Raw genomic sequence first — 56,915 nt, forward strand, 5'->3', positions numbered from 1 at the left:
GTCGTGGACCAGCGCGTAGTCGCGGACACGCCGCAGGAGCCTGTTGGCGATGCGGGGCGTGCCTCGGCAGCGGCCGGCGATCTCGGCGAGGGCACGTCCGTCGATGCCGACGCCGAGCAGCGAGGCGGCACGCCGGAGCACCTCGGTCAGTTCGGCCTCGTCGTAGAACTCGAGGTGCGCGGTGAAGCCGAAGCGGTCGCGGAGGGGGTTGGGCAGCATGCCGCTGCGGGTGGTGGCGCCGACCAGGGTGAACGGCGAGAGCTCGAGAGGGATGCTGGTCGCGCCCGCGCCCTTCCCGACCATGATGTCGATGCGGTAGTCCTCCATCGCCAGATACAGCATCTCCTCGGCGGAGCGGGCCATGCGGTGGATCTCGTCGATGAAGAGCACCTCGCCGGGCACCAGCGCCGAGAGGATGGCGGCCAGGTCGCCGGCATGCTGGATCGCCGGACCGGAGGACATGCGCAGGGGCCGCGAGCTCTCGTGGGCGACGATCATCGCGAGGGTCGTCTTCCCGAGTCCGGGCGGGCCCGCCAGCAGGATGTGGTCCGGAGAGCGGTTCTGCATCTCGGCCGCCTTCAGCAGCAGCTGCAGCTGTCCCCGGACCTTGGTCTGACCGACGAACTCCGCGAGGGACGCGGGGCGCAGCGCACCCTCGAAGGCCAGCTCGGTCTCGGACTCGATCGTGGCTCGGACGACGTCGTCGCCGGTCACGACCGTGCCGCCGACGGCTTCTGGGGTCCGAGGCGGCCGAGTGACGCCCGGAGGAGCTGCGGGACGGTGAGGGAGGTGTCGGGGCCGGTCTCGGTCAGGACGTCGTCGATCGCGCTCTGCGCCTCGCGCTCGACCCAGCCGAGACCGACCAGCGCCACCAGGACGTCGGAGGCGGTGGTCGTGGCCGCGGTGACGCTCGGCGCCGACGGGGCGACGACGAGCTTGCCGGCGAGCGACAGGACGATGAGCTTGGCGGTCTTCGGGCCGATGCCCGAGACCCGCCGGAACGCGGCGTCGTCCTCGTCGAGCACGGCCTGGGCGATCTGCGTCGGGGTGAGCGTCGCCAGCACGCCCTGCGCCGACTTCGGGCCGACGCCCGTCACTCCGCGGAGGAGGTCGAACACCTCGAGCTCCTCCAGCTCGAGGAATCCGAACAACGAGAGGTCGTCCTCACGGACGATGAGGGTCGTGAAGAGCCTCGCGGTGTCGCCGACGTGCACCGTGAGGGCCACCTGGGGCGTGACGCCGACCTTGAGGCCGACTCCCCCGACCTCGATGACGACCGACCCTCCGGAGGCGGACAGGACGGTGCCACGGACGCTGGAGATCATGCGCCCAGCCTAGGAGCCCGCGAGGACTTCTCGGCGTCCCGCCACGCCCGCTGCGCAGGGGTCAGTCGACCCGCGGCGGCCGGCCCGGCGGGGTCCGCTCCCGGCCCCATCCCGTCGCGGCGCCAGGCATGGCAGATCGCCAGGGCGAGGGCGTCCGCGGCGTCCGCGGGCCGGGGCGCCTCGGCGAGACCGAGCAGGCGCGCGACCATCGCACCCACCTGCGCCTTGTCGGCGGATCCGTAACCGGTCACGGCCGCCTTGACCTCCGACGGCGTGTGCAGGGCGACGGGTATCGACCGCTCCGCCGCCGAACGGAGGGCCAGACCGCTGACCTGAGCCGTCCCCATGACGGTGCGGAGGTTGTTCTGCGCGAAGACGCGCTCGATGGCCATGGCATCAGGACGGTGCTCGTCCACGAGTTCGTCGATGCCGCGCCCGATGGTCAGCAGCCGCCGTTCGAGCGGCGCGTCGGCCGCGGAGCGGATCACATGGACGGCCACCAGAGTGGGGCGTCGCGTCGCGTCGACCTCGATGATCCCCACCCCGCAGCGGGTGAGCCCGGGGTCGATGCCGAGCACCCGGAGCGTCACCGTCGACTGCTATTCGTCGTCGTCGTCGAGCACGGACTGGACGTCGGCCGGGACGTCGTGGTTCGCGTAGACGTTCTGGACGTCGTCGTCGTCGTCGAGGGCGTCGATGAGCCGGAAGACCTTGCGCGCCGTCTCCACGTCGACCTCGATCTTGAGCCCGGGCACGAACTCGATGTCGGCGGAGTCGTAATCGATGCCGGCTTCCTGGAGCGCCGTGCGGGCAGGGACGAGGTCGGAGGCCTCGGTCACGATCTCGAACCCCTCGCCGCGGTCGGTGACCTCCTCGGCTCCGGCGTCGAGGACCGCGGCGAGCACGTCGTCCTCCGAGAGGTCGCCGTTCTTCATGACGGCGATGACCCCCTTGCGGCTGAAGTTGTAGGCGACGCTGCCCGGGTCGGCCATCGTGCCGCCGTTGCGCGACATGACCGTGCGGACGTTCGCCGCGGCACGGTTCTTGTTGTCGGTGAGGCACTCGATCAGCAGGGCGACGCCGTTGGGGCCGTAGCCCTCGTACATGATGGTCTGGTAATCGACGCTCTCACCGCTGAGACCGGCACCGCGCTTGATGGCCCTGTCGATGTTGTCGTTGGGGACGGAGGTCTTCTTGGCCTTCTGGACGGCGTCGACGAGTGTGGGGTTCCCCGACATGTCGGCCCCACCCTGTTTGGCCGCGACCTCGATGTTCTTGATGAGCTTGGCGAACGACTTCGCGCGTCGGCTGTCGATGACGGCCTTCTTGTGCTTCGTCGTTGCCCACTTGGAATGCCCGGACACGGTGCTCCTTCAACTGCTGGCGGAAATCGGGACGAGTCTACCGCGACGCCCAGGCGCGGGCCTTGTCGAGGAAGTACGCGTGGAACCGGTAGTCGTTGGTCACCTCGGGATGGAACGACGTCCCGAGCAGGTTGCCCTGCTCGACGGCGACCACACGACCGTCGTCGAGGACGCCGATCGCCGTCGCCGCCGGCCCGACCTCGTCGACGACGGGGGCCCTGATGAAGACGGCGTGCACGGGTGGTCCGCCGATGACCGGGACGTCGAGGTCGGTCTCGAAGGAGTCGTTCTGGTTGCCGAAGGCATTGCGGCGGACGGCCACGTCGAGGCCGCCGAGACTGCGCTGCCCGGCGATGCCGTCGACGATGCGGTCCGAGAGCATGATCAGCCCCGCGCACGTCCCGTACACGGGCAGACCCGCGTCGATCGCGTCTCGCAGCGGCTCGGCCAGGTCGAACATGCGCGTCAGCTTGTCCATGACGCTGGACTCGCCCCCGGGGATGACGAGTCCATCGACGTCAGCCAGCTCGGATGCCCGGCGGACGGGTACTGCCTGGGCGCCCAACGATGTCAGGACACCCAGGTGCTCCCGGAAATCGCCCTGGAGTGCGAGGACTCCGACCCGCGGTGACGTCGAACCGGTCGTGGTCTTACCAGCCACGCTCGGCGAGACGGTGCGGCGCAGGCAGATCGGGCACGTTGATGCCGACCATGGCCTCGCCGAGGCCGCGGGACGCGTCGGCGACGACCTGCGGGTCGTCGAAGAACGTGGTCGCTTTGACGATCGCCCGGGCGCGCTCGGCCGGGTTGCCCGACTTGAAGATGCCGGACCCGACGAAGACGCCGTCGGCGCCCAGCTGCATCATGAGCGCGGCGTCGGCGGGGGTGGCGACCCCACCCGCGGTGAAGAGGACGACGGGGAGCTTGCCGGTCTCGGCGATCTCCTTGACGAGCTCGTACGGAGCCTGGAGCTCCTTGGCGGCGACGTACAGCTCGTCGGTCTTCAGCCCCTGGAGCTGGGCGATCTCCTTCGAGATGGTGCGGATGTGCTTCGTCGCCTCGGAGACGTCGCCCGTGCCGGCCTCGCCCTTGGAGCGGATCATGGCCGCGCCCTCGGTGATGCGACGCAGGGCCTCTCCGAGGTTCGTCGCGCCGCAGACGAAGGGGACGGTGAAGTTCCACTTGTCGATGTGGTTCACGTAGTCGGCCGGGCTGAGCACCTCGGACTCGTCGATGTAGTCGACGCCGAGCGTCTGGAGGATCTGCGCCTCGACGAAGTGCCCGATCCGGGCCTTGGCCATGACGGGGATCGAGACGGCCGCGACGATCTCGTCGATCATGTCGGGGTCGCTCATGCGGGCGACGCCCCCCTGGGAGCGGATGTCGGCCGGGACGCGCTCCAGAGCCATGACCGCGACGGCCCCGGCGTCTTCGGCGATCTTCGCCTGCTCGACGTTCACGACGTCCATGATGACGCCGCCCTTCAGCATCTCGGCGAGACCGCGCTTGACGCGGTCGGAGCCTGTGGTGGCGGACGAGGTGGGGGCGGGGGTCGTGTCGCTCATGATGGCGTCCATTCTAGGCCTGTTCGGATGAGGTGGTCGCCGACGTCGCCGGGCCCGTCGCCGGGCCCGTGGGCGGGGCCGGCCAGGCCTCGGCCACGGCCACCCGCACGTCGCCGAGCAGCTGAGTGATCGCCTTGGTCTCGGCGATGATCGGGAAGAAGTTCGAGTCGCCCCCGTAGCGCGGCACGACGTGCTGGTGCAGATGCTCGGCGATGCCGGCGCCGCCGACCCTGCCCTGGTTCATGCCGATGTTGAAGCCCTGAGCCCGGGACACCTCGGTCAGCACGCGCATGGCGGTCTGGGTCAGCCAGGCGATCTCGGCCACCTCGTCGGGGGTCGCCAGATCGTAGGTCGCGACGTGCCGGTACGGGCAGACGAGCAGATGGCCGGGGTTGTAGGGGAACAGGTTGAGCACGACGTAGGCGTGCCGCCCCCTCGCCACGATGAGCGCTTCGGCGTCGGACTTCGACGGCGCCTCGCAGAACGGGCAGTCGGTGTCGTGGGCGCCCTGCCCCGCGCCGACGTAGACGGCGCGGTGCGGTGTCCAGAGTCTCTGGAAGGCGTCCGGCACCCCGGCGAAGTCGCCCGAGGCCTCCGGGGCCACGGGGTCGTCCATCGTCAGACCTGCGCCTTGCTCGAGATCGCCTCGAGGATCTTCGCGATCGCGTCGTCGACCGGGACGCCGTTCTCCTGCGTCCCGTCGCGGTAGCGGAAGCTGACGGCTCCGGCGGCACGGTCCTCCTCGCCGGCGATCAGCTGATACGGGACCTTGGACTTCGTGTGCGTGCGGATCTTCTTCGGGAACCGGTCGTCTCCGTGGTCGACCTGCGCGCGGACGCCGGCGTCTCTCAAGCGCCCCACGACGCCGTCGAGGTAGTCGCCGTACTCGTCGGCGACGGGGATCGCCACGACCTGGACCGGCGACAGCCACACCGGGAACGCCCCGGCGTAGTGCTCGGTCAGCACCCCGAAGAAGCGCTCGATGGTTCCGAAGAGGGCGCGGTGGATCATGACCGGCCGCTGCCGTGTGCCGTCGGCGGCCGCGTACTCGAGATCGAAGCGCTCGGGCAGGTTGAAGTCCAGCTGGACGGTCGACATCTGCCAGGTGCGCCCGATGGCGTCGCGGGCCTGGACGGAGATCTTCGGCCCGTAGAAGGCCGCCCCGCCGGGATCGGGCACGAGGTCGAGCCCGGACTCCTCCGCCACCTCGCGGAGCGTCGCCGTCGCGGTCTCCCAGATGTCGTCGTCGCCCACGTACTTCTCGGGGTCCTTCGTCGAGAGCTCGAGGTAGAAGTCGGTGAGGCCGTAGTCGCGGAGCAGGGACAGCACGAAGTCCAGCGTGCCGGCGAGCTCGTCTTTCATCTTGTCGCGCGTCGTGAAGATGTGCGCGTCGTCCTGGGTCATGCCCCTGACCCGGGTGAGGCCGTGGATGACGCCGGACTTCTCGTTGCGGTAGACCGTGCCGAACTCGAAGAGGCGCAGCGGCAGATCGCGGTAGGAACGGGGCTGCGACCGGTACGCCAGGATGTGCATCGGGCAGTTCATCGGCTTCAGGTAGTAGTCGGCCCCCTGACGCGTGATCTCGCCCTCGTCGTTCCGCGCCTCGTCGAGCTTCATGGCGGGGAACATGCCGTCCTTGTACCAGCCCAGGTGGCCCGAGGTCTCGAACAGGCTCGCCTTCGTGATGTGCGGCGTGTAGACGAAGTCGTAGCCGGCCGCCTCATGGCGCTTGCGCGAGTAGTCCTCCATCTCGCGACGGATGATGCCGCCCTTGGGGTGGAAGATCGCGAGGCCCGAACCGATCTCGTCGGGGAACGAGAAGAGGTCGAGTTCGACGCCCAGCTTGCGGTGGTCGCGCTTGGCGGCCTCCTCGAGCCGGGACTGGTACGCGCGCAGCTCGTCCTTCGTGGGCCAGGCCGTGCCGTAGATGCGCTGCAGCTGCGGGTTCTTCTCGGAGCCCCGCCAGTAGGCGGCGGCCACGCGCATCAGCTTGGTGGCGTTGCCGAGGAGGCGCGTGCTCGGCACGTGGGGACCGCGGCAGAGGTCGTACCAGACGACGTCGCCGGTCTTGGGGTCGACGTTGTCGTACACGGTGAGCTCGGCGCCGCCGACCTCCACGGACTCGCCGTCGTCGCCGATCTCGTCGCTCGAACCGCCCTTCAGCCCGATCAGCTCGAGCTTGTAGGGCTCGCCGGCGAGCAGCTCGCGCGCCTCGGCGTCGGAGACGACGCGGCGCCGGAAGCGCTGGCCCTGCTTGATGATGCGCTCCATGCCCTTCTCGATCGCCTTCAGGTCGTCGGGGGTGAAGGGCTCGGCGACGTCGAAGTCGTAGTAGAAGCCGTCGGTCACGGGCGGGCCGATGCCCAGCCTGGCGGCCGGGTTGATGGCCTGGACGGCCTGGGCCATGACGTGCGCGGCGGAGTGCCGGAGGATCGAGAGGCCATCGGGCGAGCCGATCAGCACGGGTTCGGCGACGTCGCCGGCGTGCAGCTCCGACGCCATGTCGAGCAGCACGCCGTCGACCCGGACGGCCACCACGGACCGGTCGGTGAAGACCTCGAATCCCGTCGTCGTCTCGGTCACCTCGACGGGCTGGACGGCGATCGCTGCGGGTTCGGCGGGGACGGTCTGATCTGACACGGTGGTGATGTCCTTACGTGGGAGGGGCCACGCCAGTTTAGACGGGCGCGGAGCCGGGATCGATCGGACCCCGCGCCTCCTCGGCTCCCCCGTCGTCGGCGACGGCGAGCTCGGCCGCGCAGGCCTCCGCCGCCACCCAGGCGAGCATGCCGCACTTGACGCGCATGACGAACTTCGAGACGCCGTGGAAGGCGACGGCGTCGCCGAGGACCTCGTCGTCGGGTTCGCCGGCCCCGCGCGATCGCATCATCGAGCGGTACTCGTCGACGAGGAGGCGGAGCTCGGGCAGCGTGCGCCCCGGCGCCAGCTCGCTGAGGACCGACGCGGACGCCATCGAGATCGAGCAGCCGGCGCCCTGCCAGGCGAATCCGTCGATGCGGCCCGACGCCTCGTCGACCGAGAGGCGCACCGTGATCTCGTCGCCGCACGTGGGGTTCCGCTCGAAGTGCTCGGCCTGGGCGCCGGGCAGCTCGCCGTCGCCGTGCCGGCGCTTCGCGTGGTCGAGGATGACCTGCTGGTAGAGCGAGTCGAGGGAGGCGCTCATCGGCTCGCCCCGTCGGCGCCGAAGTAGGCGCGGACCCGCGCCACCCCGTCGAGGAGCCGGTCGACCTCGGCGTCGGTGGTGAAGAGGTAGGTGCTGGCCCGGGTCGTCGCGGTGACACCGAGACGACGATGGAGGGGCTGCGCGCAGTGATGCCCGACCCGGACGGCGATGCCCTCGGCGTCGAGGTACTGCCCCACGTCGTGAGCGTGGACGCCATCGACGACGAAGCTGGCCAGACCCGAACGGGCGACGCCGGAGGGCGGACCGACGACGCGCACCCCGGGGATCCCCTCGAGACCCGCGACCAGGCGCTCGGCGAGCTCCTCCTCGTGGATCCGGATGCGATCGAGGCCCACCGCCTCGAGGTAGCGGACGGCCTCGGCCAGCGCGACCGCCTGCGACACCGGCTGCGTACCAGCCTCGAAGCGCTGCGGCGACGGCAGGTACTCGGCTCCCTCGAGCGTGACGGTGGTGATCATGGATCCCCCGGTCTTGAAGGGGGGCAGGGCGTCGAGCAGCTCGGCGCGGCCGTAGAGCACGCCGATGCCGGTCGGACCGAGCATCTTGTGACCGGAGAAGGCGGCGAAGTCGACCCCGAGGCCGCGGAGGTCGAGGGGGCGATGGGGCGCCGACTGGCACGCGTCGAGGACGACGAGGGCGCCGACGGCGTGCGCGGCCCCGACGAGGCGTCCGACCTCGGCGATCTGACCGGTCACGTTCGACACGTGCGCGAAGGCGACGATGCGGGTCCGCTCGCCGATCACGGCGAGGGCGTCGTCGGTCGCCCAGACGCCGTCGTCGTCCACCGGGACGAACCGCAGGACGGCGCCGGTCGTGGCCGCGAGCTCCTGCCAGGGGACCAGGTTCGCGTGATGCTCCGCCTCGGTCAGCACGATCTCGTCGCCGGGTCGCAGGGCGAACCGGCGGGCGGGCACTCCTCCGCGGCCACGGGTCGCGTTGGCGAAGCCGTAGGCGACGAGGTTGAGCGCGTCGGTCGCGTTCGCCGTCCAGACGATCTCGTCGACGTCGGCTCCGACGAAGTCCGCGACGGTCGCGCGGGCGTCCTCGAACGCCTCGGTGGCCAGACCGGCGAGCGTGTGCGCGCCGCGGTGGACCGCCGAGTTGATCGTCTCGAGGTAGGCCCGCTCGGCGTCGAGCACGCTGGCCGGTCGCTGTGCCGTCGCGCCGGAGTCGAGATAGGCCAGCGGGGCGTCGTTCACCGCCTGCCCGAGGATCGCGAAGTCACCCCGGATGCGATCGATCTCGTCGGCCGAGAGCGGCTCACGGCTCTCCGGGCCTCCGGTATGCGAGGGGTCGACGGACGAGGGCCGGCGGGGGTCTGTCGGAGTCTGGGTCACGGTGTCCTTTCCCGTCGATCGTAACGAGCATCGCCGACGGCACCTCGACGCAACGACCGAGGAGCCCGTGGTGTTCCCGGCCGGCCCCGCATGACGCCGTGTGACGGGCTGCCCCGGTCCGGTGGCGCAGCCGCACGCCCGAGGGCCAGCATGAGGGCATGAGCCACGACCGCATCGAGACGACCCACGCCGGCAGCCTGCCCCGCACGCCCGAGCTGATCGCCGCCAACGACGCCCGCGCCTTCGGGCCGGACGGCTTCACCCTCGAACGCAGCCCGGAGTTCGACGACCTGCTGACGGCGGCCGTCGTCGACCTCGTGCGACGCCAGCGCGAGCTCGGCATCACGATCGTCGGCGACGGCGAGTACGGCAAGGCCATGACGAGCGCCGTCGACTACGGCGCCTGGTGGTCGTACTCGTTCCAGCGCGTCGGCGGACTCTCGCTGACCGGCTCCGACATCTTCAGTCAGCAGCCCGTCCGATCCGGGCCCGGAGACGTCCGGCTGACGTCCTTCCCCGACCGGCGCGACTGGCAGCGCTTCCACGACGCCTACACCGACCCGACGTCGGGGATCGGCACCGGCTCGGGGGCGACCCCGTTCCCGAGCACCACCGGCCCCCTCGAGTACGTCGGTCACGCCGCCATCGCCTCCGACATCGCGAATCTGCGGGCCGGTCTCGCGGAGGCGGACGCCTCGTCGGCCTTCATCACCGCGCTCTCGCCGGGCAGCGGGGCGCGCATCGCGAACGACCACTACGCGACCGACGAGGAGCACATCTGGGCCTGGGCCGACGCCCTCCGCGAGGAGTACCTCGCGATCACCGACGCCGGACTGATCGTCCAGATCGACGATCCGTCCATCGCCGAGAACTGGGACCAGATCAACCCCGAGCCCGGCATCGACGACTACCGGGCCTTCACGCGCATCCGGGTCGAGGCCCTGAACCACGCGCTCAGGGGCATCCCGCCCGAGCAGGTGCGCTTCCACCTCTGCTGGGGCTCGTGGCACGGACCGCACACGACCGACATCGAGTTCCGCCACATCGTCGACCTGATGCTCGAGATCGACGCGGGCTCGTACTCGTTCGAGGCGGCCAACGTCCGTCACGAGCACGAGTGGCGGATCTGGCGCGACGTCGAGCTGCCCGCCGGCAAGACCATCGCCCCGGGCGTGGTGAGTCACGCGACGAACGTCGTCGAGCACCCGGAACTCGTGGCCGACCGCATCGAGGCCTTCGCCTCGGTGGTCGGACCGGACCGGGTCATCGCCTCCACGGACTGCGGACTCGGCGGACGGATCCACCCGCAGATCGCCGTCGCGAAGCTCGCCTCGCTGGGCGAGGGCGCCCGGATCGCCTCGCACCGTCTCTTCGGCTGAGCGGCACGACCCGCGCCTCCTGCGGTCACGGGGCCGAGGAGGCGCGGGTCGTCGTGGCCGGGTGCGTCCCGTCAGTCGTCGAGGGGCTTCAGAACGCGCCGGAGGAACTGCTGCGTGCGAGCCTCGCGCGGCCGGCTCAGCACGTCGGCGGGTCGTCCCCGCTCGACGACGACGCCGGCGTCCATGAAGACGAGCTCGTCGGCGACGCGACGGGCGAACTCGAGCTCGTGCGTGACGACGATCATCGTCCACCCCTCGTCGGCGAGCTCCTTCACGACCGTGAGCACGTCGCCGACCAGCTCGGGGTCGAGGGCCGAGGTGGGTTCGTCGAAGAGCAGCAGCTCCGGTCGGAGGGCCAGGGCCCGGACGATCCCGACGCGCTGCTGCTGGCCACCGGAGAGCTCGGACGGGTAGGCGTCCGTCTTGTCGGCGAGACCCACCCGCGCGAGGAGCGACTCGGCCTCGACCCGTGCCTCCTCGGGGTCCCGTCCCTGGACGCGGACGGGGCCCTCGACGACGTTCTGCAGCACGGTCAGATGCGGGAACAGGTTGAAGTGCTGGAAGACCATCGACGAGCGGTCACGGAGAGCCGTGAGGTCGCGTCTGCCGACCTTCGCGCCGAAGTCGACGGCCCGGCCGTCGGACAGGGTGACCGTGCCCGCGTCGGGGACCTCGAGGCTGTTGAGCGACCGCAGCACCGTCGTCTTGCCCGAGCCCGACGGGCCGATGATCGCGACGACCCGCCCACGGCGGACCTCGAGGTCGATCCCCCGCAGCACCTCGTTCGCGCCGAAGGCCTTGCGCAGCCCGCGGACGATCAGCACCGGGGCATCGGCGCCGGAAGGATCTGCGGGAGGTCTGACGTCAGCGGGCAACGTGGCGGTCCAATCTCTTCTCGAGGGCGTCCTGCCCGAACGACAGGATGAGGCAGATGACCCAGTAGACCAGGGCCGCCTCGAGGTAGATCAGGAGGAACTCGTTCGAGACCGTGGCGATCTGCTGGGCCTGACGGAACAGCTCGGTGACCAGGATGACGCTCGCGAGCGAGGTGTCCTTCACCAGGCTGATGAAGGTGTTCGACAGCGGGGGCACCGACACGCGGGCCGCCTGCGGCAGGATGATCCGCCGCAGAGCGAGCCCTCGGGACATGCCGATCGTGTGAGCGGCCTCCCACTGCCCCTTGGGCACCGACAGGATGGCCGCCCGGATGACCTCGGCCGCGTACCCGCCCACGTTCAGCGAGAACGCGATGATGGCGCTCGGCCACGGGTCGAGCCGGATCCCCAGCGACGGCAGACCGTAGAACACCACGAACAGCTGGACCAGCAGCGGCGTGCCCCGGATCACCGAGGTGTAGAACCGCGCGATGCCCGCCAGCCAGCTCTGACCGGAGAGGCGCATCAACGCGATCGTGATCGCGATGACGAGCCCGAGGGCCATCGAGATGAACGCCAGCGGGATCGACGCGACGAGCGCCCCCGACACGATCGGCCAGAGCGACCGCCCGAAGAGGTCGAGGGAGGACTGCACGGCTACTCGCTGACGTCCTGGCCGAAGTACCGGTCGGAGATCTCGGCCAGCGTGCCGTCGGCCTTCAGCTCGGCCAGGGCCTCGTCGATCGCCTCGACGAGGTCGTCGCTGCCCTTCGTGGTGACCAGGGCGGAACGGGAGACGTCGTCGGTGGTCGCGGCGATCTTGATGCCGGCGGCGCGGTCGGGGTTCGTCTTCACGTAGTCGAGGAACGTCAGCTCGTCGTTGACCGTGGCGTCGATGCGGCCCTGCTCGAGGAGCGCGACGGACTGGGCCCAGCCCTCGACGACCTGCACGTCGGCCCCCGCGTCCTTCGCCGTCGTGTAGAAGTTGCTCGACTGCGACTGCGCGGTCGTCTTGCCCGCGAGGTCGGCGAGCGAGGTGATGTCGGTGTCGTCGGCGGCCGTGATCACGGCGCCGCGGCTGACCGTGTACGGCGTCGAGAAGTCGTAGCTGACCTCGCGCTCGTCGGTGATCGAGATCTGGTTGGCGACGATGTCGAAGCGCCCGGCGTCGAGACCGGCGAGGAGCGCGTCGAACTGGGTCTCCTCGAAGGTCGGGGTGAGGTCGAGCTTCTCGGCGACGGCCGTCGCGACGTCGACGTCGTAGCCGGTGAGCGCGCCCGAGCCGCCCTCGTGGTACGTGAAGGGCTGATAGGTGCCCTCGGTGCCGATGACGAGCTCGCCCGAGTCCCGGATGTCGCTGAGGCTCTTCGCCGCGCTGGTGTCGGCGGTCGAGTCGCCGGTCTGCGTGACCACCCCGTCGGTGGAGGCCGGCGCGCAGGCGGTGAGCGCCAGGGCGGCTGCGGCGACGACGCCGAGGGCGGAGAGACGGCGGACGGTGCGGGGGGCGGTGATCTTCACGGGAATCCTTCACTGCGACTCGGGGGTCGGACGAGCCATCCGACACTAACGCCGCAGGCGTCGGCGTGATTCCCGATGACCCGGGATGACGTGCGAGGCGGCCGCCGGCGGCTCAGCGGCGGGACAGCGCGGCCTCGACCGACGGGGCGCCGTCGAGTCGGATGTGCCGATGGGCGACGCGATCGGCCGACACCGCAACGGCGCTGAGCGACAGCGACGAGAAGAGGCGTCCGTCGACGAGATCCGACCGGATGAGCGCATCGTCGTCGTCGGGGGCGAGGCGGCTGCTCTCGCGGAGCAGATCGAGCCAGGGCCCCCAGGCGCCCTCGCCCTCGCCCGCTGAGCCGAGGGGCCCGGCAGGAGGCGCGACATCGCGGAATCGCGGCAGCCAGCGGTCGACGCGCGGCACCGAGCGGTCGTCGGGCGCTGCATGCGTCAGCACGTGCACCCCGGGGGCGAGACGGGTGGTCGTCGTGATCGAGCCGTCCCATGTGGAGTGCGTCGCGCCTCCTCGATCGGCGGTCAGCAGGTTGAAGGTGCGCGTGCGCTGCGGACCGACGGGGAGCACGCCGTCGGCCGCGGCCCGCAACGGCAGCGAGCCCCGGGTCGCCCAGCCGCCCTCCGGCACGGGCGGCTCCTCGTGCCGGTTGAGCACGACGCTCGCGCGACTCGGATCGTCCGCGACGGCCAGCCAGGCCCCACCGGCCTCGCGGTCGTGCACCCCGGTCACCCGGTCGCCGAGCTCGGGCCACCAGGCCCCGGGCTCGTCCCACGGGCGGTCCGGTGACTCGTCGCGCAGCCCGAAGAGGACCACCGGCCACTCGGCGTCGGGCGCGATCGAGACGACGACGGTGCACATGGGTCCTCCGGGCGACGGCACCCGGCGGCTGGTGGACGGGCGGACGATCAGGCGAGCGGTCACGAGATGCGGCATCGTGGCAGTGCAACGCTACCGATCCCGCCCCGGATCGGCCGACCGTCCGCATCGATCGACAGGCACCCCGTGACGCACGACTCCTCCCCGCACTCCCCCGCCGACACGACCGACCCCGCGCGGCGACTCACGATCGTCGTCGGGATCTCGGGCGGGATCGCCGCGTACAAGGCCGTCGGGGTCGTGCGGGGGTTCGTCGTGCAGGGGCACGACGTCCACGTCGTCCCGACCGAGGCGGCCCTCCGCTTCGTCGGCGCGCCGACCCTCGAGGCGATCAGCCGCAACCCGGTGCACACCTCGGTCTTCGACGACGTGGCGCAGGTGCGGCACGTCGCTCTCGGGCAGCAGGCCGATCTGATCGTCGTCGCCCCCGCGACCGCGCACACGCTCGCCAAGATCGCGCACGGCCTGTCGGACGACCTGCTGGGCACCACCATCCTCGCGAGCACCGCGCCGCTGGTCGTCGCACCCGCCATGCACACCGAGATGTGGCGGAACCCCGCGACGGTCGCGAACACCGAGCTCCTCCGCAGCCGCGGCGTCACGGTGGTCGGACCCGCGGACGGCCCGCTCACGGGCGGCGACTCGGGGCCGGGTCGTCTCAGCGAGCCCGACGAGATCGTGGCGGCCGCGCTCGCGGTCGCGAGCCGCACCTCCTCGACCGCCCACGACCCCGCCGAGGAGGCGCGGGTCGACGACCTCGCGGGGCTCCGGCTGGTCGTGTCCGCCGGAGGCACCCGCGAGCCCCTCGACCCCGTCCGCTTCATCGGCAACCGGTCCACGGGAAAGCAGGGCGCTGCGATCGCCCTGGCCGCCGCCCGCCGGGGAGCGACGGTGACCGTCGTCGCCGCCGAGCTCGACGGCGCGGTGCTGCGCACGATCGCGGCCGTGCCGGGCATCCGCGTGCTGCCCGTCTCGACCGCTCTCGAGCTCGAGACGGCGATGCGCGGCGAGGCCGCCGCCAACGACGTGGTCGTCATGACGGCCGCCGTGGCCGACTACCGGCCCGCGGAGGTGTCGGCGGGAAAGATCAAGAAGGACGACACGGGCGATGAGATGGTCGTCCGTCTGGTCCGCAACCCCGACGTGCTGGCCGGGCTCGTCGCGGACCGCGGCGTGGACCAGACCGTCGTCGGCTTCGCCGCCGAGACGACGGACGACCGCGACGAGCTCGTCGCACTCGGGCGCACGAAGCAGCGGCGGAAGGGCGCGGACCTGCTCGTGCTGAACTCGGTCGGGTGGTCGGCGGGATTCGGCAGCGACGACACGGCGGTGGTCGTCATCGATCGGGACGGGACCGAGGTCGCCGAAGCACGCGGGTCGAAGCACGAGGTGGCCGACGCTCTGCTCACCGCGGTGGCCGCTCTCCGGGCGGTCTGAGGGGCCGCCCGGCCGACGGACCCCTCGACCGGGATGTCCTCGTCGGCCCCTCCGACGAGTCGGCCGGGGAATGACGAAAGCCCCGGCGCGTGCCGGGGCTTTCTCGGTGTGAGCGATACTGGGATCGAACCAGCGACCTCTTCCGTGTCAGGGAAGCGCGCTACCGCTGCGCCAATCGCTCAAACTTTTTCACTTGGAACTGCATCGATTGTAGACCTGGGTCTGCAACGATTGGAGGTGGAGACGGGATTTGAACCCGCGTGAACGGCTTTGCAGGCCGGTGCCTCGCCTCTCGGCCACTCCACCATACGAGTAGCCCCCAAAGGGAGGCCACCAGTCGGTGGACCACCCTCTGGTGAGCTTGACACTCGAGCGGATGACGAGATTCGAACTCGCGACCCTCACCTTGGCAAGGTGATGCGCTACCACTGCGCCACATCCGCATTTCGCTTTGCATTTCTGCGTGCAAAAGAACAATACCCACACCCCGGACCAGAAACCAAATCGAGTCAACCTCGTGTCTTGCGAGACCCGATCGGCCGGCACCGCGCCTCCTCGACCGCCCTGTCGAATGGCGTTCGAGCCTGCTCATGCACTAGCATCGACGAGTCCCGCAGGGGCGATTGGCGCAGTTGGTAGCGCGCTTCCTTCACACGGAAGAGGTCATCGGTTCGAGTCCGGTATCGCCCACACGACAGTCGAGAGAGCCCCGGTCAACCGGGGCTCTTCCGTTTCTCCGGGCCTGCGTCTCCGTCTCCAGGGGCCTCCGCGGCATCGATCCCGACGTCTCCCTCGTGGGTCGCGGCTTCGCGCAGCCCTCTCTCGTCAGCGTCGAGACGCCGTCCGGTGGAATCGCTCGACGAGCACCTCGAGGTAGTCGACGGACGGGGCCCCCAGGGTGTCGAGATCGGCCGCGCACGCGACGAACGAGACCTCGTCGAATTCCGGGTCGGACTCACGCCGCACGACGGCCGCATGCCCCTCGCGGATCACCTCCGCCGGCAGAGCGGGGGCGAGGAAGAAGAACCCGAGGTTCAGGTCGGCGCGCCGGACGACCGCCCACAGGTCGAGGTCGCCGGGTTCGGCCGTGACTCCGGCCTCCTCGGCGAGTTCGGTCGCGGCATGGGCCCGCAGGCTGTCCAGGGTCACGCCTCCGCCGCCTTCCGTCGGCTCCAGACCGCCCCCGGGGAACTGGACGAGACCCGGGCTCGACGTCGTCGCCGACATGCGCCCGACGAGCAGACGGCCGTCCGTCGTCGGCTGCACGACGCAGACGAAGATCGACGACAGGGCGGGGGCGCCCGGGATCGTCCGCACGGCGCGATAGCGGTACGTCGCCCGGGACCAGCTCACCTCGAGCGTTGCGGCGCCCGGGCGGACGTCTCGGCAGAGGACGACGGGGCCGTCGAACAGGAACGGATCCCGCCGCACCGCGGCGTCCCACGCATCGTCGATCGCGACCAGCATCTCGCGAGGCACGACCGGCCCCGGCATCTCGTCGAAGCGGACGTCGACGCCGTCGAGCACCACGACGCCAGGACCGAGCTCACGGGGATGCATGCCTCGACTCTCGCATGCGCGGACCTCAACCGCATCGAGCCGGAGCGGCGACGCAGGCGACTCGTCTGCCGGACGGGGAACGGCCCCGGTCCGAGGACCGGGGCCGTTCCGTCGATCGGCGTCGACTACTGGCGCGAGTTCTCCAGCACGTAGCCCTCCTCGCCGTGGATGGCGAGGTCGATGCCGGCGACCTCGTCCTCGTTCTTGACGCGGAACCCGATGGTCTTCTCGATGACGAAGCCGATCAGGTAGGCCAGGACGAACGAGTAGACCATGACGGCCAGCGCCGAGACGGCCTGGATGCCGAGCTGGTCGAGGGAGCCCGAGAAGATGAGTCCGCTGCCGTTGGCGAAGAAGCCGAGGTAGAGGGTTCCGATCAGACCGCCGACGAGGTGGATGCCGACGACGTCGAGCGAGTCGTCGAACCCGAGCTTGAACTTCAGGTCGATCGCCAGGGCGCAGACAGCACCCGCGACGACGCCCAGCACCATGGCCCAGAACGGCGTCAGGGCGGCGCAGGCGGGCGTGATGGCGACCAGGCCGGCGACGGCACCCGAGGCGGCGCCGATCGACGTCGCCTTGCCGTCCTTGAGCTTCTCGACCACGAGCCACCCGAGGATGGCGGCGGCCGGGGCGGCGATCGTGTTCAGGAAGGCGAGGGCGGCGACGCCGTCGGCGGCGAGCTCCGAGCCGGCGTTGAAGCCGAACCAGCCGAACCACAGCAGACCCGCGCCGAGGAGCACGAAGGGCGGGTTGTGGGGCTTGTCGGCGCCCTTGGCGAAGCCGACGCGCTTGCCGAGCACGAGGGCGAGGGCGAGGGCCGCTGCACCGGCGTTGATGTGGACCGCCGTGCCTCCGGCGAAGTCGATCACGCCCATGCTGGCGATCCAGCCGCCGTCGACCACCGAGCCGTCCTCGCCGAGGGTGAAGTTGAAGACCCAGCTCGCGACGGGGAAGTAGACGATGGTCGCCCAGACGCCGGCGAAGATCATCCACGCGCCGAACTTGGCGCGGTCGGCGATGGCGCCCGAGATGAGGGCGACGGTGATGATGGCGAACGTCGCCTGGAACGCCGCGAAGGCGATGGTCGGGTAGGCGCCGGCCGGGTCCTGGCTGTCGACGAACAGCGAGTTGAGGCTGAACATCGAGGGGTCGAAGCCGAAGACGCCGTCCCAGCCGATGTAGGTGTCGGTGCCGGCGGGCCCCTCGGGGCCGTTCGAGAAGGCGATCGAGTAGCCGAACAGGACCCAGAGCACGGCGATGAGGCCCATGGCCCCGAAGCTCAGCATCATCATGCTGATGACGCTCTTGGCCTTGACCAGGCCGCCGTAGAAGAACGCCAGGCCGGGGGTCATGAGCAGCACTAGTGCTGCTGTGATCAGCATGAAGGCGGTATTGCCTTGATCCATCTGTGAGTCACCTCTCGATTCGGGAGCCAGGGGCAACGGTCGGCCGCCCGACCGTGAGGACTCACGGGCTGTGGGGGCGGGACCGGGGTGCGGCTCTCAGTGTCGTGGGGTGAGGTTTCGTTACGTGTGCATCGATGTTTCGGGAATGTAACGCGATTCGGGCCCGTGTAAACAACGTGTTTCGGATCGAAGCGGATCCGGTCGGAGGCCGGCGCCTCTCGCACGGAGCACGGTCGGCGGCGCCTCAGAGCGACGTCAGGGCGACGAGTCGCGAGACGGCCCTGAGGTACTTCTTGCGGTACCCGCCGGCGAGCATCTCGTCGCCGAAGACGGAGTCCAGCGGCGTCCCGGAGGCCACGACCCGCACCTGGCCGTCGTAGAGACGATCCACGAAGGCGACGAATCGGAGGGCGTCCGTCTGGCTGGTGAGCGGTGCGACGTCGCGGAGCCCGACGGCGTCGACGCCGGCCACGAGCTTGACGTACCGGCTCGGGTGGACGGTCGACAGATGTGCCACGACGGCGCCGAAGTCGTCGATGGACACGTGCCCCCGGGTGGCGGACAGGGCGGCGTCCACGTCGTCGACCACGGAGGCCGTCGCCTCCACCTCGCGCCGGCGGTAGTCGTTCCCGTCGATGCGCAGGGTGCGGAACCGATCCGAGAGCCCCTGGATCTCGCGGAGGAAGTCCGCGGCCGCGAAGCGCCCCTCCCCCAGGGCGTTCGGAGGGGTGTTCGACGTGGCGGCGATGCGGGTGCCGTCGTCGGCGAGATCACCGAGGAGACGCGTCATCATCATCGTGTCCCCCGGGTCGTCGAGCTCGAACTCGTCGATGCACACGAGCGAGGCCCCCTTCAGCTGGGCCGCGGCGCCCGCGTAGCCCACGGCCCCGACGAGGGCGGTGTACTCGATGAAGGTGCCGAAGTAGCGTCGACCCGCGCTGCGGTTGTAGAGCGCCGCGAGCAGATGCGTCTTGCCGACGCCGAAGCCGCCGTCGAGATAGAGGCCCGGCAGCACGACGGAGGCCTCGGCGCGCCTCCTGAAGAGCCCCCGTCGAGCCCCGGGGGCCGGAGCCTCGTCGAAGGTGCGGACGGCCTCGACCGCCTCGGCCTGCGACGGGAAGTCGTCGTCGGGTCGGTAGTTCTCGAGCGACGCGTCGGCGAACTGCCGCGGAGGCACGAGCTCGGTCACGATCTCGGCTCCCGTGATCGAGGGGGTGCGGTCGACGAGCGAGACGGCGCTCGCGGCGGGATCGGGTGACATCGGGACGGCCTCGGGGTCGATCGGGGGCGGAGCACGGAGACGCCCGGCGTCCGCCCGGCGATGTGTGGAAGAGTCTCTGGGGTTCCCGAGCGAGGCCGCGACACGGTGCGTAGCCTCGACGGGGTGGTGCTGACGCGAGTTTAGTGCGCACCCGCAACCCGAACACCCGCCGCTCCCGCGGCCCTCCGCCTCGGCGGAGCGACTCACCCGGAGGTAAGCCCATGGTCGTCGAGCACGACACGTCCGCCCGTTTCAGCGAGTACGCCCACCCTGAACGACTGGTGAGCACCGACTGGCTGGCGGAGCACCTCGACTCCCCCGGTCTCGTCGTCGTCGAGTCCGACGAGGACGTCCTCCTCTACGAGACGGGGCACATCCCCGGCTCCGTCAAGATCGACTGGCACCTCGACCTCAACGACCCCGTCCACCGCGACTACATCGACGGCGAGGGCTTCGCCCGTCTCATGTCGTCGAAGGGCATCTCGCGCGACACGACCATCGTCGTGTACGGCGACAAGAACAACTGGTGGGCGGCGTACGCCCTCTGGGTGTTCTCGCTGTTCGGACACGACGACGTCCGACTGCTCGACGGCGGCCGGGCCGCCTGGGAGGCCGAGGGCCGCGAGTACACGACCGAGGCACCCGAGCCCGAGCCGACCGACTACCCCGTCGTCGAGCGCGACGACACCGTCATCCGCGCCTACAAGGACGACGTGCTCGCCCACCTGGGCAAGCCCCTCATCGACGTGCGCTCCCCCGAGGAGTACTCGGGCGAGCGCACCACCGCTCCGGCCTACCCCGACGAGGGCGCCCTGCGAGCCGGGCACATCCCGTCCGCGGCGAACGTCCCCTGGGGCCGGGCCGCGGCGGACGACGGGCGATTCCGGTCCGCCGCCGAGCTCGACGCGATCTACCGCGACGGCGCCGGCCTCGCGACCGGCGACGAGGTCGTCGCCTACTGCCGCATCGGCGAGCGGTCGAGCCACACCTGGTTCGTCCTGCATCACCTAATGGGCTTCGAGAACGTCCGGAACTACGACGGCTCGTGGACCGAATGGGGCAGCGCCGTCCGCGTCCCGATCGTTCGGGGCAGCGAGCCCGGAGAGGTCCCCTCCCGGTGACGGCCGCCGCGCTGCCCGCCTCCCTCGTCGAGATCCGCGAGGAGTTCCGGGCCCTCGAGGTGCGGGACCGACTGCAGCTGCTCCTCGAGTTCTCGAACGAGCTGCCCGACCTGCCCGCCCGGTACGCCGACCACCCCGACCTCCTCGAGCGCGTCGTCGAGTGCCAGTCCCCGGTGTACCTGTTCGTCGAGGTCGTCGACGGCCGGGTGCACCTGCACGCCACCGCGCCGCGCGAGGCTCCGACGACCCGCGGATTCGCGTCGATCCTCGCGCAGGGCCTCGACGGACTCACCGTCGAGGAGGTCCTCGACGCCGTGCCCGACGACTACCCGCAGACGATCGGGCTGACCGAGGCCGTCAGCCCGTTGCGCATCCGGGGCATGACGGCCCTGCTGGCCCGCGCCAAACGGCAGATCCGCGACAGGGTCGCCTCCGCGTGACCCTCCGCGTGCTGCACACGACCGAGCGGGCCTCCGCGACCGGTCTCGAGCTCGACATCGAGCACGAGGGCACGCCGGCTCGCCTGCGCGAGCTGTACGCGCCTCCCGCGGACGTGTGGACCCGGCTCAACCTGATCACGGCCGTCAGCGGCGACGCGGCGGGGTCGGACGGCACGTCCGAGACGCTCAGCAACCCGACCGATCGCATGATCCTCGCCGCCGTCCGCGCCGTGGCCGACGGCGTCGTGGTCGGCGCGGCCAGCGTGCGGGCCGAGGGGTACCGCGTGCCGAAGACGTCGCGACTCGTGGTGGTCACCGCGTCGGGCGACCTGTCGGGTCACCGCATGGACCCGGCCGCCGCCGAGCGGGTCGTCGTGGTCTGCCCCGAGGCCGCCGTCCCCGAGGTCCGTCGGACCCTCGGCGACGAGGTCGCCGGGGCTGCGACCGTCCTGACCTGCGCCGACGACGATCGGCGGCTCGAGCCCGCGGCCGTGCTCGACCGCCTCCACGAGCACGGGCTGCTGTCGCTCGTCTGCGAGGGAGGTCCGTCGCTCGCGGGTCAGCTCCTGCACGACGGCCTGGTCGACGAGCTGTGCCTCTCGACCTCCCCCGTGGTCATCGGCAGCGGGCTCCCGGTCTTCGGCCGTGAGCGCTTCGACCCCTCGGTCCTGACGCTCAGTCAGCTGCTGATGGACGAGCAGAGCGCCCTCTACGCCCGCTGGCTCGTGGAAGACGGGCCAGCCACTCGTCGATGACCCGGTCGAAGCGCTCGGGATCGAGGTTGTAGAGCTTGGTGTGCCGAGCGGTGTCGAACACCTCGAGTCGGACGATGTCGGGCCGGGCCGCGGCGAGGGCGTGCGACGCGGTCGACGGCACGAAGCCGTCGTCGTCGCTGTGCAGCAGCAGCACCGGGACGTCGAGCGCAGGGGCCCTCGCGACGAGGTCGAGCCGGTCGAGATCGATCGGTCGCCGACGTCCGCTCAGCCTCGAGAGCACCGGGGACTGCAGGAGGCGCAGCACCAGTCGCTGGACGGCCCCCGGAACGTGCATGGCCGCTCCCTGGAATCGGAGGGTGGTCCGCCAGTCGACGACCGGCGACTCGAGCACGACCCCGTCGACGTGGTGCGCCAGCGCCGATCGGGTCAGCGCCTGGAGGACGACGGCCCCGCCCATCGACCAGCCCATCAGCACGAGCGACGTCGCGCCGTGGTCGAGCGCGTACGCCATGGCCGACTCCACGTCGGCCCACTCGTCGTCCCCGAGGGCGTAGCGCCCGTCCGCCGAGCGGGGCGCCTCGCCGTCGTTCCGGTACGACACGAGGAGGGCGCTGTGGCCGTTCCGACGGAACACCGGCACCGAGCGGATCGTCTCGGCGCGGGTGACCCCGCGACCGTGCACGCCGATCATCCACGGGCCCGCCGTCCCTCCCTCGGCCGGAACCAGCCAGGCGGGGGCCGGGCCGATCTCGGTGACGACCCGCACCTCCTCGGCGTCCAGCCCGGCCTCGCCGGGGTCGGACCAGAGCCATCCGCCGAGCCGACCCGATCGCGCCCGGCCGAGATCCCCGGCGGTCACCTGCTCGACCCGTCTCGTGACGACGCGACCGTCGTCGCTCAGGAGGTCCGAGAGCCGCGCGTGACCGGTCCCGCCGTCGAACCAGAGGCTGTACCGACCGGGGAGGCGCGAGTCGGCCGTCGACGTCAGGGCGACCGTGCCCGCTTCCGGGTCGTGACCGAGGATGCGCAGGTCGTCACGTCGACGGCGCTCGGGCGTGACGATCCTCCGCATGGCGGAGACGACGCCACCGGCGACGGCGAGGACGGAGAGGCCGACGGTCGAAGCCGCGACCACGGCGACGACGGTCAGCGCGGAGGAGGACCCGGCGGCGGACGACCGCCGGATCGCGGGACGGGAGGACGCTCGGCTGGTCACGACGGACTCCGGACACTCGAGGCGGGCACGGGCCGACCGGCTCGGACGGACGACGCCCGTCGTGCGGCCCGACGCGGCGTGCCGCCATCCTGACGGTCAGCTCGGAGCCTAGTCTGCACACGTGTCCGACAATCCCCCGACTCCGTCGCCGGCGCCCGCGTTCCTCGCAGCGGTCGACGCCGTGCGCCGAGCCGCGTCTCGGGACGACCTCGCCGTCGTCGAGATCCCCGCCCCGGGCGGTCTGGCCCCCGGCTCGCTGGCCCTGGCCGGCGACGTGGTCGGCGCCAGCGGCCGTGCCGACCCCGCCCTGGGCACCGGACGCTTCACCCTCCTCCACGACGCCTCCGAACCCGAGGCCTGGGGAGGTCCGTTCCGGGTGGTCTGCTTCGCGCAGGCGCCGCTCGAGACCGACCTCGCCCTCGACCCGTTCGTCGCCGACGTCGCCTGGTCGTGGCTCGTCGACTCGCTCGACGTGCGCGGCGCCTCGTACGACTCGGCGTCGGGCACGGCCACGAAGGTCCTCTCGACCGGGTACGGCGAGCTCGCGCGCCACGGCGACGGCGCCCTGCTCGAGCTGCGCGCCTCGTGGAGCCCCACCAGCACCGACCTCGGCCCCCACATCGAGGCCTGGGGCGAACTGATCTGCACGCTCGCGGGACTGCCGCCGACGGTCGAGGGCGTCACGCTCCTCGCCTCGCGTCGTGTGGGTCGGGACTGAACCAGAAGGACGATCATGAACACCGCCGCATCAGAACCCCGTCGCGACGACGCCTCCGCGGCGTCCGAGCCCGTGGTGTCCGTCTCGCCCACCGTGCTGACCACGGCGGACGACCTGCACGGACGCGTCGACGTCATCGCGGACCGCGACGGCTACCTCGCCGCCGTCGAGGCGATCCGCGCCGGGAGCGGACCGGTCTCGATCGACGCCGAGCGCGCCTCCGGATTCCGCTACTCGCAGCGGGCGTACCTCATCCAGGTCTTCCGCCGCGGAGCGGGCGTGTTCCTCTTCGATCCCCCCGCCATCGGCTCCTTCGCCGAACTGCAGGAGGTGATCGGCCACGAGGAGTGGGTGCTGCACGCCGCCAGCCAGGATCTCGCGTGCCTCCGCGAGGTCGGACTCGATCCCCAGACGGTCTTCGACACCGAGCTCGGCGCCCGCATAGCCGGACTGCCCAAGGTCGGTCTCGGGGCCGTCGTCGAGCAGCTCCTCGGCGTGCACCTCGCGAAGGAGCATTCCGCCGCCGACTGGTCGACCAGGCCCCTCCCCCAGAGCTGGCTCGTCTACGCCGCCCTCGACGTCGAACTGCTCGTCGACCTCCGCGACGCCATGGAGGCGCGGCTCGTCGACGCCGGCAAGCTCGAGATCGCCCGACAGGAGTTCGCCGCCACGGTGGCCCGCGAGGCCAAGCCGCCGAAGGCCGAGCCCTGGCGTCGGCTGACCGGTCTGCACACGGTGCGGGGCGCTCGAGGACTCGCCGTCGCGCGCGAGCTGTGGTCGGCCCGCGACGAGTACGCCCGCGAGATCGACACGGCCCCGGGACGCCTCGTCCCGGACTCGTCGCTCGTGGCCGCGACCAAGGCCATGCCTGCCGACAAGCGCGCCCTCGCCTCGCTCCGCGAGTTCGTGGGGCGGGCGAGCCGCAGCGAGCTGGACCGCTGGTGGGCCGCCATCGAACGCGGCCTCGCCACCGGCGATCTGCCCTCGACGCGCGGTCCGGCCGGCGAGACCCTGCCCCCGCCCCGCAGCTGGGCCGACAAGAACCCGATGGCCGACGCGCGCTACCGGTTCGCCCGACCCCGCGTCGCCGAGATCGCGGACTCGCTCGACATGCCGGTCGAGAACCTCCTCACGCCCGAGCACCTCAGACGACTCGCCTGGGAGCCCCCGATCCCGTTCGAGACCGAGGCCGTCGCCACCGCTCTGGCGGGCCTCGGAGCGCGACCCTGGCAGATCGACGCCGTCGCCGGCGTGCTCGCCGACGCGTTTGTCGACGCCCACCAAGAGCCCGAGGACGGCGACGCCCCGGCTTCGTAGACTTCCGCGAAGGATTCTCCGCCGCACAGGTGCCATCCCTAGGCTCACGGCAGATCCGAGCACTGGAGGCACTGTGGCCGAGAGAACAGAAGTCGTCTTCGTCGACGGGGTACGCACCCCGTTCGGGCGGGCCGGCGACAAAGGCATGTACTGGAAGACCCGGGCCGACGACCTCGTCGTCAAGGCGATGAAGGGGCTGCTCGAGCGGAACCCGTCGCTGCCCCTCGACCGCGTCGACGACGTCGCCATCGCGGCGACGACGCAGCAGGGCGACCAGGGGCTCACCCTCGGTAGGACCACGGCCCTCCTGGCGGGTCTGCCGAAGTCCGTTCCCGGGTTCGCCATCGACCGCATGTGCGCGGGCGCGATGACCAGCGTGACGACGTTGGCCGGCGGCATCGCCTTCGGCGCCTACGACGTCGCCATCGCCGGCGGCGTCGAGCACATGGGCCGCCACCCGATGGGCTTCGACGCCGACCCGAACCCGAGGTTCCTGGCCGAGAAGCTCGTCAGCGGCGAAGCGCTCAACATGGGCAACACGGCCGAGCGCATCCACGACCGGTTCCCGCAGCTGACGAAGGAGCGGTCCGACCGCTACGCCATGCGCTCGCAGCAGAAGGTGGCCGCGGCCTACGAGGCCGGGCATCTGCAGCCCGACCTCGTGCCCGTCGCCATCGCGACCGACGAGGGCTGGGGGCTCGCCACACGCGACGAGGCGCCCCGCCCGGAGACGACCCTCGAGGGCCTCGCCTCTCTGCGGACCCCCTTCCGACCGCACGGCCGCGTGACGGCCGGCAACTCGTCGGGTCTGAACGACGGAGCGACCGTCAGTCTGCTCGCGTCGCAGCAGGCCGCCGACGAACTGGGCCTGGCCGCGAAGATGCGTCTCGTCAGCTTCGCCTACGCCGGAGTCGACCCCGAGATCATGGGCATCGGGCCCGTCCCCTCGACCGAGAAGGCCCTCCGCAAGGCAGGGCTCGACATCGACGACATCGGACTCTTCGAGCTCAACGAGGCCTTCGCCGTGCAGGTGCTGTCTCTGCTCGACCACTTCGGCATCGACGACGACGACCCCCGCGTCAACCCCTGGGGAGGCGCCATCGCCGTCGGTCACCCCCTCGCCTCGAGCGGGGTCCGCCTGATGATCCAGCTCGCCCGACAGTTCGAGCAGCGACCCGACGTGCGCTACGGCCTCACCGCCATGTGCGTCGGCCTCGGCCAGGGCGGCAGCGTCATCTGGGAGAACCCGCACTACTCGCGAAAGGGGGCCCGAGCATGACGACGGCGCTCGAGACCCTGAAGGCCCTCTCCGCGGACGAGGTCGTGACGCATTCGCACGTCCGCGACGTGCCGCTGCCCTCCGGCGGCGTGCTCGCCCTCGTCACTCTCGACAACGGACGCGACCACACCCGGCCGAGCACTCTGGGGCCCGCGACCCTCGCCGAGTACGGCGAGACCCTCGACTCCCTGCGAGCCCGCGCCTCCCGAGGCGAGATCGACGCCATCGCCGTCACCGGCAAGCCGTACTTCCTGGCCGCCGGCGCGGACCTCAGCAAGGTCGGCCAGATCCCGAGCCGCGACGTCGGCCTCGAGCTCGCCCGCCAGGGGCACGCGGTCCTGGGCAAGCTGCACGAGGCCGGCGTGCCGACCTTCGTCTTCGTCAACGGCCTCGCCCTGGGCGGCGGGGTCGAGATCGCCCTCCACGCCGACTACCGCACGGTCGACTCGTCGGCCGCGGCCATCGCGCTGCCCGAGGTGTTCCTCGGACTCATCCCGGGTTGGGGCGGGGCCTGGCTGCTGCCCAACCTCATCGGCATCGAGAACGCCCTCCGGGTCATCGTCGAGAACCCCCTGAAGAACAACCGGACGCTGAAACCCGCGCAGGCGCTCGAGCTGGGCATCGTCGACGCGATGTTCGGCCCCGCGTCGTTCCTCGAGGAGAGCATCCGCTGGGCCGACGGCGTCGTCACGGGCCGGATCGCCGTCAAGCGGCCGAACACGCCCGGGCGCATCGAGCGCGCCGTCAAATGGGACGCCGCCGTCGGCATCGCCCGCAAGTCGCTCCAGTCGAAGATCGGCACCGTGGCGGCCTCGCCCTACGCCGCACTCGATCTGCTCAAGGCCGCGAAGAACACCGATCGTGCGACGGGCTTCGCCGCCGAGGACGAGGCGCTGGCCGATCTGGTCTCCGGCGACCAGTTCCCCGCCAGCATGTACGCCTTCGATCTGGTGCAGAAGCGCGCGAAGCGCCCCGCGGGTGCCCCCTCTCCCGACCTCGCACGGGCGATCGGCAAGGTCGGGGTCGTGGGAGCGGGGCTGATGGCGAGTCAGTTCGCGCTGCTGTTCGTGCGGCGGCTCCGAGTGCCCGTCGTCATCACCGACCTCGACCAGGGACGCGTCGATGCCGGTGTGGCCCGCATCAGAGCCGAGATCGTCCAACTCGCCGAGAAGAGCCGCATCTCGGCCGACGAGTCCAACCGGCTGGAGGCGCTGGTCACCGGGACGACCGACCTCGCCGACTTCGCCGACTGCGACTGGGTCATCGAGGCCGTCTTCGAGGAGCTCGAGATCAAGCAGAAGGTGTTCGCCGACGTGGAGGCCGTGGTCTCCGAGACGGCCATTCTGGCGACCAACACATCGTCGCTCGGCGTCGCGGCGATCGGTTCGGGGCTCGCCCACCCCGAGCGGCTCGTCGGGTTCCACTTCTTCAATCCCGTGGCGGTCATGCCCCTGATCGAGGTCGTGAAGACCGCTCGAACCGACGAAGCGACCCTGAGCACCGCCATGGTGACGGCGAAGAACCTCCGCAAGAACGCTGTCATCACCGCCGACACGCCCGGCTTCGTCGTCAACCGCATCCTCGCCAAGGTCCTGGGCGAGGCCATGCACGCGGTCGAGACCGGCACCCCGTTCGAGGTCGTCGATCGCTCCATCGATCCGTTCGGCCTCCCCATGACGCCCTTCGAGCTGCTCGAACTCGTCGGTCTGACCGTGGGCGCGCACGTCCTAGACACCCACCATGCGGCCTTCCCCGAGCGATTCCACGCGAGCGAGGCGCTCCATCGGCTCGCCGATCACGGACGGATCTTCGATCGCGACTCGAAGGGACGCCGCCAGGGGTTCGACAAGAAGGCCGTCGCCCTCGTCGCGGGACAGGGCACGCCTCTCACCGCCGACGAGCTCCGTGTCCGGATCGAAGACGGCCTCGCGGATGAGGTCGGTCGCATGCTCGACGACGGAGTCGTCTCCGCGGCTGAGGACATCGATCTGTGCCTCATCCTCGGCGCGGGCTACCCGTTCCAGATGGGCGGGCTCACTCCGTATCTGGATCGCGTCGGGGCCTCCGAACGCGTCCGCGGCACGACCTTCCACACCCCGGCGATCCGAGGCGTGAACGCCTGATCCGCGTCGACCGACGGGGACGGCCCCGCAGCCCGAGAGGCTGCGGGGCCGTTCGCGTCAGCGTCAGCGTTCGCGTCGCTCAGTCGCGGTGCCGGGCCGAACCCGGTGCGTCGGCGGACTCCTCGTCGGAGAGCGGTCGGGCGACCGGGATCTTGCTGCCCAGCACCTGCGCGACGACGTCGCGGGCGATGGTCTGCGGTGTCAGCCCGACCTCCTCGAGGATCTCGGCCCTCGAACCATGCGCCAGGAACTCGTCGGGGAGACCGAGTTCGGTGACGGCGGTGTCCACTCCGGCCTCCCGGAGGTCCTGCCGGATCCGGGTCCCGATGCCGCCCACCCGGACGCCGTCCTCGATGGTCACCACGAGACGATGAGACGCCGCCAGGTCGATGACTGAACGGGCCACCGGCACGACCCAGCGCGGGTCGACGACCGTGGCGCCGATGCCCTGGTCGGCGAGACGGGCGGCGACGTCGAGCCCCACCGTGGCCATGGGGCCGACGCAGACCAGGAGGACGTCGTGGCGGTCGCCCCGGTGCAGCACGTCGACGCCGTCGGCCAGTCGCTCGACGGCGTCGTGCTCCGTGCCGACGCTGCCCTTCGAGAACCGGACGACCGTCGGGGCGTCGGTGACGGCGACAGCCTCCCGGAGCTCCTCGCGGAGGCGCGTGGCGTCACGCGGCGCCGCCAGACGGATGTGCGGAACGATCTGCAGGAGCGCGAGGTCCCACATTCCATGGTGACTCGGGCCGTCGGGGCCGGTGACGCCGGCTCGATCGAGGACGAACGTCACACCCGCCTGATGCAGGCCGACGTCCATGAGGATCTGGTCGAACGCACGGTTGACGAACGTCGCGTAGAGCGCCACGACCGGATGCAGCCCTCCGAAGGCGAGGCCGGCGGCGCTCGTGACGGCGTGCTGTTCGGCGATCCCCACGTCGAGCACCCGCCCCGGGAACCGCTCGGCGAGCTTGTGGAGACCGACGGGGCGCAGCATGGCGGCGGTGATGCCCACGACCGTGGCGTCGCGCTCGGCGATCGACACGATCTCATCGGCGAAGACCGAGGTCCACGACGGGGCGCCCGTGGCCGCGATCGGCTCCCCCGTCTCGGGGTCGATCTGACCCACGGCGTGGAACTGATCGGCGACATCGGCTCGGGCGGGGTCGTAGCCCCGGCCCTTCTCCGTGATCGCGTGGACGATGACCGGCGTGCCGTAGTTCTTGGCCTGCTGGAGCGCCTCCTCCATCGCCGTCTGGTCGTGTCCGTCGACCGGGCCGACGTACTTGATGTCGAGGTTCGAGTACAGCGCCTCGTTGTTCGTGAAGCGACTGAGGAAACCGTGGAGCCCGCCTCTCACGCCACGATAGAAGGCCCGCCCCGGGTGACCCAGGTGATCGAAGAACGCCCGACTGCCCCGGTGCATGTCCCGGTACGTGCTGCGGGTGCGGACGGTGTTCAGGAACCGCGCCATGCCGCCGATCGTCGGCGCGTACGACCGGCCGTTGTCGTTCACGACGATGATGAGGCGGCGATCGTTGTCGTCGGAGATGTTGTTGAGGGCCTCCCAGGTCATGCCGCCGGTGAGAGCACCGTCGCCGACCACGGCCACGACGTGCCGGTCGGACTGACCCGTGAGCTGGAACGCACGCGAGATGCCGTCCGCCCACGAGAGCGAACTCGATGCATGCGAGCTCTCGACGATGTCGTGCTCGGACTCCGATCGCTGGGGGTATCCGGCGAGTCCGCCCCGCAGGCGGAGACGCGTGAAGTCCTGACGGCCGGTGAGGAGCTTGTGCACGTACGACTGGTGTCCCGTGTCGAAGACGATGGCGTCGTGCGGAGACTGGAAGACCCGATGAAGCGCGAGGGTGAGCTCGACGACGCCGAGGTTCGGACCGAGGTGGCCACCCGTCTTGGAGACCTCGGCGACGAGGAATCGTCTGATCTCGCCCGCGAGCTCGACCATCTGGTCGTCCGTCAGTCGGTCGAGATCACGTGGTCCGCTGATCGTTTCGAGCAGGCTCATACCGGCTTCCCTTCCACGCCCCCGAGGGCATCGGTTCAGTCTAGGCACCGAGGGTGCGGAGAACGGGAGAGACCCCCGACCACCGGCATGTCGCGGGGGCGGGGGCCTCTCGGATCGGCCAGGCTCAGACCAGGCTGCGGAGCACGTACTGCAGGATGCCGCCGTTGCGGTAGTAGTCGGCCTCACCCGGAGTGTCGATGCGGACGACCGCGTCGAACTCGACGACGGCCTTGCCCTCGGGCGAGTGGGCGGTCGGGCTGGCGACCACATGCACCGTCTTCGGCGTGGTGCCGGAGTTGAGCGCCTCGAGACCGGTGATGCTGATGGACTCGCTGCCGTCGAGGCCCAGCGACTCCCAGCTCGCACCGGCCGGGAACTGCAGGGGGACGACGCCCATGCCGATCAGATTCGAACGGTGGATCCGCTCGAAGCTCTCGGTGATGACGGCCTTGACCCCGAGGAGGCTCGTGCCCTTCGCGGCCCAGTCGCGGGATGATCCCGACCCGTACTCCTTGCCGCCCAGGATCACGAGCGGGGTGCCAGCCTCCTGGTAGTGCGCGCTGGCGTCGTAGATGAACGCCTGAGGGGCGTCCGGGAGGGTGAAGTCCCGCGTGTAACCGCCTTCGACGCCGTCCAGCAGCTGGTTCTTCAGACGGATGTTCGCGAACGTGCCGCGGATCATGACCTCGTGGTTGCCTCGACGGGATCCGTAGGAGTTGAAGTCCTTGCGATCGACGCCGTGCTCGGCGAGGTAGTGCCCGGCGGGACTGTCGACCTTGATCGACCCGGCGGGGCTGATGTGATCGGTGGTGACCGAGTCGCCGAGCTTGGCCAGGACGCGAGCGTCGAGGATGTCGGTGACGGGCGTCGTCTCGATGGTCATGCCGTCGAAGTACGGAGGCTTCCGCACGTACGTCGACTGCTCGTCCCACTCGAAGGTGGCTCCCGTGGGGGTCGGCAGCGACCGCCACCGCTCGTCGCCGTCGAACACGCCGGCGTACTCGTGCGTGAACATGTCCGTGTCGATCGACTCGTCGATGGTCTTCTGCACCTCGGCGGCGTCGGGCCAGATGTCGGAGAGGTAGACGTCGCCCCCCTCGGAGTCCGTGCCCAGCGCGTCGTTCTCGAAGTCGAAGTTCATCGAACCGGCGAGTGCGTACGCGATGACGAGCGGCGGGCTCGCCAGGTAGTTCATCTTGACGTCGGGGTTGATCCGCCCCTCGAAGTTGCGGTTGCCCGACAGGACGGCGGTCACGGCGAGGTCGTTGTCCTGGACGGCCGTCGAGATCTCGTCGATCAGCGGACCGGAGTTGCCGATGCAGGTCGTGCAGCCGTAGCCGACGGTGTAGAACCCCAGGTCTTCGAGGTAGGCCGTGAGACCGGCCTTCTCGTAGTAGTCCGTCACGACCTTCGAACCGGGTGCGAGGGTCGTCTTGACCCACGGCTTCGCCTTGAGGCCCTTCTGACTGGCGTTGCGCGCGAGGAGACCCGCGGCCAGCATGACCGACGGGTTAGAGGTGTTCGTGCAGGAGGTGATGGCCGCGATGGCGACCGCACCATGGTCGATCGTGAACTCGCGGCCGTCGTCCAGGGTGACGGGAGTCGGCTTCGACGTCTTGGCCGGGGCGTGCGACGTGTGAACGTGCGTCGGAGCCTCGGTCGCGTCGTCCTCTGCGGTCAGACCGATCGGGTCGGAAGCGGGGAAGGTGCCCTCGACCGCCGCGTCGACGCTCGTGTGATCGGTGGTCGCATAGGCGCCGAGGTCGACCTCGAACTGCGACTTGGCGGAGGTGAGCTCGATGCGGTCCTGCGGGCGCTTGGGCCCGGCGATGGAGGGGACCACGGTCGCGAGGTCGAGCTCGAGGTACTCGCTGAAGACGGGTTCGACCGAGGGGTCGTGCCACAGTCCCTGCAGCTTCGAGTACTTCTCGACCAGCTCGATCTGCTCGTCGCTGCGACCGGTCAGGCGGAGGTAGTCGAGCGTGACGTCGTCGATCGGGAAGATCGCCGCCGTCGACCCGAACTCGGGGCTCATGTTGCCGATCGTGGCGCGGTTGGCGAGCGGGACCTCGGCGACGCCTTCGCCGTAGAACTCGACGAACTTGCCGACCACCCCGTGCTGGCGCAGCTGCTGCGTGATGGTGAGGACGACGTCGGTCGCCGTGACGCCCGTCGGGATCGCGCCGCTCAGCTTGAAGCCGACGACACGTGGGATCAGCATCGACACCGGCTGACCGAGCATGGCCGCCTCGGCCTCGATCCCGCCGACTCCCCAGCCGAGCACGCCCAGGCCGTTGACCATGGTGGTGTGCGAGTCCGTGCCGACGAGCGTGTCCGGGTAGGCCTGGAGGACCGTGCCGCCGTCGGCCGTCGCCACGTCGCGGCTGTAGGTGACACGGGCCAGGTACTCGATGTTGACCTGGTGCACGATGCCGGTTCCCGGCGGCACGACCTTGAAGTCGTCGAACGCCGTCTGTCCCCAGCGGAGGAACTGGTACCGCTCGCCGTTGCGCTCGTACTCGATCTCGACGTTGCGCTCGAGGGCGTTCTCGCTGCCGAAGAGGTCGGCGATGACCGAGTGATCGATGACGAGCTCGGCCGGCGCGAGCGGGTTGATCTTCGTGGGATCGCCCCCGAGCGCCGAGACGGCCTCGCGCATGGTGGCGAGGTCGACGATGCAGGGCACGCCGGTGAAGTCCTGCATGACGACGCGAGCAGGCGAGAACTGGATCTCGGTGTCGGGCTCTGCGCTCGGCTGCCAGGAGCCGAGGGCGCGGATCTGCTCACCCGTCACGTTCGCACCGTCTTCGGTGCGGAGGAGGTTCTCGAGCAGGACCTTCAGGCTGAACGGCAGCCTCTCCGCTCCGTCGACCGCGTCGATGCGGTAGACCTCGTAGTCGGTGCCCCCGACCCTCAGCGAATCCTTCGAACCGAAACTGTTGATTGCAGACACGTGCCGTCTCCCTTGCTGACTCCGTCGTCATCATGGTCGCTGGTCGGATGCCGCACCAGCGAGGCAAGCCTAAGTCCGAAGACGGTCCATGAGCCGACGTCGTCGATTTATCTCGATGTCGAGATAAATGTACCACCGAGCGAGGCGGGAGGCGTTCAGCGTCCAGGCGCGTCGCGGTCGACGTCGGCCTCGAGACGGCCGCGGTAGACCGTCCGCACGAGCAGCCAGGTGACCCAGAGGACGGCGGCGTAGAGCGGCACCCCCATCACGAGCTTCACGGTCGCCAGGGCCGCGATCTCGCCGGAGAAGAAGAGCGGGAGCTGCACCGCGAGGCGCCCGGCGAACAGACCGCACCAGAGCCACGTCGTGGCGACCAGCACCCGTCGCTTCGCCCGATCGCGGCGCCAGGCGGAGCCTTCGTTGGTGAGGAGACCGACGACGATCCCGATGACCGGCCACCGCACGGCGATGCTCACGAGGAGGCCGAGCAGGGAGACGGCGTTAACGACGAGACCCGGGATGAAGTTGCCCTCGGCCCGACCGCTCAGCAGGGCGATGGCAGCCGAGAGCGCAATCCCCAGGACGCCGGCGAGGGCCTGCGCCACCGGGCCCTTCTGAAGGACCCGCGCCACGACGAACAGGACCGCGACTCCGACGGGGATGAGCACCGACGGCACGAGGCTGGCCGTCAGCGTGTAGACGACGACGAAGCCGAGCCCCGGGAGGATGGATTCGGCGAGCCCGCGCACCCCGCCGATGGCGGCGAGCAGTGCGCCTGCCGTCGGCACCTCACCCGGCGCGACCTGTCCGATGCCCGCCTTGCCGGCCGCCGCTCGGAGTTGAGCCGCCAGCGAGACGCGGGGGTCGTCGTCGGGCGAGCCGCTGTCCGCCGCGGGGCGGCCGTCGTCGATCACGGGTTTCAGACCTGCGACGGAGTGGTGCCCGGCGCGTCGGTGGGACCGGCCTTGGGCATGGAGAGGGGGATGAGGTCACGAGGCGCCATCGGACTGGTGCCCCTGACCACGACGATGCTCCGGAAGAGCTCCTCGATCTTCGCGGCGGCCTCGTCATCGACGGTGGCGTCGCCGGCGATGACCCCGCGGAGGAACCAGCGGGGACCATCCACACCGATGAACCGTGCGAGCCGTGTGTGACCGGGGTCGCCTCCCATCACGGGGATCTCGGCCCGCACCTCGGGACCGAACGGACCATCGACCTCCCTGGTCGCGCCTCCCTGGCGTTGGATCTGCTCGGAGATCTGCCCCCGGATCTCGTTCCACAGGCCGGCGCTGCGCGGGGCTGCGAAGGGCTGCACCTGCAGCGTGGACTTCGCGAAGTCGAGACCCACGGCGACGACCCGCTTGCTGCCCTCCTCGACCTCGAGCCGCAGGTGCAGACCCTCTCGAGGGACGATCTTCACGCCGCCGAGGTCCACGTACGGTCGGACGGGATTCGCCTCGGTCTCATCGAGGGGGCCCTCGTCCGCCCGGTCGGCCGGTGCGGACTTCGAGTCGTCGAACACCTCGACGTCGTCCAGACCGCTGACGTCGATCTCGACGTCGTCGCCGTCGACCTGCTCGACGTCGATCTCGACCTCGGCCGCCTGCTGTGCGCGCTTTGACTTCCTCATGCTGTTGCCGCTCCTGTCTGCTGTGCGTAGCCCGTCGATCCGAACCCGCCATCGCCGCGGACGCTCTCGGGGAGCGTCTCGACCGGCACGAACGTCGCCCTCACGATCGGGACGATGACGAGCTGCGCGATCTTGTCGCCGACGGCGATCTCGTGATCGTGCTCGACGTCGGTGTTGAGCAACGCGACCTTGATCTCGCCGCGGTACCCCGCATCGACCGTGCCCGGGCTGTTGACCACCGTGATGCCGTGCTTGGCCGCGAGACCGCTGCGCGGGACGACGAACGCGGCGTGCCCCTCGGGCAGCGCGATGCGCACGCCGGTGCCCACGAGGGCGCGGCGCCCGGCCCTGAGGGTGAGCGCCTCCGTCGACACGAGGTCGGCACCGGCGTCCCCGGGGTGCGAGTAGTTCGGCACGAACGCGGAGCCGGAGGCCCCGTCGACCGCGATCTGGACGTCCAGGGTCTGAATCACGTGTCGAGGGTAGTGCAGAAGTCTGGTCGAATGGACTCATGCACAACTACCGCGAGCGGCTGTCCCCGCCGGTCACCGTCTTCGTCGCCTCCGCCCTGCTGCTGCCGGCGACCCTGCTGGTGTTCCTCCCGATCAACGTCACCGTGGGCATCGTCATGGCCGTCGTCTTCTACGTCGGGGCGGTCGTCGCCCTCGTCTTCGGCTCTCCCGTCCTGGCGATCGACGACGAGGGCCTCTCTGCCGGGCGCGCCCGACTGCACGCGCACGAGATCGGAGAGGTCACGGCGTTCCGTGGCGCCGCCGCGACAGCGGAAAGAGGGCCCCTGCTCGACGCGCGAGCATGGACCCTCTTCAGAGGATGGGTGAAGCCGGTCGTCAAGATCGAGCTGACCGACCCGACGGACCCGGCACCCTACTGGTTGGTGTCGACCCGTCGACCCGACGAGGTCGTCGACCTCCTGACGTCGATCAGGCGGCGCACTCCCGGCAGATAGCCCCGAGCTTGGTCTCGTGGTCGAGCTGCGACCGGTGCTTCACCAGGAAGCACTCGACGCAGGTGAACTCGTCGACCTGCGGCGGCAGCACCACGACGTCGAGGTCGAGGTCGGAGAGATCCTGACCGGCGAGTTCGAACGAACCCGGGTTGTCGGCGTCGTCGTCCACGACGCCGGTCATCTTGTCGGGGACCCGCTCCTTGAGCCCCTCGATCGACTCCGAGTCGTCGTCGTTCTTGCGAGGTGCGTCGTAGTCGGTTGCCATGCCCATCCAGTTCTATTACGTTCGTGTACCCAATTCGGCGCGCACAGTTTGCATGACTCGTTCCCGAATAGCAAACCGGTCGGCAGGGCCTCCCGGGCGCCTCGGAGGAACTGGCGGCACGCCCGTTCTATTCCCCGGTTGAACGCCCTCGGCGTGCGAGTCTTACGGGCGAATCACGACGGCGAAAGGCGTGGGACATGCAGGATCTGAGGGTCATCGGAGTCGAGAGCGGTGCGCTGCTCGTCGCGACCGACGGCGGGAGCGAATACCGCCTCCCCGTCACGCACTCGCTCCACACGCATCTGCGCGCCGCCGCACCCGACGGCTCCCCCGCGGAGCGGAAGGCGCCGCCCCGCGAGATCCAGGCGCACATCCGTGCGGGCCTGACGTCCGAGCAGGTGTCCGCCGCCACCGGAGCCGACCTCGCCTACATCCGTCGGTTCGAGGGCCCCGTCCTGGCCGAGCGCGCCTTCGTGCTGGAGACGGCTCTCGCCGTCACCGTCACGGTCGCGGACGCCACGGAGTCCGACAGCGGATCCTCGACCTTCGGGAGCGTCATCGAGGCTCGTCTCGACTCGGCCGAGGCGACCGACCGCGAGTGGACGAGCTACAAGGACGTCGATCAGGGGTGGGTCGTCCACGTCTCGTACGTCACCCGCGAGGTCGCGCGGGACGCCACCTGGCGTTTCGACCCCAAGAAGCTCCTCCTCGCGCCGTCCGGCGGCGACGCGAACACCCTGTCGCAGCACCGAGAGGACATCGGGCCTCTGGCTCCCCGTCTGCGAGCCGTGGATCGCGAACCGGCCACGACGTCCGGTCGTTTCGACAGCGGAGCATTCGTCGTCGACGTCGCTCCCGAACCCGAGGTCGAGCCGGAGTCGGCACCGACGTCGGAACCCGACCGTCGCCGGGGGGACACGCGATCCCCGGCAGCCGTCGCGGCGACGAACCGGGCCCCCGACCCGACGTCCTCGCACAACCAGACCGCCGACCTGCTCGAGGCGCTCCGCCGTCGCCGGGGCGAGCGGGAGTCGGCCCGGTTCTCGGATGACGACGCCGCGGCCCACCCGTCGGCCGGGTCGATCCGCATCATCGACGTCCCTCTCGACGACTTCGGACTCCCGGAGGGCTCGACCGAGTCGGCCCCCGAGGCGGATCACGACGCGACCCCCGACGCGGGCTCCTCGCCGCTGTACCCGATCGCAGGGGCTCCCCGCACGGGTCGACCGCGTCGCCCCGGCGCCATCCCTCCCGTCACCCCCCTGCCGGCCGGTGGCAAGAAGGGCCGTGGACGCGCCTCGATGCCGAGCTGGGACGAGATCGTCTTCGGCGCCCGGTCGGACGACGACCAGTGACCGGCAGTTCCTGACCCTCGGTCAGCGCGCGTAGGCCGCGAGACGCCGCAGCGGCACCTGCGTCTCGTCCGACGACCAGCTCCCATGCTGGCCGATCATCGAGCCGGCGACTCCCCCGGTGGTGCGACCGTCGTAGTAGACGACGCCCCGGCGCGCCGCGACCAGCACGTCGCCGATCCGCGGCAGCACGTCGGGGTGCACGGGTCCGAACCAGTCGGCCTCGACGGCCTGCTCCCGGGTGACGACCCAGGCACGCTCCGATTCGGCGTCCCGCCAGGCGGCGAGCGTCGCGGCCCGGCGCTCCTCCGACGCATCGGGCTCGAAGTGCAGCTGAAGACACCGCGGCTCGCCGGCGACGTGCCGGACCCCGTCGACGAGCTCCGGCCGGTCTCCGAAGACGATGCGGCGGCGTTCGCCGACGTCGAGGATCCCGTGATCGGCCGTCACGAGGAGGCCCGTGCCTGCGCCGAGTCCGTCGCCGAGACGACGGATCTCGGCGTCCAGCTCCTCGAGCGCCGTCGTCCACTCGGGCGACTCCCACCCCGCCCGGTGGGCGATCATGTCGAGCTCCGGGACGTAGAGGTACACCAGGGAGGCGCGGGTCGACTCCGCCAGATCGCGCGCCCGGTCGAAGCGGTCACCCATCGACTCGGCCGAGACGTACGTCGCGCCGGAGAGGATCGCCTCGGTGAGCCCCGAGGCGGCGTAGCGCCTCGGACCGACCGCGAAGCTCGTCACCCCGGCATCGGCCGCCCGCTCGAAGACCGTGCTGCTGCGCTGCCACACGTCGGGCCGCATGCCGGAGTCCCAGCCGGAGAGCTGCTTGACCACCCGGTCTCGATCCGCATCGAGGACGGAGTACCCCACGAGACCGTGCTCGCCGGGCAGGACACCGGTCATCAGGGTCGTGAGTGCGGCGGCGGTCGTCGTCGGGAAGCCCGACCAGATGCTGCCCCCCGGCGCGGCCGCGAGGGTCCGGGCATGGCCCTTCCGGGCACCGAGCGCCGAGCTTCCCAGGCCGTCCACGAGGAGGACGATGGCCGAGACGGCCGGCGGGAGACGGAGGGGATTGTCGGCCCCGGCGAGAGAGGACACCACCGCCGGCAGCACGTCGGCGAGGGTCACGGCGTGCGGGGGGCGCCCCGGTACGATGGACGTCATCGGCACCAGTCTGCCACAGCCGAACCATCCATCCGAGGTGCTTCGCGCCTCCTGCCCCTGAGAAGCGCATGACGACGACCGACACCCTCTCCAGCCCCGACGACGGCGAACGCATCGAGGACATCGACGTCTCGCTCGAGATGCAGGGATCGTTCCTCGAATACGCCTACTCGGTCATCTACTCGCGTGCCCTGCCCGACGCCCGTGACGGCCTCAAGCCCGTGCAGCGGCGCATCCTCTACCAGATGTCCGAGATGGGCCTGCGTCCCGATCGCGGTCACGTGAAGAGCGCTCGAGTCGTCGGCGAGGTCATGGGCAAGCTGCACCCGCACGGCGACACGGCGATCTACGACGCGATGGTCCGCCAGGCGCAGCCCTTCACCATGCGCGTGCCGCTCATCGACGGACACGGCAACTTCGGCTCGCTCGACGACGGCCCGGCCGCGCCCCGGTACACGGAGGCCCGTCTGGCCGAGGCGTCGCTGGCCATGACGCAGAGCCTCGGCGAGGACGTCGTCGACTTCGTGCCGAACTACGACAACCAGCTCATGCAGCCCGAGGTCCTGCCCGCGGCGTTCCCCAATCTCCTGGTCAACGGCGCCAGCGGCATCGCGGTCGGAATGGCGACGAACATGGCTCCGCACAACCTCATCGAGGTCGTGAGCGCCGCGCGGCACCTGATCGACCATCCCGGTGCGAGCCTCGACGACCTGATGGCCTTCGTGCCGGGGCCCGACCTGCCCACGGGCGGGACGATCTCGGGGCTCGCCGGAGTCCGGGATGCGTACGCGACCGGTCGAGGCAGCTTCAAGACGCGGGCGAAGGTCGCGGTCGAGAGCATCACGGCGAGGAAGAACGGCCTCGTGGTCACCGAGCTCCCCTACCTGGTCGGACCCGAGAAGGTCATCGAGAAGATCAAGGACGGCGTCCAGGCCAAGAAGCTCACGGGCATCACCGACGTCACCGATCTCACCGACCACAAGCACGGGCTGCGTCTCGTCATCGGCATCAAGACGGGTTTCAGCCCGCAGGCGGTCCTCGAGCAGCTCTACCGCTACACGCCGCTCGAAGACGGCTTCAGCATCAACAACGTCGCCCTCGTCGAGGGACAGCCGCGCACACTCGGTCTCAAGGAGATGCTCGAGGTCTACGTGGCGCACCGGGTCGAGGTGGTGACCCGTCGGACGCGCTATCGACTCGCGAAGAAGGAGGACCGCCTCCACCTGGTCGAGGGTCTGCTCATCGCGATCGTCGACATCGACGAGGTCATCCAGGTCATCAGGACGAGCGACGACACCGCCGCGGCCCGGGCTCGCCTCCGTGAGGTGTTCGACCTCAGCGAGATCCAGGCCGAGTACATCCTCGATCTGCAGCTCCGCAGACTCACGAAGTTCAGCCGCATCGAGCTGGAGGCGGAGCGGGACGACCTGCTGGCCGCGATCGCCGATCTGCGGGCGCTGCTGGCCGACAAGCGTCGACTGCGGGCCCTCGTCTCCACCGAGCTCGGCGAGATCGCCGAGCAGTTCGGGACCCCGCGCCGGACGCTGCTCACCGAGGCGGCGCCGAGCGTCGCGACCGTCGGTCGAGGCGGGAAGAAGGCACCCGTGCTCGAGATCGCCGACACCCCGACCCGGGTCTTCCTCTCGACGACCGGACGCATCCTGCGGGTCGATCACCAGGACCCGGAATCGGGGGCTCCCACTCCCCCGGCACGGCGCACGAAGCACGACGCCATCCTGTCGTCGATCGACACGACGAGCCGGACGGAGATCGGCGCGGTCACCTCGCTCGGGCGCCTCATCCGGTTCACCCCGGTCGATCTGCCCTCCGTGCCCCCCACCTCGGTGCAGCTCGGCGCCGGCGTGCCCGTGCGCGACTACATCGGTCTGACCGACCGGGGCGAGCGCGTCCTCGCCCTGGTCTCGCTGACGGCGGACCGAGCCATAGCCCTCGGCACGGCTCGTGGCGTCGTCAAACGCGTCTCCCCCGGGCAGTACCCGTCACGGCCCGACTTCCCCGTGATCACGCTGAAGAAGGGCGACTCGGTCGTCGGCGTCGCCCAGGGCGCCGACGACGACGAGCTCGTCTTCGTCTCGTCGTCGACCCAGCTGCTGAGGTTCCCGGCGGCGACGGTCCGACCGCAGGGGCCCGCCGGTGGCGGGGTCGCCGGGATCAACCTCCCCGACTCGTCGACGGTCATCTTCTTCGGTGCTGTCCCCGCCGGCCACGACGCCGTCGTCGTCACCGTGTCGAGCAGCGCTTCGACCATCGCGGGCACCGATCCGGGCCGAGGGAAGATCAGCGCCTTCGACGAGTACCCCGGCAAGGGGCGCGCGACGGGCGGGGTCCGTGCGCACGCCCTGCTGAAGGGCGAGGACGGGCTGACACTGGCCTGGGTCGGGCCGGCCCCGGCCAGAGCGGTCGGGACCGACGGCGGGGTGCGAGAGCTCCCCGCCGACACGTCGCGCCGCGACGCCTCAGGTGTTCCCCTGTCGGCTGAGATCGGGTCCGTCGGGGCCTCCGTGGCCCACATCACCGACTCCGCGACCGGTGCCGAGGCGGGTGCCGACGCCCCCGACGCGACGACGGCGCCCGTGACGGGCGACGAGGCGTAGATCGATCCGCTCGTGCGGCGGACGGCTCGCATGCCACCCGTCGCACGAGACCGACGACCGCGTCGGCGGGAGCTGCGGCTCGGTCGGCGTCTGCGCGGGTGTCAGACGTCGATGCGGTCGCGACTGAGACCCGCGCCGTCGATGATGAACTCCTTGCGCGGGGCGACCTCGTTGCCCATCAGGAGCTCGAACACGCGCGCCGCATTCTCGGCGTCATCGACCTTGACGCGTCGCAGCATGCGGTTCTGACGCTCCATCGTCGTCGTCCGGAGCTGCTCGGCGTCCATCTCACCGAGACCCTTGTACCGCTGGATCGGATCCTGGAACTTCTTGCTGGTGCGCTTCAGCCCGGCGAGCACCCCGTGGAGCTCCTTCTCGGAGTACGTGTAGATCGTCTCGTTGGGCTTGCTCCCGGGGTGCATGACGACCACTCGATGGAGGGGCGGCACGGCCGCGAAGACCCGACCAGCCTCGATCATCGGACGCATGTACCGGAAGAAGAGCGTCAGGAGCAACGTGCGGATGTGCGCACCGTCGACGTCGGCGTCGCTCATGATGATGACCTTGCCGTACCGAGCCGCGCTGAGGTCGAAGGACCGGCCGGACCCCGCACCGAGGACCTGGATGATGGAGGCGCACTCGACGTTCGAGAGCATGTCGCTGACCGAGGCCTTCTGGACGTTCAGGATCTTCCCTCGGATGGGCAGAAGAGCCTGGAACTCGCTGTTGCGAGCGACCTTCGCCGTCCCCAGCGCCGAATCCCCCTCCACGATGAAGAGCTCGCTGCTGGCGACGTCGTTCGAGCGGCAGTCGACGAGCTTCGCGGGCAGCGAGGAGTTCTCGAGGGCGTTCTTGCGTCGTTGCGTCTCCTTGTGGGCGCGCGCGGCGATGCGCGACTTCATCTCGGCGACGACCTTGTCGAGCACGAGGGCCGTCTGCGCCTTGTCCTCGCGCCGCGTCGAGGCGAAGCGCTCGGCGAACTGCGTGGCCACGACGTTGGCGACGATCGCACGGACCGCGGGAGTGCCGAGGATCTCCTTCGTCTGCCCTTCGAACTGGGGTTCGGGCAGTCGGACGGTCAGGACGGCGGTCAGACCGGCGAGCACATCGTCCTTGTCGATCTTGTCGGTGCCGACCTTGAGTCGACGGGCGTTCTGCTCGACCTGCTGCCGGAGGAACCTCAGGAGGCCGGCTTCGAACCCCGCCTGGTGCGAACCGCCCTTCGGCGTCGAGATGATGTTGACGAAGCTGCGGAAGACGGTCTCGTAACCGCCGCCCCAGCGGAGCGCGATGTCGACCTCGCACTCGCGGGTCAGCTCGGTGGCCACCATCGCACCGCCGTCCGTCAGCACCGGGACCGTCTCGGTGTACGACCCCGTGCCCGTCATGCGCCAGGTGTCGGTCACGGGCGCGTCGGGAGCCAGGAACTCGACGTACTCGCTGATCCCCCCGTCGAACCGGAACGTGCTCTCGAGAGGGAAGCCGCCGTCCGTCAGCGATCCGGGCCGCTCGTCGCGGATCCGGAGCGTGAGACCCGGGATGAGGAAGGCCGTCTGGCGCGCGCGGCCGGTGAGGTCGTCGGGCTGGAAGGCCGCGCCGCGGGTGAAGATCTGACGGTCGGCCCAATAGCGGATGCGCGTTCCGGTGACCCCGCGCTTCACCTTGCCCGTCTCGCGGAGGACGCTGCCGGACACGAACGGGGTGAACGGGGCGTCCGGCGTCGGCTCGCCGTCGTCCTCGAAGGTACCCGGCTCGCCGCGACGGAACGACATGGCGTAGGTCTTGCCGTTGCGGTCGACCTCGACGTCGAGCCGCTCCGAGAGGGCGTTCACGACGGAGGCTCCGACGCCGTGCAGACCTCCGGAGGAGCCGTACGAACCGCCGCCGAACTTGCCTCCGGCGTGCAGCTTCGTGAAGACGACCTCGACGCCGGTCAGTCCCGTCTTGGGCTCGATGTCGACCGGGATGCCCCGGGCGGTGTCTCGGACCTCGACGCTGTCGTCGGCATGCAGGACGACGTCGATCGAGTCTCCGTGCCCCCCGAGGGCCTCGTCGACGGAGTTGTCGATGATCTCCCAGAGGCAGTGCATGAGACCGCGGGAGTCCGTGCTGCCGATGTACATGCCGGGTCGCTTGCGGACCGCCTCGAGGCCCTCGAGGACGGACAGATGACGGGCCGAGTAGTCGGACGTGGCCAATGGGTGCTCCTGACGCGTGCGGGCGACCGCGGACGGGGAATTCCGGAGGCGGTGGCCGGGTTCAATGGTAACGAGGGGCACCGACACGGTCGCCCCGACACTCTCTCGTCATCGAGCAGCTACGCGATGAGCGAAATACGTCCGAATGTCTCACCTTAGTCTCGTGGGCGTGTTTTGATGAGTGTCACGTATCCACAGCACCACCGTCAGGAGGAGCACCCCATGACTCAGATGGCCACCGACCAGACCGCCGTCGATGAGCTCGGCTCCCGCTACCAGCTCAGTGCGGCAGACCGCTGCGACAGCTGCGGAGCCCAGGCGTACATCCGTGCGACCCTGGCAACCGGACAGCTCTTCTTCTGCGCACACCACGGCGCCAAGTTGAAGGACAAGCTGCAGCCGACCGCGATCGAGTGGCTCGACGAGAGCTCGAAGCTCTCGGAGCACTGATCCAGGGCTCTGCCCGGCGATCACGACGGAGAAGCCCGCATCCTCACCGAGGATGCGGGCTTCTCCGTCGTCACATCGCCTTGAAGGACCGCTCGAGGTTGTCGGCGATCACCCGTTGCGATGCCGCGGCGTAGCGATCGAGCTTCTCATGCGCCTCGGTGATCGCATAGGAGATGCCCCGACGCGAGAGCGCTGATCTGAGGACCCTGTCGGTCAGTGCCGGGTTCAGAGGCAGCAACGGACCCTTGAGCTGTGTGCCGAAGGACGTCCCCCGCACGACGCCCTCGTGTCCGTCGGCACCGTTGCCGCCACCGTGGACGACGCGCGCGAAGGGCTGCGAGCCCGTGCCCAGCTCGAGATGAGCGGCGTGATCCTCGAAGCCGAAGAGCGTGAGCTCATCGCCGCCGTAGGTCGTCGTCACCTGGAAGTAGTTCGTCCGACGAGGGGCTCCTCGTCGGACCAGCGCGTCGAAGAAGCCCACCCCGTCGACCGTCTCGCCCTCGACCGTGACGACTCCGCGCGTCAGGAGTTCGAGCCCTCCGCCGACCGCGACCACGGGTACCCCCGACTGAGCGAATCCCTCGAGGGACTCACGGAGACGTGTCGCGTCGGCGCTGACGGCTCGGACCCCGGAGAGCGGACCGTGACCGAGCAGGACGACGTCGGCCACCGTCGGCACACCGTCACCGACCCGGTACTCGGTCACCTCGGACGCGATGCCCGCTCGGCGGGCTCGCTCCACGAGCGTCGTGACGTTCCCGCGGTCTCCGCTGACGCCGAGCTCCTCAGGGTAGAGGTGGACGATTCTCAGGACATCGTCGCTCACGCGCTCTTCTCCAGGTCGGGGTGGCCCAGGATGCGGCGTGCCAGCATCATCTGCTCGTAGTTCGTCACGAAGTGCTTCGTCTTGTCGCTGGGTGAAGGCAGCGCCCGCATCAATCTGATCGCCTTCGAGATGTCCTCTTCGATCACGTGGACGGGGATGCCCTCGTGCTCGAGCCGCAGCGCCAGCTGCCATGCCTTGGCACCCGCCAGGACGTCGACGTGGTCGAGGTGCGAGAAGTCGATGTCGTAGATCCACGAGATGTCGGGGGTGCCCTCATCGATGGCCAGCATCACCTGCTCGACGCCCTGCGGGAGAGCATCGAGGTTCATCTGCAGACTGGCTGCGTTCTTGAACATGATGAACTCGGCGTCGTCCGTGCCGAGGGACATGCGCTCTCCGCGGCCGTAAGCCGGCTTCATGCCGTCGAACGCCCGAGCCGCCGCGACGGCGTCGATCGATCCACCGAGCACGACTGCCGCGGTCTGAAGGGCCGCTGCGGCGTCGACGGCGTAGTGCAGACCTCGGGCGGGGAGCTGGACCTCGACGGTCACATCACCGACGCGGATCGTCGCTGCGGCGCCGTCGAGGGCGACGACCTCGGCCTCTGCGGCGAGAGTCTGGTCGGCGCTCCGCGTGAAGTCGTTCGCGTTCTGCAGACCGTTGGGCGACGCGGCGACGATCTCGGGCGACGCACCGAAGCGGGTGACGGTCTGGCCGGGGCGCGCCACGTACGGCCCGAGGTGCTGGTCGTCGCGATTGGTGACGACGGCCTGCGAGGCCAGAGCGGCCGTGTCGGTCATCATCGTGCCGACGCGCTCGGTCTCGAAGAAGCGGTACAGCTGATCGACCTGGACGTTGAGCATCAGCACGGTCGAGGGGTTCAACGACTTGGTCAGCTCGACGGCGAAGGCCTCGTCGACCTCGATGACCCCGATGTCGTGCTTGACGTCGCCGAACGGCGTGACCTCGCGGAGGAACGCCGAGGCGATGCCCTGGGGGAGGTTGGCCCCGGTCGGATTGGTGAACACCGAGAGACCGTGGGCTCGCAGCGTCTCGGTCAGCATCATGGTCGTGGTCGACTTGCCGTTGGAGCCGAGCACGAAGACCACGCCACGCTCGAACTGCGACGAGACGTGCGTGAGGAAGTCGGGTGCCAGTGCCAGAACAGTTCGGCCCGGGTAGGCGGAGCCACCGCCTCGGAGACGCGCGACAGCGCGGACGAGCCTGCCCGCGAGAACGGGGACGACGTACTTCACGGTCTACTCGAGGTAGTCGCGGAGCGACTGCGATCGCGACGGGTGGCGCAGCTTGGCCATCGTCTTCGACTCGATCTGACGGATCCGCTCGCGGGTCACGCCGAAGGTGTCGCCGATCTGGTCGAGGGTCTTCGGCATGCCGTCGCCGAGTCCGAAGCGCATGCGGATCACGCCCGCCTCGCGCTCCGACAGGCTGTCGAGCAGCGACTCGAGCTGCTTCTGCAGCATCGTGAATCCCACGGCGTCGGCCGGGACGACCGCTTCGGTGTCCTCGATGAGGTCGCCGAACTCGCTGTCGCCGTCCTCACCGAGAGGCGTGTGCAGCGAGATGGGCTCTCGCCCGTACTTCTGCACCTCGACGACCTTCTCAGGCGTCATGTCGAGCTCGCGTGAGAGCTCTTCGGGAGTGGGCTCGCGTCCGAGGTCCTGCAGCATCTGACGCTGCACCCGAGCGAGCTTGTTGATGACCTCGACCATGTGGACGGGGATGCGGATCGTGCGGGCCTGATCGGCCATGGCGCGGGTGATGGCCTGACGGATCCACCAGGTGGCGTAGGTCGAGAACTTGAAGCCCTTGGTGTAGTCGAATTTCTCCACGGCCCGGATGAGGCCGAGGTTGCCTTCCTGGATGAGGTCCAGGAACTGCATGCCGCGCCCCGTGTAGCGCTTGGCCAGGCTGACCACGAGTCGGAGGTTGGCGCCGAGCAGGTGGCTCTTCGCGCGCTGACCGTCGCGGGCGACCCAGCGGAGCTCGCGCTCGAGCTCCTTGCTGAGCCCGGTGCTCGCGGCGAGCTTGTCCTCGGCGAAGAGTCCCGCCTCGATGCGCATCGCGAGCTCGACCTCCTCCGCGGCGTTCAGCAGGGCGACCTTGCCGATCTGCTTGAGGTAGTCCTTGACGGGGTCGGCCGTGGCTCCCGTGATGGTGGTCGAGTAGACCGGCATCTCGTCGTCGTCGTCCTGCGAGATGACGAGAGCTCCTGTGGGAAGGACCTCGGGTGCCTTGTCAGGGGTCTCGGCGTCGGCCTCGACGGCGACCTCGGGCGACTCGGCGTCGTCGTCGGCCGGTGCCTCGTCGGCCGCCTTGGCGGCTTTGGGCGCCGCCTTCTTGGCGGGGGCGCGCTTCGCAGGCGCCTTCTTGACGGGGGTCTCGACCGCGACCTCGGTCGTGTCGGTCGCAGTCTCGTCGGAGGCTGCGGTCGCTTTGCTGCGGGTAGCCATGCGATCACCTTTCACATCTCGTCGCTCGGTCCGGGCTCGACGCTCGTGGTCGAACGACCGGAACCGTCGAACCTCGACCGGCAGAGGATCGCGTCGGTCGATTTCGGGCAGTACTAGGACCCATGTCAAGTCTCGGAGCGAAGGCGGGCCTCAGCGAGGCGGTGACATCGGGGTACGAGAAACGAACGGGTCCGTGCTCCATTATTGCACGCCCTGAGGGGGCGCGCCGACCGGGGGCCTGACTCCGCGTCAGGGTCGGCGACCCCGCCTCGTCCGCCACCGGCGCATGACGGCGACCCAGATGGGGGCGACCTCGATCCCCTCCTCGCGGTGGAGTCCCGACCGGGTCCGGCGTCGCTCGACGACGAGGCCGATGACCCCGGCGCCGACGACCACGTACTGGACGAGGAAGGCCACGCGGAACGACTCGAAGGCGAACACGTCGCTGGCGGCCCCCGACGCGACGCGCGCCGCGTCCAACCGGTCGAGCACGACGCCGATGAGGAACATCATCACGAAGCTCGCCAGGAAGCCGCCCACGTTCACGATCCCGTTGGCCACCCCGAGGCTCCGCAGGGGGTTGAAGCTCCGTGCGAAGTCGAAGCCGATGATGGACCCCGGGCCGCCGACCCCCAGCACGATCACGAGCACGACGGCGATCCAGGGCGGCGGAGTCCCCGGCCAGGCCAGGACGACGGCCCAGACGACGCCCATGGCGGCGACTATGCCGAGGACGAGGTTCGACCGGCGCAGGGGGAACCTCGCGACGAGCAGACCCAGGATCGGCCCCGCCACGACCCCGGAGGCCACGAGGACGGCCAGCAGACCCGACGCCTCCCCCGATGACAGCCCGAGGCCCCCCACGAGGAACGGCACGCCCCACAGGAGGCTGAACACCGTGCCTGACGACTGCGTCACGAAATGCGACCAGAACCCGAGTCGGGTCCCCGGGCGGCGGGCGCTGTCGACGAGCTGGCGGCCCGCCGCCGCCCATGTGGTCGCCGTCGTCGGCGCCGCCGCCCCGTCGGGCGATTCCGAGACGAGCACGACGACGACGACCACCGCCACGACCGAGAGCGCGGCCGCGCTGACGAAGGCCGGCGACCAGCCCGCGCCGTGGAGGACGATCGACAGGGGCACGGCCGAGAGGATCTGCCCGAACTGCCCGATGTTGCCCGTCCACTGCGACACCTGGGGCAGGATCGGCCCGCGGAACCAGGACGGCAGGAGACGGATGACCGAGATGAACGTCATCGCGTCGCCGGCACCGACCAGCATGCGGCCCACGATGGCCATGCCGATCGCCGGCGGGGCGAAGGCGACCACGAGCTGGCCGGCGGCGAGCAGCACTCCGCCGGTGACGATGAGGGCCTTCGGCCCGACCTTGTCGAGCATCACGCCGACCGGGATCTGGAGCCCGGCGTACACGATCAGCTGGACGACGGCGAGGGTCGAGAGCGTCGACGCGGACACGTCGAAGAGCCCCCGCGCCTCGACGCCGGCGACTCCGAGCGACGACCGCTGCAGCACGGCGGAGATGTAGGCGAAGACGGCGGCGCCCCAGACGAGCCAGGCGCGGGACGAGTTCACCCGACGAATCTACCGTGGCGGACGGACGACGGTCAGCCCACCCCGGCACGGATCGAGGAGGTGCGGCTCAGTCCGTCGAGTCTCCGTCGCTGCGTCGGGCGAGGAACTTCTCGAGCTCCGCCGCGAGAGCGTCGGCGCTCGGCACACGGCCGTCCTGATCGGTCAGCGGCGACGGGAGGGGGTTCCCCTCCATGTACGTGTCGTGTCGCTCCTCGAGGGTGGAGACGAGTCTCGAGAGCTCCGTGTTGCCGTGCACCTGCTCCTCGACCTTGGCGAGGAACTCCCGCCCCTCCTCGCGCAGGCGGTCGGTCGGGAAGATGAGCCCGGTCGCGGCGCTGATGCTCGAGAGCGCCGCCACCGCGGCGTCCGGGAACTCCGTGTCGGCGAGGTAGTGGGGCACGAGCAGGACGAAGCCCGTCGTCGGGTGGCCGTCTCGACCGAGCCGGTGCTCGATGAGGTGCAGAGCGTTGGCGGGGGCCTGCGTGACGGGTTTCCAGACGGAGAGCGTCTCGATGAGGTCGACGCGGTTTCCGCTGACGGTGACCCCGATCGGCCGGGTGTGCGGAACGGGCATCGGGATGGCATGCACCCAGGTGGTGGTCGCCACCCGGTACCGCTCGACCAGCTGCACGACCGCGGCGGTGAAGCGGTTCCACTGGAAGTCGGGCTCGAAGCCCGACAGCAGGAGGAAGGGCTGACCGATGTCGTCGCTCATCAGGTGCAGCGACAGCCGAGCGACGGACACCTCGCTGATGTGATCCTGATCGAAGGTGAAGACGGGGCGGCGGGCGCGGTAGTCGAGCAGCTCGTCGGCGTCGAAGCTCGCGAGCAGGGTGTTGTCGAGGGAGTCCAGCATGTACTCGGCCAGCTGGCTCACGGCGGAGCCGGCGTCGGCGAAGCCCGTCAGGGCCGCGACGAGCGGCAGCCCGTCGGGGACGTTCGGGGCGTCGGCGGAGAGGTCGTAGAGTCCGGCAGGGTCGTGCATGACGTCCAGCCTAGGTACCGGCGACCCGAACCACGGCCCGTCGTCACGTGCCCTGAGCGAACAGAGCCGTGGATACCATCGGGGCATGACCGTTTCGATCCTGAATACCAGCACGACCGCAGCCACGGACATCGAGGGCGACGTCCTCGTCGTCGGCGTCCGCAAGACCACCACAGGACCCGAGCTCGTGCTCGACGTCGACGGCCTGTCGGACGTCCTGTCCTCGCTGGGCGTCACGGGCGCTCGCGATGAACTGGTGCGCCTGCCCGGATCGGCCGTGCGCGCCTCCTCGATCGCCCTCATCGGGATGGGGGACGCCGTCGACGCCGAGGCCGTCCGATACGCGGCCGGCTCGGCCGTCCGGCAGCTCACGGGCGTCGACCGCGTCGTGCTCGGTCTGCCCGTCGCCGGAGCGCACGAGGCGCTGGCCGCACTCGAGGGCGCGGCCATCGCCTCCTACGAGTTCGACGCGTTCCGCTCGACGTCCGCCTCCGAGTCGCGACGCCACGCGCGGGACATCGTGCTCGCCACGTCCGAGCCGGTCGACGCGTCGATCGTGAAGCGCGCCACGGCGATCGCGACCGCGGTGCACACGGTCCGCGACCTCTCGAACACGCCGCCCCAGCAGATGTTCCCCCAGGCCCTCGCGGACAAGGCGCTCTCACTCGCCGAGGGGACCGCGCTCGAGGTGACCGTGCTCGCCGAGGAGGAGCTCCTCGCCGGGGGCTTCGGAGGCATCCTCGGCGTCGGACAGGGATCGAGCCGTGGACCGCGTCTGGTGAAGGTCGAGTACAAGCCCGCCGGAGCCGCCAAGCACCTGGCCCTCGTGGGCAAGGGCATCACCTACGACACCGGCGGTCTCTCTCTGAAGCCGGCCGGCTCCATGCTCGGCATGAAGGACGACATGACCGGCGCGGCCACCGTCCTCGCCGTGATCGCAGCCGCCGCCGAGCTCGAGCTGGCCGTCCGCCTGACGGCGTGGCTGTGCATCGCGGAGAACATGCCGAGCGGCACGGCCATCCGGCCCGACGACGTCCTCACCATCCGAGGCGGCACGACCGTCGAGGTCACGAACACCGACGCCGAGGGCCGGCTCGTCATGGCCGACGGGCTCGTCGCCGCCAGCGAGGAGCAGCCCGATGCGATCATCGACGTGGCCACCCTCACGGGGGCGCAGGTGGTGGCCCTGGGGATGCGGACCGTGGGCGTCATGGGCAACGACGAGCTCGCATCGCGCGTCGTGGGGATCGCCGACTCCGTCGGCGAGACGTTCTGGCGCATGCCCCTGCCGGGCGAGCTGAAGGCCCGCCTCGCGTCGGACGTCGCCGACCTCGTGAACGCGACCCCCGGCAACACCGCGGCGGGGATGCTCCTCGCCGGCGTGTTCCTGAACGAGTTCGTGGGCGTCAAGGAGGGCACCGAGACGGCGCTCCCCTGGGTCCACCTCGACATCGCGGGCCCGTCCAACAACAAGGGCGGCGGCTACGGCTACACGGGCAAGGGTTCGACCGGTGTTTCCGTGAGAACCCTGCTAGAGCTGGCCTCCGAGTTTTCGGCCTCGTAGTAGGGTCGTGGAGGCGGGAGAATCCCGCAGAACACGGTCCCTGAACGCCGGCCGGACTCCACGACACGATGGAGGCCGTCGGGTGGTGCGTCGTCAAGACCATGACGACGCGCACCCGCCCGGCGCGGGGCACCTCCGAACGCACGAGGGAGTTGCTGGGTGTCGGAACAGAATTTTGACCTGGTCGTGCTCGGCGGCGGCAGCGGTGGATACGCTGCGGCGCTCCGGGCGACCGAGCTGGGGCTGAACGTCGCGCTCGTCGAGAAGGACAAGGTCGGCGGCACATGCCTCCACCGCGGCTGCATCCCGACGAAGGCGCTGCTGCACTCGGCAGAGGTCGCCGACGTGTCACGCGAGTCGGCGAAGTACGGCGTCCACACGGACTTCCACGGCATCGACATCCCGGCGGTGACGAGCTACCGCGAGGGCGTGGTGGCCAGCAAGTACAAGGGCCTCCAGGGGCTCTTGAAGGCCCGCAAGATCACGACGATCGAAGGCGAAGGTCGACTGACGTCCCCCTCGACCGTCCAGGTCGGCGAGACGACCCTCAAGGCGAAGAACATCGTCCTGGCCACGGGCTCGTACTCCCGGAGTCTGCCCGGTCTCGAGATCGGCGGGAAGGTCATCACCAGCGAGCAGGCCCTCGCCCTCGACCACGTCCCGAACAAGGTGGCCATCCTGGGTGGCGGCGTGATCGGCGTCGAGTTCGCCAGCGTCTGGAAGTCCTTCGGCGCCGAGGTCACCATCATCGAGGCCCTCCCCCACCTCGTCCCCAACGAGGAGGAGTCGATCAGCAAGCAGTTCGAACGCGCGTTCCGCAAGCGCGGCATCGAGTTCTCGCTGGGCGTCCGGTTCCAGAGCGTGACCCAGAACGACGACGGCGTCGTCGTCACCCTCGAAGACGGCAAGACCTTCGACGCCGACCTCCTCCTGGTGGCCGTGGGTCGGGGGCCGTCGACGGCCGGTCTCGGCTTCGAGGAGGCCGGGGTGACCGTCGACCGCGGCTTCGTCATCACGAACGAGCGTCTCGCGACCTCCGTCCCCGGCGTCTATGCCGTCGGCGACATCGTGCCCGGTCTGCAGCTCGCCCATCGCAGCTTCCAGCACGGCATCTTCGTCGCCGAGGAGATCGCCGGGCTCAAGCCCGTCGTCATCGAAGACGTCAACATCCCCAAGGTGACGTACTCCGACCCCGAGGTGGCCTCCGTCGGCCTCACCGAGGCGAAGGCCTCGGAGAAGTACGGCGGCGACAAGATCACGAGCTACGACTACAACCTGGCGGGCAACGGCAAGAGCCACATCATCGGCACCGCCGGATCCGTCAAGGTCGTCCGCGTCGTCGACGGTCCCGTCGTCGGGGTCCACATGATCGGCGCGCGCGTCGGCGAGCTCATCGGAGAGGCGCAGCTCGCCGTCAACTGGGAGGCCTACCCGGAGGACATCGCTCCCCTGGTCCATGCGCACCCCACTCAGAACGAGGCTCTCGGTGAGGCGATGCTGGCTCTGGCCGGCAAACCGCTTCACGCGATGTAGCCCCACCCGCACTTACACACACAAAGACACACAATGTCGTCAAAGGAGTCCCACGAATGAGCGAATCCGTCAACCTCCCGGCACTCGGTGAGAGCGTCACCGAGGGTACGGTCACCCGCTGGCTGAAGAACGTCGGTGACCGCGTCGAGGTCGACGAGCCGCTGCTCGAGGTCTCGACGGACAAGGTCGACACCGAGATCCCCTCGCCCGTCGCCGGAGTCATCGAAGAGATCCTCGTCCCCGAGGACGAGACCGTCGAGGTCGGAACCGCCCTGGTGCGCATCGGCGACGGCGGCTCCGACGCTCCCGCCGAGCCGGCCGCCGAGGATCAGGCCGAAGCACCGGAGTCGTCCGCGGAGACCGGCGACGACGCGGAGGAGGCAGAGCTCCCCTCGTCGGCTGCCCCCGCTCCCGGCGAGGACTCCGAGGCCTCGGCCCCCGAGCCGGCACCCGCCGCCGACCCCGCGCCTGCCGCCAGCCAGGCCGCGCCTCCGCAGGCCGCGCCGGCCGTCCCCGCCGCCGCTCCTTCGGCCCCGGTCGCTCCGGCGGCCGCCGCTCCCGCTCCGGCCGCGGCTCCCGCCGCCGCTGCTCCGGCCGCCGCAGCGGCACCGGCTGCTCCGGCTCCGGCTGCCGACTCCAACGCGACGGCCGGCTACGTGACGCCGCTCGTCCGCAAGCTCGCCAACGAGAAGGGCGTCGATCTGTCGAGCATCTCGGGCAGCGGCGTCGGTGGACGCATCCGCAAGGAGGACGTCCTCTCCGCCGCGGAGGCCGCCGCGAAGACGACGGAGGCGCCATCCGCAGCCGCTGCTCCCGCCCCCCTCGAGATCTCGCCCCTGCGCGGCACGACCGTCCCGATGACGCGCCTCCGCAAGGTCGTCGCCGAACGGGCCGTCCAGTCCATGCAGGCCATGGCGCAGCTGACGAGCGTCGTCGAGGTCGACGTCACCAAGGTGGCCTCGTTCCGTGACGCCAACAAGGCGGCGTTCCTCGAGAAGACGGGCAACAAGCTCTCGTTCCTGCCGTTCTTCACCCTCGCTGCGGCGGAGGCCCTCCAGGCCCACCCGAAGCTCAACGCGACCGTCGACGGCGACTCCATCGTCTACCCGGATCACGAGAACATCAGCATGGCCGTCGACACCGAGCGCGGTCTGCTCACGCCGGTCATCAAGAACGCCGCAGACCTCGACCTGGCCGGCATCGCCGGTCAGATCGCCGATCTCGCTCAGCGGACGCGCGACAACAAGCTGAAGCCCGACGAGCTCGCGGGCGGCACCTTCACCGTCACCAACACCGGGTCGCGCGGAGCGCTCTTCGACACTCCCGTCGTGTTCCTGCCCCAGGTGGCGATCCTCGGCACCGGGATCGTGGTCAAGCGCCCCGTGGTCATCAAGGCCGACGGCGGTGAGGCCATCGCCATCCGCTCGATGGTCTACCTGGCCCTGTCGTACGACCACCGCATCGTGGACGGCGCGGACGCCGCGAGGTTCCTCGTAGCGGTCAAGGACCGCCTCGAGGCGGGCGACTTCACGGCGAAGCTAGGCATCTGAGTCCGGCCCGTCACCGACGGGCTGTGATCTCGCGGAGCCGCCAACCGGCCTCGGTCCTCACCACGAGGACCGAGGCCGGTTCGTCGTCTCCGGTGGTCGCCGTGAAGAGCACGCTCTCCCCCAGTCGCTGCGTCTCGGCGCCCAGCCGGATCGGCACGATGACCCCCTCCGTGGCGCCCGGGTCCCGGAGCAGCACGGCGTCCCGATCCTCGAGGGGTGAGCCCGCGTGGTCCACGGCCGCGAGACAGGAGGGCGTGACGTCTCTCAGGCACCGGGCCCGCGCCTCCAGCAGGAGGCCCGCTGCCGCGGCGGCGTCGTCACCGCGGATGACCTGATCGACGCCCGTCGGGTCTCGCGGCGACTCGTCGGGCACGGAGGTCGCCTCGGTCTCCGGCGGCTCCTCGGCGCCCGGCGTCGTCGGCGACGGAGCCGTCGACGAGGAGGATGCCGCCGGCTCACCGCCGGCGGGTCCTTCCGCGAGGTTCAGAGCCGCCACCGCACCGACCGAGACGACCAGGGTCGCCGCCACCACCCGGAACCGGGGCCGGATGCCTCGCAGCCGCTCACGGAGGGTCGTCGAGCTGCGAGAGACCCACCAGGCGGCGGCTCGCTCCACCAACGCGCTCTCGGGAAGCAAGGACGCCCAGGCCGGCAGGGCGCCCTCGGGCTCCGCTGGACTCCCCGTCGCCGGCCGCCGGTCGATCTCGCCGAAGACGGTCGGGAGGGGCTGCGGAGCCCCGAGATCATGGGCCCACTCGAAGAGCTCCTCGGGGGTGCTCGGTGGCGTGCCGCCCCCGGGGCGCCCATCGAGCTGCTCGGCGACGAGAGCCCACAGGTCGCTCACCGCAGGATGCTCGCGATCGGGCGACCGCACGACGATGCCCCGACTCAGCCCGAGGAGCACGGGCGCCCCGCGATCATCGATGGCGACATCGCTCGCCGACAGGCCCGCGGGCACGATGCCGCGGGACGCCAGGTGAGCGAGCGCCGAGGCCAACGGCACCACGAGCGTCACGGCCTCGCCGCGTTCGACGACCCCGCGCCCGGCCAGCCAGCCGTCGAGCCGGACCGGGGGCGCGCCCCGCGTGACCACCACGACCCTCCCCTCGTCGTGGAACACGTCCAGGATCTCGGCGACGTGCGGATGCTCGGCCGACCCGAGCACCGCGGCCTCGACGAGCGCCTCTCGGGCGGACGCCGGGGAGGCGCGGAGCAGGACCGCCTCACCGGAGCCGGTGACCGACGTCCACCACTCGGACGGGGCCGGTCCGTCGACCTCTCGAGCCTCGTAGGGCCCCACGGTGGTCGTCGACATGGCTCGATCCTGGGCCTCCGCGATGACGAGCCGCGCTCTCCGGCACGGCATCTGGGGATCCTCGAGCCTGCGACGTGACCGGGGAGGACTCATGACGGCGGACGACCCCGTATCCTGTGTTCATGGCACGACGTAAGTCTTCGGAGAACACGACCCCGAAACCGCCCAAGGAACCGGGCCGTTTCAAGCAGATGTGGCAGGTCTTCCAGATGACCCGCCGGATCGACAAGACGGCTCTGCCCGTGATGCTGGCGGTGCTGATCCTCCCCATCCTCCTGGGCGTGGTCGCGGGCCTCTTCCTGTCCGAGGGCAGCATCCTGGCGCTCGTCCTCTACATCGTCGTGGGCGTCATGCTCGGCATCCTCCTGCTGCTGATCGTGCTCGGCCGTCGTGCCGAGCGCGCCGCCTACTCGCAGATCGAAGGCCAGCCGGGCGCCGTCGGCGCGGTCATGAAGAGCGGCCTCCGCCGAGCATGGCGTGCCAACGAGATGCCCGTCGCCGTGCAGGGTCGCAGCCAGGCCGCCGTCTACCGTGCCGTCGGCAAGCCGGGTGTCGTCCTGATCGCCGAGGGTGCCGCCGGTCAGACGAAGCGCCTCGTCGACGAGGAGCGTCGCAAGGTGGCGAGGGTCCTCCCGAACGTGCCGATCACGGTCCTGCACGTCGGCCCGGACAGCGATGCGATCCCGCTGCACAAGCTCGCCGGTCGCATGAACAAGCTCAAGAAGGCCATCAACCGCAACGAGGTGCTCGCCGTCGGCAACCGCCTCCAGTCACTGGGTCAGAACGGTCTCCCGATCCCCAAGGGCGTGGACCCGTTCAAGGTGCGCGCCGGTCGACCCCGCTGACCTGCGCATCCCGTTCGGGTCGCACCGCCGCTCTCCCCGGAGGCGGCGGTGTCGTCTCTCCCCCGGTCAGACCCGCACGAGGATCGTGCCCGCGATCCGATCGTGCAGGCCTCGCTGATCCAGATCGAAGACGACCGCGGGGATGACGAGCGCCACGAGAACGGTGCGGACGATCGGACGCCAGACCCCGAGGTAGCCCCCGGCCATCCGGACGACGCGCATCCGCAGAATCAGATGTCCGATGGTGCCTCCGAGAGTCACCAGGAACACGATCTGCACGACGACGAAGACCAGCGTGATGGCGATCCCCTCGCCGCCGAAGAACGCGAAGGCGACGACGTAGGCCAGGGCCCAGTCGATGGCGATGGCGGCGACGCGACGGCCGAGTCGCGCCACGGACCGGGGTCCGTGCTCGGGGAGGCCGAGTCGACGACCGGGCCAGGCCTGCGGGCCCTGCCCCGCGCCTCCGGCCGGGTCGTGACCGTTCGACGGGGTGCGGGGCGTCTGGGGCATGCCCCGAGCCTACCGATCGGCGCAGCCGTAACATGCCGGAAACATTGAGGACACT

The 56,915-nt window shown here is 70.3% G+C and carries 50 protein-coding genes and 4 tRNA genes (1 of these 54 running past the window's edge); 18 read left to right on the top strand and 36 right to left on the bottom strand.

From position 1 onward, the window contains the following. From ruvB to ASF89_RS08195, 10 genes are all read right to left on the bottom strand, one after another. Nucleotides 1-714, bottom strand: partial view of a Holliday junction branch migration DNA helicase RuvB gene (ruvB, locus tag ASF89_RS08150; protein WP_055813707.1) — the 5' portion only. The gene continues 312 nt to the left of window position 1, outside the view; only the first 714 of its 1,026 coding nucleotides appear in the window; its start codon is at nucleotides 712-714; its stop codon lies beyond the left edge, outside the window. After that, complete coding sequence (ruvA, locus tag ASF89_RS08155) at nucleotides 711-1,325, bottom strand: Holliday junction branch migration protein RuvA (protein WP_055797265.1); 615 nt, start codon at nucleotides 1,323-1,325, stop codon at nucleotides 711-713. Before ruvA ends, ruvB begins: the two co-directional genes overlap by 4 nt. Then, entirely contained in the window at nucleotides 1,322-1,915 is a 594-nt protein-coding gene (ruvC, locus tag ASF89_RS08160; RefSeq protein WP_055797262.1) for a crossover junction endodeoxyribonuclease RuvC, read from the bottom strand. Before ruvC ends, ruvA begins: the two co-directional genes overlap by 4 nt. A 9-nt stretch (nucleotides 1,916-1,924) precedes the next feature. After that, nucleotides 1,925-2,689 carry a YebC/PmpR family DNA-binding transcriptional regulator gene (locus ASF89_RS08165; protein WP_055797259.1) on the bottom strand — a complete coding sequence of 255 codons (765 nt, stop codon included), beginning with the start codon at nucleotides 2,687-2,689 and terminating at the stop codon, nucleotides 1,925-1,927. A gap of 37 nt (nucleotides 2,690-2,726) precedes the next feature. Next, nucleotides 2,727-3,350: a pyridoxal 5'-phosphate synthase glutaminase subunit PdxT gene (gene pdxT, locus ASF89_RS08170; protein WP_055797254.1), complete on the bottom strand. Its 624-nt coding sequence runs from the start codon at nucleotides 3,348-3,350 to the stop codon at nucleotides 2,727-2,729. Further along, complete coding sequence (pdxS, locus tag ASF89_RS08175; protein WP_055798450.1) at nucleotides 3,340-4,254, bottom strand: pyridoxal 5'-phosphate synthase lyase subunit PdxS; 915 nt, start codon at nucleotides 4,252-4,254, stop codon at nucleotides 3,340-3,342. Before pdxS ends, pdxT begins: the two co-directional genes overlap by 11 nt. Before the next feature lie 13 nt (nucleotides 4,255-4,267). Next, nucleotides 4,268-4,870: an HIT domain-containing protein gene (locus tag ASF89_RS08180; RefSeq protein ID WP_055797251.1), complete on the bottom strand. Its 603-nt coding sequence runs from the start codon at nucleotides 4,868-4,870 to the stop codon at nucleotides 4,268-4,270. A gap of 2 nt (nucleotides 4,871-4,872) precedes the next feature. Then, complete coding sequence (gene thrS / locus ASF89_RS08185) at nucleotides 4,873-6,858, bottom strand: threonine--tRNA ligase (protein WP_055814819.1); 1,986 nt, start codon at nucleotides 6,856-6,858, stop codon at nucleotides 4,873-4,875. A 73-nt stretch (nucleotides 6,859-6,931) separates the two neighbouring features. Then, nucleotides 6,932-7,438 (bottom strand): Fe-S cluster assembly sulfur transfer protein SufU, encoded by a 507-nt coding sequence (gene sufU / locus ASF89_RS08190; RefSeq protein ID WP_082489883.1) that lies wholly within the window; start codon nucleotides 7,436-7,438, stop codon nucleotides 6,932-6,934. After that, nucleotides 7,435-8,700, bottom strand: a complete 1,266-nt coding sequence (locus ASF89_RS08195; protein ID WP_055814822.1) for an aminotransferase class V-fold PLP-dependent enzyme — start codon at nucleotides 8,698-8,700, stop codon at nucleotides 7,435-7,437. Before ASF89_RS08195 ends, sufU begins: the two co-directional genes overlap by 4 nt. 254 nt (nucleotides 8,701-8,954) lie before the next feature. Between ASF89_RS08195 and ASF89_RS08200 the strand changes: the two genes are divergently transcribed. After that, complete coding sequence (locus ASF89_RS08200; protein ID WP_055813709.1) at nucleotides 8,955-10,175, top strand: cobalamin-independent methionine synthase II family protein; 1,221 nt, start codon at nucleotides 8,955-8,957, stop codon at nucleotides 10,173-10,175. A gap of 71 nt (nucleotides 10,176-10,246) precedes the next feature. Here the strand turns inward: ASF89_RS08200 and ASF89_RS08205 are convergent, their stop codons facing one another. From ASF89_RS08205 to ASF89_RS08220, 4 genes are all read right to left on the bottom strand, one after another. Then, nucleotides 10,247-10,999: an amino acid ABC transporter ATP-binding protein gene (locus ASF89_RS08205; RefSeq protein ID WP_156357338.1), complete on the bottom strand. Its 753-nt coding sequence runs from the start codon at nucleotides 10,997-10,999 to the stop codon at nucleotides 10,247-10,249. 40 nt (nucleotides 11,000-11,039) lie between these two features. Further along, nucleotides 11,040-11,705: an amino acid ABC transporter permease gene (locus ASF89_RS08210; protein ID WP_055797242.1), complete on the bottom strand. Its 666-nt coding sequence runs from the start codon at nucleotides 11,703-11,705 to the stop codon at nucleotides 11,040-11,042. Between the two features lie 2 nt (nucleotides 11,706-11,707). Further along, complete coding sequence (locus tag ASF89_RS08215) at nucleotides 11,708-12,562, bottom strand: amino acid ABC transporter substrate-binding protein (RefSeq protein WP_055814825.1); 855 nt, start codon at nucleotides 12,560-12,562, stop codon at nucleotides 11,708-11,710. A gap of 118 nt (nucleotides 12,563-12,680) precedes the next feature. Beyond that, the gene (locus ASF89_RS08220) at nucleotides 12,681-13,427 is read right to left on the bottom strand and encodes an NRDE family protein (RefSeq protein WP_162236416.1); all 747 of its coding nucleotides are present in this window, start codon (nucleotides 13,425-13,427) and stop codon (nucleotides 12,681-12,683) included. 144 nt (nucleotides 13,428-13,571) lie between these two features. On the opposite strand from ASF89_RS08220, the gene coaBC reads away from it, so the two are divergent. Next, entirely contained in the window at nucleotides 13,572-14,882 is a 1,311-nt protein-coding gene (gene coaBC / locus ASF89_RS08225) for a bifunctional phosphopantothenoylcysteine decarboxylase/phosphopantothenate--cysteine ligase CoaBC (protein ID WP_055813711.1), read from the top strand. Between the two features lie 109 nt (nucleotides 14,883-14,991). Here the strand turns inward: coaBC and ASF89_RS08230 are convergent. The 3 genes from ASF89_RS08230 to ASF89_RS08240 form a co-directional block, all read right to left on the bottom strand. Then, a tRNA-Val gene (locus tag ASF89_RS08230) sits at nucleotides 14,992-15,063 on the bottom strand. Between the two features lie 51 nt (nucleotides 15,064-15,114). Then, nucleotides 15,115-15,188: transfer RNA gene (locus tag ASF89_RS08235), tRNA-Cys, on the bottom strand. A 65-nt stretch (nucleotides 15,189-15,253) separates the two neighbouring features. Next, nucleotides 15,254-15,325 (bottom strand) — tRNA-Gly (locus ASF89_RS08240). A gap of 174 nt (nucleotides 15,326-15,499) precedes the next feature. On the opposite strand from ASF89_RS08240, the gene ASF89_RS08245 reads away from it, so the two are divergent. Further along, a tRNA-Val gene (locus ASF89_RS08245) sits at nucleotides 15,500-15,572 on the top strand. Nucleotides 15,573-15,707: 135 nt separating this feature from the next. On the opposite strand, the gene ASF89_RS08250 is transcribed toward ASF89_RS08245, so the two are convergent. The 3 genes from ASF89_RS08250 to zapE all read right to left on the bottom strand — a co-directional run bounded on the left by ASF89_RS08250 (nucleotide 15,708) and on the right by zapE (nucleotide 19,112). Next, the gene (locus ASF89_RS08250) at nucleotides 15,708-16,442 is read right to left on the bottom strand and encodes an NUDIX hydrolase (RefSeq protein ID WP_055813714.1); all 735 of its coding nucleotides are present in this window, start codon (nucleotides 16,440-16,442) and stop codon (nucleotides 15,708-15,710) included. A 125-nt stretch (nucleotides 16,443-16,567) separates the two neighbouring features. After that, complete coding sequence (locus ASF89_RS08255) at nucleotides 16,568-17,851, bottom strand: ammonium transporter (protein ID WP_055797230.1); 1,284 nt, start codon at nucleotides 17,849-17,851, stop codon at nucleotides 16,568-16,570. 244 nt (nucleotides 17,852-18,095) lie between these two features. Next, nucleotides 18,096-19,112, bottom strand: coding sequence for a cell division protein ZapE (gene zapE, locus ASF89_RS08260; protein WP_055813717.1), 1,017 nt, complete (start codon nucleotides 19,110-19,112; stop codon nucleotides 18,096-18,098). 221 nt (nucleotides 19,113-19,333) lie between these two features. Here zapE and ASF89_RS08265 point away from each other — a divergent pair, with 221 nt between their 5' ends. Genes ASF89_RS08265 through ASF89_RS08275 form a run of 3 tightly spaced genes read left to right on the top strand, consistent with a single transcriptional unit; the run spans nucleotide 19,334 to nucleotide 21,428 of the window. Then, nucleotides 19,334-20,233 carry a sulfurtransferase gene (locus tag ASF89_RS08265; protein WP_055813719.1) on the top strand — a complete coding sequence of 300 codons (900 nt, stop codon included), beginning with the start codon at nucleotides 19,334-19,336 and terminating at the stop codon, nucleotides 20,231-20,233. Beyond that, nucleotides 20,230-20,673, top strand: a complete 444-nt coding sequence (locus tag ASF89_RS08270) for a SufE family protein (protein ID WP_055797221.1) — start codon at nucleotides 20,230-20,232, stop codon at nucleotides 20,671-20,673. The genes ASF89_RS08265 and ASF89_RS08270 overlap by 4 nt, the downstream gene beginning before the upstream one ends. After that, nucleotides 20,670-21,428, top strand: coding sequence for a dihydrofolate reductase family protein (locus ASF89_RS08275; protein WP_055813722.1), 759 nt, complete (start codon nucleotides 20,670-20,672; stop codon nucleotides 21,426-21,428). Before ASF89_RS08270 ends, ASF89_RS08275 begins: the two co-directional genes overlap by 4 nt. Here the strand turns inward: ASF89_RS08275 and ASF89_RS08280 are convergent. Further along, a complete protein-coding gene (locus ASF89_RS08280; protein WP_235476423.1) occupies nucleotides 21,349-22,605 on the bottom strand; it encodes a S9 family peptidase in 1,257 nt (418 codons plus the stop codon). The two genes, ASF89_RS08275 and ASF89_RS08280, sit on opposite strands and share 80 nt — an antisense overlap. A gap of 121 nt (nucleotides 22,606-22,726) precedes the next feature. Here ASF89_RS08280 and ASF89_RS08285 point away from each other — a divergent pair, with 121 nt between their 5' ends. From ASF89_RS08285 to ASF89_RS08300, 4 genes are all read left to right on the top strand, one after another. Further along, nucleotides 22,727-23,323 (top strand): DUF3000 domain-containing protein, encoded by a 597-nt coding sequence (locus ASF89_RS08285; protein ID WP_055813725.1) that lies wholly within the window; start codon nucleotides 22,727-22,729, stop codon nucleotides 23,321-23,323. Between the two features lie 15 nt (nucleotides 23,324-23,338). Beyond that, on the top strand, nucleotides 23,339-24,640 hold the full coding sequence (locus ASF89_RS08290; protein WP_082475134.1) for an HRDC domain-containing protein: 1,302 nt from the start codon (nucleotides 23,339-23,341) through the stop codon (nucleotides 24,638-24,640). Nucleotides 24,641-24,713: 73 nt separating this feature from the next. Beyond that, on the top strand, nucleotides 24,714-25,919 hold the full coding sequence (locus ASF89_RS08295) for a thiolase family protein (RefSeq protein ID WP_055813727.1): 1,206 nt from the start codon (nucleotides 24,714-24,716) through the stop codon (nucleotides 25,917-25,919). Then, entirely contained in the window at nucleotides 25,916-28,042 is a 2,127-nt protein-coding gene (locus ASF89_RS08300; RefSeq protein ID WP_055813730.1) for a 3-hydroxyacyl-CoA dehydrogenase NAD-binding domain-containing protein, read from the top strand. Before ASF89_RS08295 ends, ASF89_RS08300 begins: the two co-directional genes overlap by 4 nt. 79 nt (nucleotides 28,043-28,121) lie before the next feature. On the opposite strand, the gene dxs is transcribed toward ASF89_RS08300, so the two are convergent. From dxs to dut, 5 genes are all read right to left on the bottom strand, one after another. After that, nucleotides 28,122-30,071, bottom strand: coding sequence for a 1-deoxy-D-xylulose-5-phosphate synthase (gene dxs, locus ASF89_RS08305; protein WP_055797204.1), 1,950 nt, complete (start codon nucleotides 30,069-30,071; stop codon nucleotides 28,122-28,124). 124 nt (nucleotides 30,072-30,195) lie between these two features. After that, a complete protein-coding gene (acnA, locus tag ASF89_RS08310; RefSeq protein WP_055813733.1) occupies nucleotides 30,196-33,024 on the bottom strand; it encodes an aconitate hydratase AcnA in 2,829 nt (942 codons plus the stop codon). A 155-nt stretch (nucleotides 33,025-33,179) separates the two neighbouring features. Further along, nucleotides 33,180-33,938 carry a DUF3159 domain-containing protein gene (locus ASF89_RS08315; protein WP_055797196.1) on the bottom strand — a complete coding sequence of 253 codons (759 nt, stop codon included), beginning with the start codon at nucleotides 33,936-33,938 and terminating at the stop codon, nucleotides 33,180-33,182. 5 nt (nucleotides 33,939-33,943) lie between these two features. After that, nucleotides 33,944-34,654 (bottom strand): DUF3710 domain-containing protein, encoded by a 711-nt coding sequence (locus tag ASF89_RS08320; RefSeq protein ID WP_082489887.1) that lies wholly within the window; start codon nucleotides 34,652-34,654, stop codon nucleotides 33,944-33,946. Beyond that, nucleotides 34,651-35,103, bottom strand: a complete 453-nt coding sequence (dut, locus tag ASF89_RS08325; RefSeq protein ID WP_156357365.1) for a dUTP diphosphatase — start codon at nucleotides 35,101-35,103, stop codon at nucleotides 34,651-34,653. The genes ASF89_RS08320 and dut overlap by 4 nt, the downstream gene beginning before the upstream one ends. Nucleotides 35,104-35,165: 62 nt before the next feature. Here dut and ASF89_RS08330 point away from each other — a divergent pair, with 62 nt between their 5' ends. Further along, a complete protein-coding gene (locus ASF89_RS08330; RefSeq protein WP_055813736.1) occupies nucleotides 35,166-35,621 on the top strand; it encodes a DUF3093 domain-containing protein in 456 nt (151 codons plus the stop codon). Here the strand turns inward: ASF89_RS08330 and ASF89_RS08335 are convergent. Continuing rightward, nucleotides 35,596-35,886, bottom strand: a complete 291-nt coding sequence (locus ASF89_RS08335; RefSeq protein ID WP_055798422.1) for a DUF4193 domain-containing protein — start codon at nucleotides 35,884-35,886, stop codon at nucleotides 35,596-35,598. The two genes, ASF89_RS08330 and ASF89_RS08335, sit on opposite strands and share 26 nt — an antisense overlap. A 197-nt stretch (nucleotides 35,887-36,083) precedes the next feature. On the opposite strand from ASF89_RS08335, the gene sepH reads away from it, so the two are divergent. Further along, nucleotides 36,084-37,241: a septation protein SepH gene (sepH, locus tag ASF89_RS08340; RefSeq protein ID WP_055797190.1), complete on the top strand. Its 1,158-nt coding sequence runs from the start codon at nucleotides 36,084-36,086 to the stop codon at nucleotides 37,239-37,241. 21 nt (nucleotides 37,242-37,262) lie between these two features. Here the strand turns inward: sepH and ASF89_RS08345 are convergent, their stop codons facing one another. Continuing rightward, a complete protein-coding gene (locus tag ASF89_RS08345) occupies nucleotides 37,263-38,402 on the bottom strand; it encodes an alkaline phosphatase family protein (protein ID WP_055797186.1) in 1,140 nt (379 codons plus the stop codon). Nucleotides 38,403-38,470: 68 nt separating this feature from the next. On the opposite strand from ASF89_RS08345, the gene ASF89_RS08350 reads away from it, so the two are divergent. Continuing rightward, nucleotides 38,471-41,017: a DNA topoisomerase (ATP-hydrolyzing) subunit A gene (locus ASF89_RS08350; protein WP_055813739.1), complete on the top strand. Its 2,547-nt coding sequence runs from the start codon at nucleotides 38,471-38,473 to the stop codon at nucleotides 41,015-41,017. Nucleotides 41,018-41,118: 101 nt separating this feature from the next. On the opposite strand, the gene ASF89_RS08355 is transcribed toward ASF89_RS08350, so the two are convergent. Then, entirely contained in the window at nucleotides 41,119-43,215 is a 2,097-nt protein-coding gene (locus ASF89_RS08355; protein ID WP_055813741.1) for a type IIA DNA topoisomerase subunit B, read from the bottom strand. 222 nt (nucleotides 43,216-43,437) lie between these two features. Here ASF89_RS08355 and ASF89_RS08360 point away from each other — a divergent pair, with 222 nt between their 5' ends. Further along, nucleotides 43,438-43,665 carry a hypothetical protein gene (locus ASF89_RS08360; protein WP_055798417.1) on the top strand — a complete coding sequence of 76 codons (228 nt, stop codon included), beginning with the start codon at nucleotides 43,438-43,440 and terminating at the stop codon, nucleotides 43,663-43,665. A 70-nt stretch (nucleotides 43,666-43,735) separates the two neighbouring features. On the opposite strand, the gene ASF89_RS08365 is transcribed toward ASF89_RS08360, so the two are convergent. From ASF89_RS08365 to ASF89_RS08385, 5 genes are all read right to left on the bottom strand, one after another. Continuing rightward, nucleotides 43,736-44,491: a type 1 glutamine amidotransferase gene (locus ASF89_RS08365; protein ID WP_055813744.1), complete on the bottom strand. Its 756-nt coding sequence runs from the start codon at nucleotides 44,489-44,491 to the stop codon at nucleotides 43,736-43,738. Beyond that, nucleotides 44,488-45,747 (bottom strand): MurT ligase domain-containing protein, encoded by a 1,260-nt coding sequence (locus ASF89_RS08370; RefSeq protein ID WP_055813747.1) that lies wholly within the window; start codon nucleotides 45,745-45,747, stop codon nucleotides 44,488-44,490. Before ASF89_RS08370 ends, ASF89_RS08365 begins: the two co-directional genes overlap by 4 nt. Nucleotides 45,748-45,750: 3 nt before the next feature. After that, the gene (locus ASF89_RS08375; protein WP_055797169.1) at nucleotides 45,751-46,965 is read right to left on the bottom strand and encodes an RNA polymerase sigma factor; all 1,215 of its coding nucleotides are present in this window, start codon (nucleotides 46,963-46,965) and stop codon (nucleotides 45,751-45,753) included. Between the two features lie 249 nt (nucleotides 46,966-47,214). Next, nucleotides 47,215-48,555 carry a nitrate/nitrite transporter gene (locus ASF89_RS08380; RefSeq protein ID WP_055813750.1) on the bottom strand — a complete coding sequence of 447 codons (1,341 nt, stop codon included), beginning with the start codon at nucleotides 48,553-48,555 and terminating at the stop codon, nucleotides 47,215-47,217. Nucleotides 48,556-48,622: 67 nt separating this feature from the next. Then, the gene (locus ASF89_RS08385) at nucleotides 48,623-49,540 is read right to left on the bottom strand and encodes a proteasome assembly chaperone family protein (RefSeq protein ID WP_055797163.1); all 918 of its coding nucleotides are present in this window, start codon (nucleotides 49,538-49,540) and stop codon (nucleotides 48,623-48,625) included. 85 nt (nucleotides 49,541-49,625) lie between these two features. On the opposite strand from ASF89_RS08385, the gene ASF89_RS08390 reads away from it, so the two are divergent. The 3 genes from ASF89_RS08390 (at nucleotide 49,626) to sucB (ending at nucleotide 54,187) form a co-directional block, all read left to right on the top strand. Continuing rightward, complete coding sequence (locus ASF89_RS08390; RefSeq protein ID WP_055813755.1) at nucleotides 49,626-51,104, top strand: leucyl aminopeptidase; 1,479 nt, start codon at nucleotides 49,626-49,628, stop codon at nucleotides 51,102-51,104. A 159-nt stretch (nucleotides 51,105-51,263) separates the two neighbouring features. Next, nucleotides 51,264-52,637, top strand: coding sequence for a dihydrolipoyl dehydrogenase (gene lpdA / locus ASF89_RS08395; RefSeq protein ID WP_055813759.1), 1,374 nt, complete (start codon nucleotides 51,264-51,266; stop codon nucleotides 52,635-52,637). Nucleotides 52,638-52,693: 56 nt separating this feature from the next. Further along, nucleotides 52,694-54,187 carry a 2-oxoglutarate dehydrogenase, E2 component, dihydrolipoamide succinyltransferase gene (gene sucB / locus ASF89_RS08400; protein ID WP_055813762.1) on the top strand — a complete coding sequence of 498 codons (1,494 nt, stop codon included), beginning with the start codon at nucleotides 52,694-52,696 and terminating at the stop codon, nucleotides 54,185-54,187. Nucleotides 54,188-54,197: 10 nt separating this feature from the next. Here sucB and ASF89_RS08405 read toward each other — a convergent pair whose 3' ends face one another. Beyond that, nucleotides 54,198-55,502, bottom strand: coding sequence for a hypothetical protein (locus tag ASF89_RS08405; RefSeq protein ID WP_055813765.1), 1,305 nt, complete (start codon nucleotides 55,500-55,502; stop codon nucleotides 54,198-54,200). A 122-nt stretch (nucleotides 55,503-55,624) separates the two neighbouring features. Between ASF89_RS08405 and ASF89_RS08410 the strand changes: the two genes are divergently transcribed. Next, nucleotides 55,625-56,347: a DUF4191 domain-containing protein gene (locus ASF89_RS08410; protein WP_055798414.1), complete on the top strand. Its 723-nt coding sequence runs from the start codon at nucleotides 55,625-55,627 to the stop codon at nucleotides 56,345-56,347. 66 nt (nucleotides 56,348-56,413) lie between these two features. On the opposite strand, the gene ASF89_RS08415 is transcribed toward ASF89_RS08410, so the two are convergent. Next, nucleotides 56,414-56,860, bottom strand: a complete 447-nt coding sequence (locus ASF89_RS08415; RefSeq protein WP_055813767.1) for an RDD family protein — start codon at nucleotides 56,858-56,860, stop codon at nucleotides 56,414-56,416. Nucleotides 56,861-56,915 lie beyond the last annotated feature (55 nt).

This window comes from Frigoribacterium sp. Leaf172 (assembly GCF_001424285.1).
Taxonomy (GTDB): domain Bacteria; phylum Actinomycetota; class Actinomycetes; order Actinomycetales; family Microbacteriaceae; genus Frigoribacterium.

Excerpts from the sequence above, each read along its gene's own strand:
- ASF89_RS08385 (WP_055797163.1), bottom strand. The coding sequence starts at position 49,540 with ATGCACGACCCTGCCGGACTCTACGACCTCTCCGCCGACGCCCCGAAC.
- dxs (WP_055797204.1), bottom strand. The coding sequence starts at position 30,071 with ATGAGCCTGCTCGAAACGATCAGCGGACCACGTGATCTCGACCGACTG.
- sepH (WP_055797190.1), top strand. The coding sequence starts at position 36,084 with ATGCAGGATCTGAGGGTCATCGGAGTCGAGAGCGGTGCGCTGCTCGTC.
- ruvA (WP_055797265.1), bottom strand. The coding sequence starts at position 1,325 with ATGATCTCCAGCGTCCGTGGCACCGTCCTGTCCGCCTCCGGAGGGTCG.
- ASF89_RS08350 (WP_055813739.1), top strand. The coding sequence starts at position 38,471 with ATGACGACGACCGACACCCTCTCCAGCCCCGACGACGGCGAACGCATC.
- ASF89_RS08375 (WP_055797169.1), bottom strand. The coding sequence starts at position 46,965 with ATGGCTACCCGCAGCAAAGCGACCGCAGCCTCCGACGAGACTGCGACC.
- ASF89_RS08410 (WP_055798414.1), top strand. The coding sequence starts at position 55,625 with ATGGCACGACGTAAGTCTTCGGAGAACACGACCCCGAAACCGCCCAAG.
- ASF89_RS08405 (WP_055813765.1), bottom strand. The coding sequence starts at position 55,502 with ATGTCGACGACCACCGTGGGGCCCTACGAGGCTCGAGAGGTCGACGGA.
- ASF89_RS08255 (WP_055797230.1), bottom strand. The coding sequence starts at position 17,851 with ATGGATCAAGGCAATACCGCCTTCATGCTGATCACAGCAGCACTAGTG.
- ASF89_RS08200 (WP_055813709.1), top strand. The coding sequence starts at position 8,955 with ATGAGCCACGACCGCATCGAGACGACCCACGCCGGCAGCCTGCCCCGC.
- ASF89_RS08300 (WP_055813730.1), top strand. The coding sequence starts at position 25,916 with ATGACGACGGCGCTCGAGACCCTGAAGGCCCTCTCCGCGGACGAGGTC.
- ASF89_RS08220 (WP_162236416.1), bottom strand. The coding sequence starts at position 13,427 with ATGTGCACCGTCGTCGTCTCGATCGCGCCCGACGCCGAGTGGCCGGTG.
- ASF89_RS08180 (WP_055797251.1), bottom strand. The coding sequence starts at position 4,870 with ATGGACGACCCCGTGGCCCCGGAGGCCTCGGGCGACTTCGCCGGGGTG.
- pdxS (WP_055798450.1), bottom strand. The coding sequence starts at position 4,254 with ATGAGCGACACGACCCCCGCCCCCACCTCGTCCGCCACCACAGGCTCC.
- sucB (WP_055813762.1), top strand. The coding sequence starts at position 52,694 with ATGAGCGAATCCGTCAACCTCCCGGCACTCGGTGAGAGCGTCACCGAG.
- ASF89_RS08335 (WP_055798422.1), bottom strand. The coding sequence starts at position 35,886 with ATGGCAACCGACTACGACGCACCTCGCAAGAACGACGACGACTCGGAG.
- ASF89_RS08290 (WP_082475134.1), top strand. The coding sequence starts at position 23,339 with ATGAACACCGCCGCATCAGAACCCCGTCGCGACGACGCCTCCGCGGCG.
- zapE (WP_055813717.1), bottom strand. The coding sequence starts at position 19,112 with ATGTCACCCGATCCCGCCGCGAGCGCCGTCTCGCTCGTCGACCGCACC.
- ASF89_RS08250 (WP_055813714.1), bottom strand. The coding sequence starts at position 16,442 with ATGCATCCCCGTGAGCTCGGTCCTGGCGTCGTGGTGCTCGACGGCGTC.
- ASF89_RS08360 (WP_055798417.1), top strand. The coding sequence starts at position 43,438 with ATGACTCAGATGGCCACCGACCAGACCGCCGTCGATGAGCTCGGCTCC.
- ASF89_RS08320 (WP_082489887.1), bottom strand. The coding sequence starts at position 34,654 with ATGAGGAAGTCAAAGCGCGCACAGCAGGCGGCCGAGGTCGAGATCGAC.
- ASF89_RS08265 (WP_055813719.1), top strand. The coding sequence starts at position 19,334 with ATGGTCGTCGAGCACGACACGTCCGCCCGTTTCAGCGAGTACGCCCAC.
- sufU (WP_082489883.1), bottom strand. The coding sequence starts at position 7,438 with ATGAGCGCCTCCCTCGACTCGCTCTACCAGCAGGTCATCCTCGACCAC.
- ASF89_RS08415 (WP_055813767.1), bottom strand. The coding sequence starts at position 56,860 with ATGCCCCAGACGCCCCGCACCCCGTCGAACGGTCACGACCCGGCCGGA.
- ASF89_RS08330 (WP_055813736.1), top strand. The coding sequence starts at position 35,166 with ATGCACAACTACCGCGAGCGGCTGTCCCCGCCGGTCACCGTCTTCGTC.
- ASF89_RS08345 (WP_055797186.1), bottom strand. The coding sequence starts at position 38,402 with ATGACGTCCATCGTACCGGGGCGCCCCCCGCACGCCGTGACCCTCGCC.
- ASF89_RS08390 (WP_055813755.1), top strand. The coding sequence starts at position 49,626 with ATGACCGTTTCGATCCTGAATACCAGCACGACCGCAGCCACGGACATC.